Annotated in this window: 52 protein-coding genes (1 of these 52 running past the window's edge); 30 read left to right on the top strand and 22 right to left on the bottom strand. The window is 72.7% G+C overall.

Annotation, left to right across the window (positions count from 1 at the left end):
- The 3 genes from ACFC0G_RS10870 to ACFC0G_RS10880 form a co-directional block, all read left to right on the top strand.
- The coding region (locus ACFC0G_RS10870; protein WP_376400550.1) for an acyl-CoA dehydrogenase family protein at positions 1-318 on the top strand (318 nt) is incomplete at its 5' end.
- Between the two features lie 54 nt (positions 319-372).
- Positions 373-1,158 carry an electron transfer flavoprotein subunit beta/FixA family protein gene (locus tag ACFC0G_RS10875; protein WP_055640741.1) on the top strand — a complete coding sequence of 262 codons (786 nt, stop codon included), beginning with the start codon at positions 373-375 and terminating at the stop codon, positions 1,156-1,158.
- A 39-nt stretch (positions 1,159-1,197) separates the two neighbouring features.
- Positions 1,198-2,154, top strand: coding sequence for an electron transfer flavoprotein subunit alpha/FixB family protein (locus ACFC0G_RS10880; RefSeq protein ID WP_376400554.1), 957 nt, complete (start codon positions 1,198-1,200; stop codon positions 2,152-2,154).
- A gap of 81 nt (positions 2,155-2,235) precedes the next feature.
- On the opposite strand, the gene ACFC0G_RS10885 is transcribed toward ACFC0G_RS10880, so the two are convergent.
- The 3 genes from ACFC0G_RS10885 to ACFC0G_RS10895 all read right to left on the bottom strand — a co-directional run bounded on the left by ACFC0G_RS10885 (position 2,236) and on the right by ACFC0G_RS10895 (position 4,340).
- The gene (locus ACFC0G_RS10885) at positions 2,236-2,622 is read right to left on the bottom strand and encodes a zinc ribbon domain-containing protein (RefSeq protein ID WP_376400557.1); all 387 of its coding nucleotides are present in this window, start codon (positions 2,620-2,622) and stop codon (positions 2,236-2,238) included.
- A 161-nt stretch (positions 2,623-2,783) separates the two neighbouring features.
- Positions 2,784-3,491, bottom strand: coding sequence for a TetR family transcriptional regulator (locus ACFC0G_RS10890; RefSeq protein ID WP_376400560.1), 708 nt, complete (start codon positions 3,489-3,491; stop codon positions 2,784-2,786).
- Between the two features lie 87 nt (positions 3,492-3,578).
- Positions 3,579-4,340, bottom strand: a complete 762-nt coding sequence (locus ACFC0G_RS10895) for an SDR family NAD(P)-dependent oxidoreductase (protein WP_376400563.1) — start codon at positions 4,338-4,340, stop codon at positions 3,579-3,581.
- A gap of 188 nt (positions 4,341-4,528) precedes the next feature.
- On the opposite strand from ACFC0G_RS10895, the gene ACFC0G_RS10900 reads away from it, so the two are divergent.
- A complete protein-coding gene (locus tag ACFC0G_RS10900) occupies positions 4,529-5,140 on the top strand; it encodes a TetR/AcrR family transcriptional regulator (protein WP_376400566.1) in 612 nt (203 codons plus the stop codon).
- A 7-nt stretch (positions 5,141-5,147) separates the two neighbouring features.
- Here ACFC0G_RS10900 and cynS read toward each other — a convergent pair whose 3' ends face one another.
- Positions 5,148-5,618 carry a cyanase gene (gene cynS, locus ACFC0G_RS10905; RefSeq protein ID WP_376400569.1) on the bottom strand — a complete coding sequence of 157 codons (471 nt, stop codon included), beginning with the start codon at positions 5,616-5,618 and terminating at the stop codon, positions 5,148-5,150.
- Positions 5,619-5,654: 36 nt separating this feature from the next.
- Positions 5,655-6,257: a carbonic anhydrase gene (locus ACFC0G_RS10910; protein ID WP_376400572.1), complete on the bottom strand. Its 603-nt coding sequence runs from the start codon at positions 6,255-6,257 to the stop codon at positions 5,655-5,657.
- Between the two features lie 93 nt (positions 6,258-6,350).
- On the opposite strand from ACFC0G_RS10910, the gene cynR reads away from it, so the two are divergent.
- Both cynR and ACFC0G_RS10920 read left to right on the top strand, forming a co-directional pair.
- Complete coding sequence (cynR, locus tag ACFC0G_RS10915; RefSeq protein ID WP_376400575.1) at positions 6,351-7,238, top strand: transcriptional regulator CynR; 888 nt, start codon at positions 6,351-6,353, stop codon at positions 7,236-7,238.
- 182 nt (positions 7,239-7,420) lie between these two features.
- A complete protein-coding gene (locus ACFC0G_RS10920; protein WP_376401422.1) occupies positions 7,421-7,987 on the top strand; it encodes a heme-binding protein in 567 nt (188 codons plus the stop codon).
- 25 nt (positions 7,988-8,012) lie between these two features.
- On the opposite strand, the gene ACFC0G_RS10925 is transcribed toward ACFC0G_RS10920, so the two are convergent.
- Positions 8,013-9,164 carry an acyl-CoA dehydrogenase family protein gene (locus ACFC0G_RS10925; RefSeq protein WP_376400577.1) on the bottom strand — a complete coding sequence of 384 codons (1,152 nt, stop codon included), beginning with the start codon at positions 9,162-9,164 and terminating at the stop codon, positions 8,013-8,015.
- A 148-nt stretch (positions 9,165-9,312) separates the two neighbouring features.
- Between ACFC0G_RS10925 and ACFC0G_RS10930 the strand changes: the two genes are divergently transcribed.
- From ACFC0G_RS10930 to ACFC0G_RS10945, 4 genes are all read left to right on the top strand, one after another.
- Positions 9,313-9,918 carry a TetR/AcrR family transcriptional regulator gene (locus tag ACFC0G_RS10930; protein ID WP_376400580.1) on the top strand — a complete coding sequence of 202 codons (606 nt, stop codon included), beginning with the start codon at positions 9,313-9,315 and terminating at the stop codon, positions 9,916-9,918.
- Between the two features lie 161 nt (positions 9,919-10,079).
- Positions 10,080-10,742: a TNT domain-containing protein gene (locus ACFC0G_RS10935; RefSeq protein ID WP_376401425.1), complete on the top strand. Its 663-nt coding sequence runs from the start codon at positions 10,080-10,082 to the stop codon at positions 10,740-10,742.
- Positions 10,739-10,996, top strand: coding sequence for a hypothetical protein (locus ACFC0G_RS10940; protein WP_376400583.1), 258 nt, complete (start codon positions 10,739-10,741; stop codon positions 10,994-10,996). Before ACFC0G_RS10935 ends, ACFC0G_RS10940 begins: the two co-directional genes overlap by 4 nt.
- 151 nt (positions 10,997-11,147) lie before the next feature.
- Positions 11,148-12,458, top strand: coding sequence for an ROK family protein (locus ACFC0G_RS10945; RefSeq protein WP_376400585.1), 1,311 nt, complete (start codon positions 11,148-11,150; stop codon positions 12,456-12,458).
- Positions 12,459-12,495: 37 nt separating this feature from the next.
- On the opposite strand, the gene ACFC0G_RS10950 is transcribed toward ACFC0G_RS10945, so the two are convergent.
- From ACFC0G_RS10950 to ACFC0G_RS10970, 5 genes are all read right to left on the bottom strand, one after another.
- Complete coding sequence (locus ACFC0G_RS10950) at positions 12,496-13,632, bottom strand: XdhC family protein (RefSeq protein ID WP_376400588.1); 1,137 nt, start codon at positions 13,630-13,632, stop codon at positions 12,496-12,498.
- A 41-nt stretch (positions 13,633-13,673) separates the two neighbouring features.
- The gene (locus ACFC0G_RS10955; protein WP_376400591.1) at positions 13,674-15,146 is read right to left on the bottom strand and encodes an NCS2 family permease; all 1,473 of its coding nucleotides are present in this window, start codon (positions 15,144-15,146) and stop codon (positions 13,674-13,676) included.
- Positions 15,147-15,456: 310 nt separating this feature from the next.
- Positions 15,457-17,856 (bottom strand): xanthine dehydrogenase subunit D, encoded by a 2,400-nt coding sequence (gene pucD / locus ACFC0G_RS10960; protein ID WP_376400594.1) that lies wholly within the window; start codon positions 17,854-17,856, stop codon positions 15,457-15,459.
- A gap of 2 nt (positions 17,857-17,858) precedes the next feature.
- On the bottom strand, positions 17,859-18,455 hold the full coding sequence (locus ACFC0G_RS10965; protein ID WP_376400597.1) for a (2Fe-2S)-binding protein: 597 nt from the start codon (positions 18,453-18,455) through the stop codon (positions 17,859-17,861).
- Between the two features lie 2 nt (positions 18,456-18,457).
- The gene (locus tag ACFC0G_RS10970) at positions 18,458-19,348 is read right to left on the bottom strand and encodes a xanthine dehydrogenase family protein subunit M (RefSeq protein ID WP_150264953.1); all 891 of its coding nucleotides are present in this window, start codon (positions 19,346-19,348) and stop codon (positions 18,458-18,460) included.
- 324 nt (positions 19,349-19,672) lie between these two features.
- Between ACFC0G_RS10970 and ACFC0G_RS10975 the strand changes: the two genes are divergently transcribed.
- Together ACFC0G_RS10975 and ACFC0G_RS10980 are read left to right on the top strand one after the other, a co-directional pair.
- Positions 19,673-21,370: a PucR family transcriptional regulator gene (locus ACFC0G_RS10975; protein WP_376400600.1), complete on the top strand. Its 1,698-nt coding sequence runs from the start codon at positions 19,673-19,675 to the stop codon at positions 21,368-21,370.
- Positions 21,371-21,670: 300 nt separating this feature from the next.
- Positions 21,671-22,459 carry a hypothetical protein gene (locus tag ACFC0G_RS10980; protein ID WP_376400603.1) on the top strand — a complete coding sequence of 263 codons (789 nt, stop codon included), beginning with the start codon at positions 21,671-21,673 and terminating at the stop codon, positions 22,457-22,459.
- A 119-nt stretch (positions 22,460-22,578) separates the two neighbouring features.
- Here the strand turns inward: ACFC0G_RS10980 and ACFC0G_RS10985 are convergent, their stop codons facing one another.
- Together ACFC0G_RS10985 and ACFC0G_RS10990 are read right to left on the bottom strand one after the other, a co-directional pair.
- Entirely contained in the window at positions 22,579-24,255 is a 1,677-nt protein-coding gene (locus tag ACFC0G_RS10985; RefSeq protein WP_376400606.1) for a WD40 repeat domain-containing protein, read from the bottom strand.
- Positions 24,256-24,331: 76 nt separating this feature from the next.
- The gene (locus ACFC0G_RS10990; protein WP_376400608.1) at positions 24,332-25,210 is read right to left on the bottom strand and encodes a GntR family transcriptional regulator; all 879 of its coding nucleotides are present in this window, start codon (positions 25,208-25,210) and stop codon (positions 24,332-24,334) included.
- A 193-nt stretch (positions 25,211-25,403) separates the two neighbouring features.
- On the opposite strand from ACFC0G_RS10990, the gene ACFC0G_RS10995 reads away from it, so the two are divergent.
- Positions 25,404-26,279 carry a (2Fe-2S)-binding protein gene (locus tag ACFC0G_RS10995; protein ID WP_376400611.1) on the top strand — a complete coding sequence of 292 codons (876 nt, stop codon included), beginning with the start codon at positions 25,404-25,406 and terminating at the stop codon, positions 26,277-26,279.
- Between the two features lie 204 nt (positions 26,280-26,483).
- Positions 26,484-27,620 carry a DUF2637 domain-containing protein gene (locus ACFC0G_RS11000; protein WP_376400614.1) on the top strand — a complete coding sequence of 379 codons (1,137 nt, stop codon included), beginning with the start codon at positions 26,484-26,486 and terminating at the stop codon, positions 27,618-27,620.
- Positions 27,621-27,653: 33 nt separating this feature from the next.
- Here the strand turns inward: ACFC0G_RS11000 and ACFC0G_RS11005 are convergent, their stop codons facing one another.
- From ACFC0G_RS11005 to ACFC0G_RS11020, 4 genes are all read right to left on the bottom strand, one after another.
- Positions 27,654-28,058 (bottom strand): ATP-binding protein, encoded by a 405-nt coding sequence (locus tag ACFC0G_RS11005; protein ID WP_376401427.1) that lies wholly within the window; start codon positions 28,056-28,058, stop codon positions 27,654-27,656.
- Between the two features lie 112 nt (positions 28,059-28,170).
- On the bottom strand, positions 28,171-29,913 hold the full coding sequence (locus ACFC0G_RS11010; RefSeq protein ID WP_376400617.1) for a pyruvate dehydrogenase: 1,743 nt from the start codon (positions 29,911-29,913) through the stop codon (positions 28,171-28,173).
- Positions 29,914-29,940: 27 nt separating this feature from the next.
- Positions 29,941-31,455: a protein phosphatase 2C domain-containing protein gene (locus ACFC0G_RS11015; RefSeq protein WP_376400620.1), complete on the bottom strand. Its 1,515-nt coding sequence runs from the start codon at positions 31,453-31,455 to the stop codon at positions 29,941-29,943.
- A gap of 122 nt (positions 31,456-31,577) precedes the next feature.
- Entirely contained in the window at positions 31,578-35,339 is a 3,762-nt protein-coding gene (locus ACFC0G_RS11020) for a S8 family serine peptidase (RefSeq protein WP_376400623.1), read from the bottom strand.
- A 232-nt stretch (positions 35,340-35,571) separates the two neighbouring features.
- Between ACFC0G_RS11020 and ACFC0G_RS11025 the strand changes: the two genes are divergently transcribed.
- Complete coding sequence (locus ACFC0G_RS11025; RefSeq protein ID WP_376400626.1) at positions 35,572-36,555, top strand: helix-turn-helix domain-containing protein; 984 nt, start codon at positions 35,572-35,574, stop codon at positions 36,553-36,555.
- A gap of 101 nt (positions 36,556-36,656) precedes the next feature.
- A complete protein-coding gene (locus tag ACFC0G_RS11030) occupies positions 36,657-37,139 on the top strand; it encodes a DUF456 domain-containing protein (protein WP_376400630.1) in 483 nt (160 codons plus the stop codon).
- 57 nt (positions 37,140-37,196) lie between these two features.
- Here the strand turns inward: ACFC0G_RS11030 and ACFC0G_RS11035 are convergent, their stop codons facing one another.
- The 3 genes from ACFC0G_RS11035 to ACFC0G_RS11045 all read right to left on the bottom strand — a co-directional run bounded on the left by ACFC0G_RS11035 (position 37,197) and on the right by ACFC0G_RS11045 (position 41,082).
- The gene (locus tag ACFC0G_RS11035) at positions 37,197-38,540 is read right to left on the bottom strand and encodes a DNA-3-methyladenine glycosylase 2 family protein (protein ID WP_376400632.1); all 1,344 of its coding nucleotides are present in this window, start codon (positions 38,538-38,540) and stop codon (positions 37,197-37,199) included.
- A 101-nt stretch (positions 38,541-38,641) separates the two neighbouring features.
- A complete protein-coding gene (gene rsgA / locus ACFC0G_RS11040; RefSeq protein ID WP_376401429.1) occupies positions 38,642-39,715 on the bottom strand; it encodes a ribosome small subunit-dependent GTPase A in 1,074 nt (357 codons plus the stop codon).
- A 275-nt stretch (positions 39,716-39,990) separates the two neighbouring features.
- Complete coding sequence (locus ACFC0G_RS11045; RefSeq protein ID WP_376400635.1) at positions 39,991-41,082, bottom strand: hypothetical protein; 1,092 nt, start codon at positions 41,080-41,082, stop codon at positions 39,991-39,993.
- A 142-nt stretch (positions 41,083-41,224) separates the two neighbouring features.
- Between ACFC0G_RS11045 and ACFC0G_RS11050 the strand changes: the two genes are divergently transcribed.
- The gene (locus ACFC0G_RS11050; protein ID WP_376401432.1) at positions 41,225-41,665 is read left to right on the top strand and encodes a VOC family protein; all 441 of its coding nucleotides are present in this window, start codon (positions 41,225-41,227) and stop codon (positions 41,663-41,665) included.
- Here ACFC0G_RS11050 and ACFC0G_RS11055 read toward each other — a convergent pair.
- Positions 41,557-42,339: a helix-turn-helix domain-containing protein gene (locus tag ACFC0G_RS11055; protein ID WP_376400638.1), complete on the bottom strand. Its 783-nt coding sequence runs from the start codon at positions 42,337-42,339 to the stop codon at positions 41,557-41,559. The genes ACFC0G_RS11050 and ACFC0G_RS11055 overlap by 109 nt on opposite strands.
- A gap of 32 nt (positions 42,340-42,371) precedes the next feature.
- Positions 42,372-43,496, bottom strand: a complete 1,125-nt coding sequence (locus ACFC0G_RS11060) for a YihY/virulence factor BrkB family protein (RefSeq protein ID WP_376400640.1) — start codon at positions 43,494-43,496, stop codon at positions 42,372-42,374.
- Between the two features lie 17 nt (positions 43,497-43,513).
- Here ACFC0G_RS11060 and ACFC0G_RS11065 point away from each other — a divergent pair, with 17 nt between their 5' ends.
- The 13 genes from ACFC0G_RS11065 to ACFC0G_RS11125 form a co-directional block, all read left to right on the top strand.
- On the top strand, positions 43,514-45,169 hold the full coding sequence (locus ACFC0G_RS11065; protein ID WP_376400643.1) for an acyl-CoA dehydrogenase family protein: 1,656 nt from the start codon (positions 43,514-43,516) through the stop codon (positions 45,167-45,169).
- 351 nt (positions 45,170-45,520) lie between these two features.
- Entirely contained in the window at positions 45,521-46,822 is a 1,302-nt protein-coding gene (locus tag ACFC0G_RS11070) for a GAF domain-containing protein (protein ID WP_376400646.1), read from the top strand.
- Positions 46,823-46,962: 140 nt separating this feature from the next.
- Positions 46,963-47,532: a GNAT family N-acetyltransferase gene (locus ACFC0G_RS11075; protein ID WP_376400649.1), complete on the top strand. Its 570-nt coding sequence runs from the start codon at positions 46,963-46,965 to the stop codon at positions 47,530-47,532.
- Between the two features lie 145 nt (positions 47,533-47,677).
- Positions 47,678-47,761, top strand: coding sequence for a putative leader peptide (locus ACFC0G_RS11080; protein WP_312846743.1), 84 nt, complete (start codon positions 47,678-47,680; stop codon positions 47,759-47,761).
- Between the two features lie 126 nt (positions 47,762-47,887).
- Positions 47,888-49,585, top strand: coding sequence for a nitrite/sulfite reductase (locus ACFC0G_RS11085; RefSeq protein ID WP_376400652.1), 1,698 nt, complete (start codon positions 47,888-47,890; stop codon positions 49,583-49,585).
- A complete protein-coding gene (locus ACFC0G_RS11090) occupies positions 49,582-49,761 on the top strand; it encodes a hypothetical protein (RefSeq protein ID WP_376400655.1) in 180 nt (59 codons plus the stop codon). Before ACFC0G_RS11085 ends, ACFC0G_RS11090 begins: the two co-directional genes overlap by 4 nt.
- Entirely contained in the window at positions 49,758-50,468 is a 711-nt protein-coding gene (locus ACFC0G_RS11095) for a phosphoadenylyl-sulfate reductase (RefSeq protein WP_376400658.1), read from the top strand. The genes ACFC0G_RS11090 and ACFC0G_RS11095 overlap by 4 nt, the downstream gene beginning before the upstream one ends.
- Complete coding sequence (cysC, locus tag ACFC0G_RS11100) at positions 50,468-51,046, top strand: adenylyl-sulfate kinase (protein ID WP_376400661.1); 579 nt, start codon at positions 50,468-50,470, stop codon at positions 51,044-51,046. Before ACFC0G_RS11095 ends, cysC begins: the two co-directional genes overlap by 1 nt.
- Positions 51,043-51,978, top strand: coding sequence for a sulfate adenylyltransferase subunit CysD (gene cysD, locus ACFC0G_RS11105; RefSeq protein WP_056647856.1), 936 nt, complete (start codon positions 51,043-51,045; stop codon positions 51,976-51,978). Before cysC ends, cysD begins: the two co-directional genes overlap by 4 nt.
- A gap of 2 nt (positions 51,979-51,980) precedes the next feature.
- Positions 51,981-53,330: a sulfate adenylyltransferase subunit 1 gene (locus ACFC0G_RS11110; protein ID WP_376400665.1), complete on the top strand. Its 1,350-nt coding sequence runs from the start codon at positions 51,981-51,983 to the stop codon at positions 53,328-53,330.
- A 205-nt stretch (positions 53,331-53,535) separates the two neighbouring features.
- Positions 53,536-54,645: an aliphatic sulfonate ABC transporter substrate-binding protein gene (locus ACFC0G_RS11115; RefSeq protein WP_376400668.1), complete on the top strand. Its 1,110-nt coding sequence runs from the start codon at positions 53,536-53,538 to the stop codon at positions 54,643-54,645.
- A 58-nt stretch (positions 54,646-54,703) separates the two neighbouring features.
- On the top strand, positions 54,704-55,498 hold the full coding sequence (locus ACFC0G_RS11120; protein WP_376400671.1) for an ABC transporter ATP-binding protein: 795 nt from the start codon (positions 54,704-54,706) through the stop codon (positions 55,496-55,498).
- On the top strand, positions 55,485-55,520 hold the beginning of the coding sequence (locus ACFC0G_RS11125) for an ABC transporter permease (protein ID WP_376400674.1). It continues 867 nt past the right edge of the window; the window shows 36 of its 903 coding nt (coding positions 1-36); it begins with the start codon at positions 55,485-55,487; its stop codon lies off the right edge, out of view. Before ACFC0G_RS11120 ends, ACFC0G_RS11125 begins: the two co-directional genes overlap by 14 nt.

Raw genomic sequence — 55,520 nt, forward strand, 5'->3', positions numbered from 1 at the left:
GGCGTGCAGTTCATGCTCGCCGACATGGCCATGAAGCTCGAAGCCGCCCGCCAGCTCACCTACGCCGCCGCCGCGAAGAGCGAGCGCGTCTCCGCCGGAAGCGAGAAGGAGGCCCTCACCTTCTTCGGCGCCGCGGCCAAGTGCTTCGCCTCCGACGTCGCCATGGAGGTCACCATCGACGCCGTCCAGCTCCTCGGCGGCTACGGCTACACCCGCGACTACCCCGTCGAGCGCATGATGCGCGACGCCAAGATCACCCAGATCTACGAAGGCACCAACCAGGTCCAGCGCATCGTCATGGCCCGCAACCTCCCGTAGGGGACCCTGCCCCGCCGCACCCCCTATCCCCCATCCGTTGAAAGGAGACAGGCCGTGACTCTGAAGATCGCTGTCTGTGTGAAGTACGTCCCCGACGCGACCGGCGACCGCGGGTTCGCCGACGACCTGACGACCGACCGCGAGGCCGTCGACGGCCTCCTCTCGGAGCTGGACGAGTACGCGGTCGAGCAGGCGCTGCGCATCTCGGAAGAGTCCGACGACGCCGAGGTCACCGTCGTGACCGTGGGCCCGGACGACGCCAAGGACGCGCTGCGCAAGGCGCTGTCGATGGGTGCCGACAAGGCCGTCCACGTCAACGACGAGGACATCCACGGCTCCGACGTCATCGCCACCTCCGCGATCCTGGCCAAGGCCCTGGAGAAGACCGGTTTCGACCTGGTCGTCTGCGGCATGGCCTCGACCGACGGCACGATGGGCGTCCTGCCGGCCCTGCTCGCCGAGCGGCTGAACGTGCCGCAGGTGACGCTGCTCTCCGAGGTCTCGGTCGACGGCGACACGGTGAAGGGCCGCCGCGACGGCGACTCCGCCACCGAGCTCCTGGAGGCCCCGCTCCCGGCCGTCGTCTCGGTCACCGACCAGTCCGGCGAGGCCCGTTACCCCTCCTTCAAGGGGATCATGGCCGCCAAGAAGAAGCCGGTCGAGGAGCTGGACCTGGACGACCTGGACATCGACGCCGACGAGGTGGGCCTCGCCGGGTCCTGGACCCTCGTCGACGCGGTGGCCGCGCGCCCGGCCCGTACGCAGGGCACGATCGTCACCGACGAGGGCGACGGCGGCAAGCAGCTCGCCGCCTTCCTCGCCACCCAGAAGTTCATCTGACCTGCCGTCAGCCAGACACCCACTCAGGAGCAATGAATCATGGCTGAGATCCTGGTTCTCGTGGACCACGCCGACGGTGCGGTCCGCAAGCCGGCCCTCGAACTCCTCACCCTGGCCCGCCGCATCGGCGAGCCCTCGGCGGTCGTCCTCGGCGCCGGCGAGGCCGCCGCCTCGATCGCCGCCAAGGCGGGCGAGTACGGCGCGGCCACCGTGTACGTCGCGGACGGCGCCGAGTTCACCGACCAGCTGGTCGTCCCGAAGGTCGACGCGCTGACCCAGCTCGCCAAGGAGAAGGGGGCCGCCGCCGTCCTGGTGACCTCCTCCGGCGAGGGCAAGGAGATCGCCGCCCGGGTCGCGCTGCGCCTCGGCTCCGGTCTGATCACCGACGCCGTGGAGCTGGAGGCCGGCGAGAACGGCCCGGTCGCCACGCAGTCCGTCTTCGCCGCCTCGTACCAGGTGCGCTCGACGGTCTCGCACGGCGTCCCGGTCATCACGGTCAAGCCGAACTCCGCCGCCCCGGAGGCCGCCCCGGCCGCCGGCACGGTCGAGAACGTCGCCGTCGCCTTCACCGGCAACGCCGCGAAGGTCGTCTCGCGCACCCCGCGCGTCTCCACCGGCCGCCCCGAGCTGACCGAGTCCGCGATCGTGGTCTCCGGCGGCCGCGGCGTCGGCGCCGCCGAGGGCTTCGCGGTCGTCGAGAAGCTGGCCGACTCGCTCGGCGCGGCCGTCGGCGCCTCCCGCGCCGCCGTGGACGCCGGCTGGTACCCGCACGCCAACCAGGTCGGCCAGACCGGCAAGCAGGTCTCGCCGCAGCTGTACGTCGCGGCGGGCATCTCCGGTGCGATCCAGCACCGGGCGGGCATGCAGACGTCGAAGACGATCGTGGCCGTCAACAAGGACCCCGAGGCCCCGATCTTCGACCTCGTGGACTACGGCGTGGTCGGCGACCTCTTCGAGGTGCTGCCGCAGCTCACGGACGAGATCGGCGCCCGCTGACCGTCCTCGCCGCCCAACGGTAAGGGGCGGGTGAGTGGCACTCTGTGCCACTCACCCGCCCCTTTCGTGTCGTCGCGCGGCTCAGAACCAGCCGTCGAGCGGGACCTCCTCGCAGAGCCGGACGACCGGCCTGCGACCGGTCACGCCGACGCCCGAGGAGAGCTTGACCCGGACCCCTGGGCGCACCGCGTGCAGCGGCCCGTCGACGCGGCAGCGGACCACGAAGCCCTCCGTCATGTGGACAGGCCAGAGGTCGGCGTCGGCCGCGGCGACCCCGCGCCGTACGGAGATCACGCCCTCGCCCCCGCTGAGTTCGGGCGAGAGGTCCGTCGACCCGCAGGTCGGACAGAGCAGGCGCTGGAACGTCGTGGTGTGGCACCAGCGGCAGCGCTGGAAGTAGAGCTCGGAGTCGGGTGCCGACTCGTCCACCTGGACGGCGGTCCCGCTCCTCAGTCCCGTGTGGAACACGATGCCTTCTCCTTGCACTCGGCGGCTCGACCGTGCAGGGCAAAGATATGGCACTGAGTGCCATCAAATAAAGACCTGAGTTCCCTCAATTCGAGATACCGAGAACCCAGGGGCATCGGGAGGGGCCGGGACTTCCCCCAGCCCTCTCCTCACTCCTTCCGTCAGTCCTCGCCGAGGCTCGACTCCACCTCGCGCACCACGCGCCACATGGGGGTGGACCGCTTGGTGATCACCACCACGACGTCCTCGGTCTCCTCGGCCGGCGCGTCCGCGACCGCGTCCGGGCTCCAGGTGGCGCGGACGAACTCCAGGGCCCGGTCGACCTCGGCCAGCGGGTCACCCTCGCCTCCCGAGCGCAGCCAGTGGCGCAGGGCGTGGTTGTGGGCGGCGACGACGGCCGCCGCGACCACGTTGGCGCGCAGGGTGCCGTCCCGGCGGTCGGCCCAGCGGGTGCGCAGATAGTCGCCGAGGGTCTTCTCGTACCGCCAGACGACCGAGAGCTCGTACGTCCGCAGTCCGGTCACCTCGCGGGTGAGCCGGTAGCGCTGCACGGAGAAGGTCGGGTTCTCGGCGTACATCCGCATGACGAGCCGGGCGGCGTCGCAGACGCGGACGACCGGGTCGTCGGAGTCGGCGCTCGCGGCGAGGAAGCGGGTCATGTCGGCGAGGCACTGCTCGTGGTCGGGGAAGACCACGTCCTCCTTCGACGGGAAGTACCGGAAGAAGGAGCGGCGGCCGACGCCCGCGAGCGTGACGATGTCGTCGACGGTGGTCTGTTCGTAGCCGCGCTCAAGGAAGAGCTGGAAGGCCGCGGCGATGAGGGAGTCCCGCATCGCGGGCTTCGGAGTGTTCGTCGAGGCTGTTCCCATGGCCCGAACCTAACACTCGGACCGGCCGATGCGGCACTTGGTGCCGGGAGAATCCGGCACCGAGTGCTGCATCGGGGGTACGGAGGCTCAGCGCGGGGCCATGCGCAGGGCGCCGTCCATCCGGATCGTCTCGCCGTTGAGGTAGTCGTGCTCGGCGATCATCGTGACCAGCCGGGCGTACTCCTCCGGGCGCGCGAGGCGCTGCGGGAAGGTCACGCTCGCGGCGAGACCGGCCCTGACGTCCTCCCCGAACCCGGCCATCATCGGGGTGTCGACGATGCCGGGGGCGACGGTGACGACCCGGATGCCGAACTGCGCGAGGTCGCGGGCGGCGGTGACGGTCATGCCCGCGACGCCCGCCTTGGAGGCGGCGTAGGCGATCTGGCCGACCTGGCCCTCGAAGGCGGCGATCGAGGCGGTGTTGACGACGAGGCCGCGCTGCCCGTGCTCGTCGGGCTCGTGCCGGGCGATGCTCTCGGCGGCGAGCCGCATCACGTTGAACGTCCCGAGCAGGTTGACGTTGAGGACCGTACGGAACAGGTCGAGGTCGTGCGGCCCCTTACGGCCCAGGATGCGGGCGGAGGGGGCGATGCCCGCGCAGTTCACGGCGAGCCGGAGCTCGGCGCCGTCGGCGTCGATCGCGGCCAGGGCCTCGCGCACCTGGTCCTCGTCGGTGACGTCCGCGGCGAACAGGCGGACGCCGTCGGGCAGCGGCCCGGCGGCCGCGACGGCCTTGTCCAGGTCGAGGCCGTAGACGGCGGCGCCACGGGCGGCGAGCGCGGCGGCCGTGGCGGCGCCGAGGCCGGAAGCGGCGCCGGTGACGAGAGCGGCGGAGCCGGCGATGTCCATGGAACTCCTCGTTCGTGTCGTGCGGGTGGGACCCTGCCGCCGGGGTGGCCGCCGGATCGGGCACATGCCCGCGGTGGACCGCGCGGTCCGCGCGATCTGCGCCGCCCACCATAGAACCGCAGGCAGCGCCCCCGGAAGCGGAACCAGGACATCCCCGAGCGGTGGTCGACCGGTCGTACACTTCCGCCATGGGGCGAACGAGTGACGCGCGGGAGCGGATCCTGACCGCCGCGAAGACGCTGATGCTGTCGCGCGGCTACTCCGCCCTGGGCGTGGCGGAGATCTGCAAGGCGGCCGGAGTGCCGAAGGGCAGCTTCTACTACTTCTTCGCCTCCAAGGAGGAGCTGGCCCTCGCGGTCGTCGACGAGCACTGGACCGCCCAGCGAGCCGAGTGGACCCGCGCCCTGGACCGGGACGTCCCTCCCCTCCAGGGGCTGCGGAGGCTCTACGACGTCACCGCGGCCGAGCTGCGCGCCGGGCAGCGGAGCTGCGGCACCGTCACGGGCTGCCTCCTCGGGAACCTGGCCCTGGAGATGAGCACCGGCACGGCGACCGTGCGCGAGCGCCTGCGGGAGATCTTCGACGAGCAGGTGGCCCTGGTGGAGGAGACCGTCGCCGAGGCCCGCGGGCGCGGCGAGGTCACCGTCGCCGACGACCGCGGGGCCGCGCGCGCCCTCGTCGCCCAGCTGGAGGGCCAGGTGCTCTTCGCCAAGCTGTACGACGACGTGGGGCGCTTCGACGTCCTGTGGGCGAACTCCCTGGCCCTGCTGGGCGCGAGGGTCTCCTCTCCTTCGGTCTGAGCTTCCGTCAGAAGGGCTTGGTCGGCAGGTACTTGCCGTCGAGCGTGATGACGGCACGCTCGCCGCCCTCGGGGTCGGCGACCTTCTCGACGTGGAGCTTGAAGTTGATCGCGGAGATGATGCCGTCGCCGAACTCCTCGTGGACCAGGGCCTTGAGGGTGGTTCCGTAGACCTGGAGCATCTCGTAGAAGCGGTAGATCGTCGGGTCGGTCGGGATGCCGCCGTCGATGGATCCCCGGGTGGGGATCGTGCGCAGCAGCCGTACCGCGTCCTCGTCGAGGCCGAGGAGCTCGGCGACCGCCCGCGCGGCCGGCTCCGGCAGGGCGTGCTGGCCGAGCACGGCGGCGGTGGTGAAGGCGACGGAGAACCCTGCGGCGTCCGCGATCTGCTGCCAGGTCAGGTCCTTGACGGTCTTGGCCTCGACGGCGGTGAGGGCGAGCTCGCGGCGGGCTGTGGGGTCGAACTGGGCGTGCACCATGAGAGGTACTCCTTCTTCCTGGAGGGGTTTCGGGGATCAGGCGGCGGCGACGGCGGGGCGGGCGACGGTGTCGAGCTCCTCGACGGAGCCCTGGGCGATGTCGAAGACCCAGCCGTGCAGCCGGATGTCTCCCTCGGCCAGCGCACGGGCGACCGAGGGGTGGGTGGCGAGGTTCGCCAGCTGGGCGGCGACGTTCTCGCGCACCAGGGCGGACACGTCCCCCTGGCGGCCGGTCGCGGCGGTGCGGGCCAGGGAGGCGTCCGCGTGCCGCAGCCAGGCGGCGACGGCGGGAGCGGAGCCGAGGTCGTGGCCCTCGGCGAGCGCGGTCATCGCGCCGCAGGCGGAGTGCCCGCAGACGATGACGTCCCGCACGCCGAGGACCGCGACGGCGTACTCGACGCCGGCGGACACCGCGTCGCCGGCCGGGGTGTGGGCGGGGACGAGGTTGCCGGCGGTGCGGATGACGAAGAGCTCGCCCGGGTCGGTCTGGGTGATCAGTTCGGGGACGACGCGGGCGTCGGAGCAGCCGATGAAGAGGGTGCGGGGACGGTGGACGGTGGCCAGGCGGGCGAAGAGCCCGGCCTTGGCAGGGAAGACCTCCCGCTGGAAGCGGTCGATTCCCTCGGCGAGATGAGGCATGCCTTCACCCTGCACGACCAGGGGCTATAGCGTCCAAGACCGGTCATCGATATCTGCCATAGATGAAATCTATAGTCGATCTAGACTGGTCCCATGCAGCCGGAACTCCGCCACCTCCGCTATCTCCTCGCCGTCGCCGAGCACGCCAACTTCACCCGCGCCGCCGAAGAGCTCCGCATCGCCCAGCCCACGCTCTCCCAGCAGATCAAGCAGCTGGAGAAGGCCCTCGGGGTCCAGCTCCTGGACCGCACCGGCCGGACCGTGCGTCTCACGGACGCCGGGGAGACCTATGCGCGGTACGCCCGTGGCGCGCTCCGGGACCTGGCGGCGGGCGAGCGGGCGGTGCTCGACGTACGGGACCTCTCGCGCGGCCACCTCCGGCTCGCGGTCACCCCCACCTTCACGGCCTACCTGACGGGTCCGCTCGTCGCCGCGTTCCACACGCGCCACCCCGGCATCACCGTGGAGGTGCGGGAGCTGCCGCAGGACCGCGTCGAGACCGAACTCCTCGCCGACCGCCTGGATCTCGGCATCGCCTTCGAGGGCGTCCACCTCCCGGGCATCGAGGCCGCGGAGCTCTTCACCGAGACCCTGGGGCTCGTCGTCGGCCCCGCCCACCCGTACGCGGGCCGCACCGAGCCGCTGCCGGTCGCGGAGTTGATGGATCATCAGCTCGCGTTGCTGAGCGAGGACTTCGCGACCCGGCGACACATCGACGCGTACGTGGCCGAGCACCGGGTCCGGCCCCGGATCGCGGTGGAGGCCAACTCCGTCAGCGCGCTCACCGAGATCGTGCGTCGTACGGCGCTGGCGACGGTCCTCCCCGACGCCGTCACCCGGGACCACCCGTATCTGACGCCCGTTCCCCTCTCCCCCGCGCTCCCGTCCCGCGGCGTCGCCCTCCTGCGCCGCTCCGGCGGCTACCGGAGCGCGGCGGCGGAGGCCTTCGCCGCACTGGCGAGGGAGGGCACGGAGGGGTAGGAAGCCACGCCGGATCATCCGATCGGCTGACCCCGGGGTCCACCGTTGTGCCCCGCGGGTGCAGCCGGGCCGCCGACGGGGCGCGCCGCGGAACGACCCCAGGATGGAAGGGAGAGAGCGGGTCGGTCCCCCGACGGCCCGCGCAGTTCCCCGAGTTCACTGGAGCAGACCCCATGAAGCACGTGAAGAAGGCCTCCTCGCGCACCCGTGTCGTGACCGGCGGCGCGCTCGTCGCGGCCCTCGCGCTCGGCGGCTTCGGTGCCTACTCCGCCAGCGCCACCGACGAGGACACGACGGCCGCCCCGGCCGCCGCCGCCGCGAAGACGGACGCGAAGAACAAGAACACGACGCGCTCGACGCACCTGACGATCGAGGCCGCGACGAAGGCCGCGCAGGCGACCCTGGACGCCGCCGAGAAGGAGAACCAGCGGGTCTCCGTCGCCGTCGTCGACCGCAACGGCAACACGATCGTCACCCTGCGCGGCGACGGCGCCGGACCCCAGTCCTACGAGTCCGCCGTGAAGAAGGCGTACACCGCCGTCTCCTGGAACGCCCCCACCTCCGAACTCGCCAAGCGCCTCACCAACGCCCCCACCCTCAAGGACATCCCCGGCACGCTCTTCCTCGCGGGCGGCGCCCCCGTCACCGCCAAGGGCGCCCCCATCGCCGGCATCGGCGTCGCCGGCGCCCCCTCCGGCGACCTCGACGAGAAGTTCGCCCAGGCCGGCGTCGCCACCCTCGGCAAGTAGACCGAGGGGGCTGCGCCGCCGGGCTCTACTCGGGCCGCGCCAGGCCCCGGCTGATGACCAGCCGCTGGATCTGGTTCGTCCCCTCGAAGATCTGCATGATCTTCGCCTCGCGCATGTAGCGCTCCACGGGGAAGTCGCGGGTGTAGCCGTAGCCGCCGAGGACCTGGACGGCGTCCGTGGTGACCTTCATCGCCGTGTCGGTGGCGATGAGCTTGGCCGCGCTGGCCTGGCGGCTGAAGGGGCGGCCGAGGTCGCGGCGGCGGGCCGCGTCCAGGTAGGTGGCGCGGGCCGCGTCGACCGCGGCGGCCATGTCGGCGAGGAGGAAGCCGAGGCCCTGGTGGTCGACGATCCGCCGGCCGAAGGTGGTGCGTTCGTTGGCGTAGTCCACGGCGGCGTCCAGCGCGGCCTGGGCGAGGCCCGTCGCGCAGGCGGCGATGCCGAGGCGGCCGCTGTCGAGGGCGCTGAAGGCGATCTGGAGGCCCTGGCCCTCCTCCCCGATGCGCCGGTCGGCGTCGAGGAGGGCGCCGTCCCAGTACGCGGAGGTGGTCGGGACCGCCTGGAGGCCCATCTTCCGCTCGGGCAGGCCGAAGCTCAGCCCTTCGGCCTCGCCCGGGGCGAGGAAGCAGGAGATGCCGTGGCTGCCGGGGGCGGTCCGCGCGAAGAGGGCGTAGAAGTCGGCCTTGCCGCCATGGGTGATCCAGGCCTTGGTGCCGGTCACGCGGTAGCTGCTGCCGTCGTCCTGGAGCTCGGCCTTGCAGGAGAGGGCGGCCGCGTCCGAGCCGGCCTGCGGTTCGGAGAGGCTGTAGCCGCCGATGGCCCGGCCCTCCAGCATCGCGGGCAGCCAGCTCTCCTTCTGCTCCGCCGTGCCGAAGGTGTGGAGCGGGTGGCAGGCCAGCGTGTGGACGCTGGTGGCGACGGCGACGGCCGCCCAGCGCGCGGCGAGCTCCTCCAGGACCTGGAGGTAGACCTCGTACGGCTGGCCTCCGCCGCCGTACTCCTCGGGGTAGGCGAGGCCGAGGAGCCCGGCCTCTCCGAGGGTGGTGAAGAGACCTTCGGGATAGGTCTCGGCGGCCTCGTGCTCGTTCACCCGCGGAGAGAGCTCCTTGTCGGCGATCTCCCGGGTGAGGGCGATGAGGTCCGCCGCTTCGGGGGTGGGAAGCAGGCGGTCGACATCCATGGCGACTCCAGCGGCGCGCAAAGTGGTACTGGGGCAGGTACTGCAGTACCGCTTAGCGTAGCGCAGGAGGGAATCGGCGTAACCCCCTCGCCGACCCCCTCAGCAGGGCTCAAGGCCTCGGCGAGGCGCGGCCTGGAATACTGGCGGCGTGATCGAGACCTCCTCCGCCGACGCCCCGAAACTGACGGGTCGCGGGGCGGCGCGCCGCACCGCCCTCTTCGAGGAGCTCGTCGCCCTGCTCGTCGGCGAGGGCTTCGCCCGCCTGACGCTCGACGACCTCGCCGCCCGCCTGCGCTGCTCGAAGCGCACGCTGTACGGCCTGGCCGGCAGCAAGGAGCAGCTCGTCCGGGCGGCCGTCGTGCACTTCTTCCGGCGCGCCACGGCCCGGGTCGAGGCGGTGCTCGCCGCCGCGACCGACCCCGCCGAACGGCTCGCCGCGTATCTCCGCGCCGTCTCGGCCGAGCTGGCACCCGTCTCGCCGCAGTTCTTCGACGACGTCGCCGCCTTCGAGCCGGCGGCCGAGGTGTACGAGCGCAACACGCGCGCGGCGGCCGGCCGGGTCCAGCAGCTCATCGAGGAGGGCGTGCGCGCGGGCGTCTTCCGCGAGGTGCACGTGACCTTCGCGGCGGACGTCATCTCCTCGGTGATGGTCCGCATCCAGCGGCGCCAGGTGGCCGCGGCGACCGGTCTGGCCGACGCCGAGGCGTACGAACAGCTCGCCGAGCTGCTCCTCAGCGGCCTCCGCAAGGCCTGAACGGCCACCTGGACGGACATGGCCGGTTCACGCCCACGTTCGATCACTCTGTGCAGGTGATCCATTACTGTGTGCGGCGCCAGTGACCACTCCGTCCCCAGGGAGACCTCCGCGTGGAGCGCAGCCGTACCGCCTTCAGGATCCGTGCCGTCCTCGCCGCCATGGGCGTGACCGCCGCCCTCGCCGCGGCCCCCGCGGCGCAGGCCGCACCCTCCGAGACGCCCACCGCGCACCGGCCCGGGGCGGCCTCCCTCACCGCTCCCCCGGAGCCCTGCACCGGGGAGTTCCAGGACGACAAGCGGCTGGGCCCGAAGTTCCTGCCGAAGAAGTGGCAGGAGCCGGTGGGCCCGCTGCTCAACCGCTACCACCGGACCGGGAAGCTCTCCTCCGCCGACTTCCTCAGGAAGTACTGGGAGGGCCCGGCCGACACCGGCAGCTGGAAGTACCCGCCGAACGACGGCTTCGGCGAGGTCAACGGCACCGTCGACAAGGCGCCCGAGCTGCTGGAGGAGGGTGAGCGCCTCGACCGCTTCGGCTCGGAGTTCGGCTCCTACCTGGCACCGGCCGGCGACGCCTACGCCAAGCGCGCGCTGCCCCCGCAGAACCTCAACACCCGTGACGCCGCCTTCCCCTGCGACTACCACCTGTACGAGGTGACGCGGGAGTTCGTGGTCTGGGAGGGCTCCATCGCGCCCTGGTTCGAGCAGCCCGGCGGCGGCCGCCAGATCAAGCTGGACCCGGCCTTCCTGAACCCGGGCGAGGGCCAGCGCCTCAGCGTCAAGTGGCTGCTCGACAACGGCTATCTGGTGCGCGTCCCCGCGTGACCGACCGCCACGCGCTGGAACGGGCACTCCGGGAGGCCGGGGTGCCCGCGGCGTACTACTGGATCGAGGGCGTCCACGAACCGGCGCCCACCCCGCCCGACTTCGTCTATCTGCGGACGAGGCCGGGCGGGGCCGGGGCCGGCCCGGCGACGTGGGAGACCGGGGTGTACGAGCGCGGGGTCCACGAGCCCGTCGCGACACACGACACCGAGGCCGCGGCCTGCGCCCACCTCCGGACGCTCCTCGGCGCGTAACCCCACGCCCCACGCCCCCATAACCCCACACCCCCGCGCCCCACACCCCCCGCGCCCCTTAATTCAGGCTGTGCGTTAAACCTCAAGGAAATCGCCCCGCGAGTCCCGGCAGCGGTATGTTTCGGTCAGGACTACTTCACCAGGGGGCCCAGTGACCACGCGGAACGGCCGCACGGTACGTGACCTGCGGCGCGAGAACCGCACCGCCGTCCTCCACCGTCTGTACTTCGACGGGCCGATGAGCCGCTTCTCGCTGGGGCCCGCGACCGGACTGAGCTCGGGCTCCGTCAGCAACGTGGTCGCCGAGCTCGTCGCGGAGGGCCTCGTCGAGGAGGCCGGCAGCGTCGACTCGGCCGGCGGACGGCCCCGCACCCTGCTGCGGGTCACCCCCGGCAGCGGCTGCATGATCGGCGTCGACGTCGGCGAGACCCGGGTCAGGGTCGAGCTCTTCGACCTCACCCTCACCGAACTCGCCCGCACGGAAAGCCCGTTGGCGGTGGGCACCGCCGACCCGCACGACCGGTACGAGGTCGGGCTCGTCGTCGGCCTCGTCCGCGACGGCATCGCGGAGGTGCTGCGGATCGCCGGCGTCCCTGCCGAGCGTCTCCTCGGCGTCGGCGTCGGCGTGCCCGGCATCGTGGCCCGTACCGCCGAGGACGGCGCCGTCGTGCACGGCCAGACCATCGGCTGGGACGCCGTCCCGCTGGAGCGGCTCCTGCGGGAGGCCGTGGAGCTGCCGGCCTCCGTCCCGTACCGGATCGACAACGGCGCCAAGACGCTCGGCCAGGCCGAGATGTGGTTCGGGGCCGGCCGGGGCGCGCGCAGCGCCGTGGTCGTGCTCTTCGGCTCGGGCGTCGGCGCCTGTGTCGTCACGGACCCGATGGGTCCGGGCCGGGCGCTCGAATGGGGTCATCTGACGGTGCGCGTCCGGGGGCGGCGCTGCCGCTGCGGGTCCCTGGGCTGCCTGGAGGCGTACGCGGGCGCGGAAGCCCTGTTGGAGCGGTGGCGCGAGGCGGGCGGGGCGGCGCCGGCGGGCGCGGACGAGGAGACCGCGCTGACGGCGATGCTGGCCGCCGCGTACCCCGCCGACACGGAGCGGACGCCCGACGCGACGGCGCTCGCCGTCCTGGACGAGACCGCCGAGTACCTGGGCGCCGGCTTCGGCGATCTGATCAATCTCTTCCAGCCCGAGCGCATCCTCGTCGGCGGCTGGGCGGGCCTCCAGCTCGGGGCCCGCTTCCTGCAGACGGTCAAGGGCTACGCGAAGGAGTACGCGCTCACGTACCCGGCGGCCCGGGTCGACATCGCGATGGGCACGCTCGGCCCCGACGCGGTGACGGTCGGCGCGGCGATCCTGCCGCTCGCGGACTTCTTCGCCCGGGGCGGGCGTCGGGCCGAGGCGGAGGCCCCCGAGGAGGAGCCCGCCTGGGCGTCGACCGTACGGGGGCGGGAGGCGCACTGACCGCGCGCCGACCGCTCCCTCAAGGCCCGGACAGGTCTCAGGCGACGGACCCTATGCGGCCGTCGGGCTCGCGGGGGCCTTCGTGGTGGATCGGGGTGTGCGCGCCGGTGAGCGAGGCGCCGGTGCCGCCGCGCCGGTTGGCGACGATCTCGGCGCCGATGGACAGGGCGGTCTCCTCCGGCGTACGCGCGCCGAGGTCGAGGCCTATCGGGGAGCGCAGCCGGGCGAGTTCGAGCTCGGTGACGCCGACCTCGCGCAGCCGCTTGTTGCGGTCCTCGTGGGTGCGGCGGGAGCCCATCGCGCCGATGTACGCGACGGGAAGCTTCAGGGCGGCCTTGATGAGGGGCACGTCGAACTTGGCGTCGTGGGTGAGGACGCACAGCACGGTGCGGCCGTCGACCTCCGTGGACTCCAGGTAGCGGTGGGGCCACTCGACGACGATCTCGTCGGCCTCGGGGAAGCGGGCCGGCGTCGCGAAGACGGGCCGCGCGTCGCAGACGGTGACGTGGTAGCCGAGGAACTTGCCGACCCGGACGAGGGCGGCGGCGAAGTCGATGGCACCGAAGACGATCATGCGGGGGGCGGGGACGGAGGACTCGACCAGGAGGGTCAGCGGCTGTCCGCAGCGGCTGCCGTCCTCGCCGATCTCGACGGTGCCGGTGCGGCCCGCGTCGAGCATCGCGCGGGCCTCGCCCGCCGCGGTGCGGTCCAGCTCGGGGTGGCCCCCGAGCCTCCCCTCGTACGAGCCGTCGGGGCGGACGAGGAGGGCGGTGCCCCGCAGCTCGGCCGGCCCGTCGACGATCCGGGCGAGCGCGGCCGCCTCCCCCGTGGAGGCGGCCGCGAGCGCGGCGGGGAAGACCCCGCCGCGGACCGGGGTGACGAGGATGTCGATGACGCCGCCGCAGGTCAGACCGACCGCGAAGGCGTCCTCGTCGCTGTAGCCGAAGCGCTCCAGGACGGTCTGACCGTCTTCGAGGGCCTGCTGACACAGCTCGTAGACCGCACCCTCCACACACCCGCCGGAGACCGAGCCGATCGCCGTGCCCTCGCTGTCGACGGCGAGAGCGGCTCCGGGCTGCCGGGGCGCGCTGCCGCCGACCGCCACCACGGTGGCGACGGCGAACGTGCGTCCCTGCTCGACCCACCGGTGCAGCTCTTCGGCGATGTCCAGCATTTCGGTCTCCTTGGGTGTGTGCGGAGGGCGACGGTACGGCGTCAGCTGACGCCCAGCCAGCTCTCGATCGGGTGAAGAGCGAAGAACACGATGAAGATCGCCGTCAGGCACCACATGAACGCACCGACCTCGCGGGCCTTGCCCTGCGCCACCTTGATGACGGTGTAGGCGATGACGCCGGCCGCGACACCCGGGGTGATGCTGTACGTGTACGGCATCAGTACGACGGTCAGGAAGACCGGGATGGCGACGGCGCTGTCGCCCCAGTTCACGTGCTTCGCGTTCATCATCATCATCGCGCCGATGACGACCAGGGCGGCGGAGCCGACCTCGCGGGGCACGATCTGGGTGATCGGCGTGAAGAAGAGGCAGGCCGCGAAGAAGAGGCCGGTGATGACGGAGGAGAAGCCGGTTCGGGCGCCTTCGCCGACGCCGGTGGCGGACTCCACGAACACGGTCTGGCCGGAGGCGCCGGAGACGCCGCCGATCGCGCCGCCCGCACCGTCGATGAACAGCGCCTTGGACAGGCCGGGCATCCGGCCCTTGTCGTCGGCGAGGTTGGCCTCGGTGCCGACGCCGATGATGGTGGCCATGGCGTCGAAGAAGCCGGCGAGGACCAGGGTGAAGACGATCACGCCGATGGTGATGTAGCCGACGTCGCCCCAGCCGCTGAAGCTGACGTCGCCGAAGAGCGAGAAGTCCGGGGACTCGACCGCGCTGCCCTTGAGCTCGGGCGCGCCGTTGGCCCAGGAGCCAGGGCCCTTGGCCGGGATGTCGGCGACCGCGTTGACGATCAGGGAGATGACGGTGCCGGCGACGATGCCGATGAGGATCGCGCCCGGGACCTTGCGGGCCTGGAGTGCGAAGATCGCGAGCAGGGTGACGGCGAAGATCAGGACGGGCCAGCCGACGAGTTCACCGCCGGATCCCATCGTGATGGGCGGGCCGAACTGCGGGCCGGCGCCGACGAAGCCGGCCTTGTTGAAGCCGATCAGCGCGATGAAGAGGCCGATGCCGATGGTGATGCCGTGCTTGAGCGCGAGCGGAATCGCGTTCATGATCATCTCGCGGAGGCCGGTGACCACCAGGAGACAGATCACCAGACCGTAGACGACGCACATGCCCATGGCCTGCGGCCAGGTCATCTGGGGCACGACCTGGGTGGCGAGCACACCGGAGACACTGAGACCGGCCGCGAGGACGAGCGGCACCTTGCCGATGAAGCCCATCAGCAGGGTGGTCACCGCCGCCGCGAGGGCGGTCGCCGTGATGACGGCGGAGGAGCCGAGGACGTTCTTCTCGACGTCCGGGCCTCCGAGGAGGATCGGGTTGAGCAGGAGAATGTACGCCATCGCCATGAAGGTGGTGACGCCGCCGCGGATCTCCGTCGCGACGGTGGATCCTCTCTCCGAGATGTGAAAGTACCGGTCGAGCCAAGAACGGCCGGCGGGGACGTTGGAGCCGGAGCCCGCGTCCTCCGATGCGGTCTTGGGCTCCACGGACGACTGGGTCATGGGGCCTACTCCCAAGGTTCAAAGGGGCACCCGCATCAGACTTCGAAGGGATTCTGATCTGGTTGAAGCTGCGGGATTTGGGATGGTGCGTGGGCTGCACGACCCGGGGGACGGCCCGAGACGAACGGATGTGAATCGGCACTGCAGGTACTTCGGGGGTACTGCGGGTACTGCGGGTACTGCGGTGGTGCTGGTACTAGTACTGCCGGTGGTGCCGGTACTGCGGGTACTGCTGGGGGGGAAGTACTCCGGGCGGTGCGGGCGGGGGAAGTGTGACGTTCCTTGGGAGGCACACACCGCCCGGAGAGTCCTACAGGGTGCCGGTGAGCGCCTCGGGGCGGACCGGCGTCTTGTTGAGCTCCAGGCCCGTCGCCGCCCGGATCGCCGCGAGGACGGCCGGGGTGGACGACAGGGTCGGGGCCTCGCCGATGCCCCGGACGCCGTACGGCGCGTTGGGGTCGGCCAGCTCGAGGTAGTCGACCGGGATGGTCGGCGTGTCGAGGATCGTGGGGATCAGGTAGTCCGTGAAGGAGGGGTTCCTGACCTTCGCGGTCTTCGGGTCGACGATGATCTCCTCCATCACCGCGACGCCCAGGCCCTGGGTGGTGCCACCCTGGATCTGGCCGACGACGGAGAGCGGGTTGACCGCCTTGCCGACGTCCTGGGCACAGGCCAGTTCGATGACCTTGACCAGGCCGAGCTCGGTGTCGACCTCCACCACCGCGCGGTGCGCGGCGAAGGCGTACTGGACGTGTCCGTCGCCCTGGCCGGTGACGAGGTCGAAGGCCTGGGTGGGACGGTGCCTCCACTCCTCCTCGACCTCCACGGCCCGGTCCTCCAGGACGTCCGCGATGGTGGCGAGGACGTCGCCGCCGTCGGTGACGACCTTGCCGCTCTCCAGGAGGAGTTCGGCGTGGGCCCACGCGGGGTGGTACGAGCCGAACTTGCGCCGGCCCATCTCCAGGACCTTCTCGCGGACGATCTCGCAGGAGTTCTTGATGGCGCCGCCGGTCATGTACGTCTGGCGGCCCGCGGAGGTCGAACCGGCCGAGCCCACCTGGGTGTCGGCGGGGTGGATGGTGACCTGCTGGACGCCGAGCTCGGTACGGGCGATCTGCGCGTGGATCGTGACGCCGCCCTGGCCGACCTCCGCCATGGCGGTGTGGACCGTGGCGACGGCCTCGCCGTTGATGACCTCCATGCGGATCTTGGCGGTCGAGTAGTCGTCGAAGCCCTCGGAGAAGCCGACGTTCTTGATGCCGACGGCGTAGCCGACGCCCCGCACGACGCTCTCGCCGTGCGTGGTGTTGGACAGGCCGCCCGGCAGCGCGCGGACGTCCGCACCCTCGCCGGCGGTCTCCCACTGGCGCTCCGGCGGCAGCGGGCGGGCCTTGACCCGGCGCAGCAGCTCGGCGACCGGGGCCGGCGAGTCCACGACCTGGCCGGTCGGCATGATCGTGCCCTGCTCCATGGCGTTGAGCTGGCGCAGTTCCACCGGGTCCATGCCCAGCTTCGCCGCGAGCTTGTCCATCTGGGCCTCGTACGCGAAGCAGGCCTGGACCGCTCCGAAGCCGCGCATGGCGCCACAGGGCGGGTTGTTGGTGTAGAGGCCGATCGCCTCGATCTCGACGTCCTCGATGACGTACGGGCCGACCGAGAGGGACGAGGCGTTGCCGACGACCGAGGCCGTCGACGACGCGTAGGCGCCGCCGTCGAGCACGATCTTGCACTTCATGTGCGTGAGCTTGCCGTCCTTGGTGGCGCCGTGCTCGTACCAGAGCTTCGCCGGGTGCCGGTGGACGTGCCCGAAGAAGGACTCGTACCGGTTGTAGACCATCTTGACCGGCTTGCCGGTGCGGAGCGCGAGGATGGAGGCGAGGATCTGCATCGAGATGTCCTCGCGGCCGCCGAACGCGCCGCCGACACCCGCCATCGTCATGCGGATCTTCTCCTCGGGCAGGCCGAGGCAGGGGGCGATCTGCTTGAGGTCGGAGTGCAGCCACTGGGTGGCGACGTACAGGTCGACGCCGCCGTCCTCGGCCGGCACGGCGAGGCCGGACTCGGGGCCGAGGAAGGCCTGGTCCTGCATGCCGAAGGTGTACTCGCCCGTGACGATGACGTCGGCCTTCTTGGCGGCCTCGGTCGCGTTGCCGCGGATGATCGGCTGGCGGTGCACGATGTTCGGGTGCGGGACGTGACCGGAGTGGTGGTCGTCGCGGTTCTCGTGGACCAGGATCGCGTCCGGAGCGGTGGCCGAGGCCTCGTCCGTGACGACCGGGAGCTCCCGGTACTCGATCACGATCTTCGCGGCGGCGCGGCGGGCGGTCTCCGGGTGGTCGGCGGCCACGAGGGCGACCGGCTCACCGTGGTGACGGACCTTGCCGTAGGCGAGAACCGGGGTGTCCTGGAACTCCATGCCGTAGTTCTTCGCGGCCGGCAGGTCCTCGTGTGTCAGGACGGCGTAGACGCCGTCCAGCGCGAGGGCCTCGGAGGTGTCGATGGACACGATCTCGGCGTGCGCGACGGTGGACCGCAGGATCTGGCCCCACAGCATGTCCTCGTGCCACATGTCCGAGGAGTACGCGAACTCGCCGGTGACCTTGAGGGTGCCGTCGGGGCGGAGCGTGGACTCGCCGATGCCGCCCTTGACGTGGTTCTGCGTGACGTCGGTGGGGGTGCCCACCGGAACGGTGCGTGTGTTCTGAGTCATCGTCAGACCGCCTCTTCCTGACGCTCCTGGCGAGCGGCCGCGAGGCGGACCGCGTCGAGGATCTTCTCGTAACCCGTGCAGCGGCAGAGGTTGCCGGAGAGCGCCTCGCGGATGTCCGCGTCCGTCGGGGACGGGTTGCGCTCCAGCATCTCGTCGGCCGCGACCAGCAGACCGGGGGTGCAGAAGCCGCACTGGACGGCGCCGGCGTCGATGAACGCCTGCTGGATCGGGGAGAGTTCGACACCCTCGCCGGTCTGCGAGTCCTGACCGGGCTTCGCCTCCCACCGCTTGGCGGCGTCGAGCGAGGTGCCACAGGTGCCGGTGGCGCAACCGGCGTGCTCCGCGCGGTCCTTGGCGAACTCCGCGAGGCCCTCGACGGTGACGACCTCGCGGCCCTCGACCTGGCCGGCGGCGACGAGGCAGGAACAGACCGGCACGCCGTCGAGGCGGACGGTGCAGGAACCGCACTCGCCCTGCTCGCAGGCGTTCTTGGAGCCGGGCAGGCCCATCCGCTCACGCAGGACGTAGAGGAGGGACTCACCCTCCCAGACGTCGTCGGCTTCCTGGGGACGGCCGTTGACCGTGAAATTGACGCGCATGGTTATGCAGCTCCCTCAAGCGTGCGACCGGTTCCGCGGTACTGCTCCCAGGTCCAGCCGAGCTGGCGGCGGGCCATGATGCCGACGGCGTGGCGGCGGTACTTGGCCGTGCCTCGGACGTCGTCGATCGGGTTGGCGGCGCCCGAGCAGAGGTCGGCGAACTGCTTCGCGATCGACGGGGTGATGATCTTGCCGTTGTCCCAGAAGCCGCCCTCCTCCAGAGCCGCGTTCAGGAAGGCCTCGGCCTCCTTGGCGCGGATCGGGGTCGGCGCGGCGGAGCCGATGCCGGTCCGCACGGTCCGGGTCTCCGGGTGCAGGGCCAGGCCGAAGGCGCAGACGGCGATGACCATCGCGTTGCGGGTGCCGACCTTGGAGTACTGCTGGGGGCCGTCCGCCTTCTTGACGTGGACGGTCTTGATGAGCTCGTCGGGCTGGAGCGCGTTGCGCTTCACGCCCGTGTAGAACTCGTCGATCGGGATGAACCGGCTGCCGCGGACCGACTCGACCTCGACCTCGGCACCCGCGGCGAGCAGGGCCGGGTGGGCGTCACCGGCGGGCGACGCGGTGCCGAGGTTGCCCCCGACGCCGCCGCGGTTGCGGATCTGCGGGGAGGCGACCGTGTGGGAGGCGAGCGCCAGACCCGGGAGCTCGGTCCGCAGGTTCTCCATGATCTGGGTGTACGGAACGGACGCGCCGAGGCGGACGTTCTCCTCCCCGACCTCCCACTCGCGCAGCAGCTCGATACGGTTCAGGTCCAGGAGGTACTCGGGGCGCCGGTGGTCGAAGTTGATCTCGACCATGATGTCGGTGCCACCCGCAATGGGCACGGCCGTGGGGTGCTCGGCCTTGGCGGCGAGCGCCTCCTCCCAGCTGGCGGGGCGAAGGAAGTCCATGGTGGCTCTCTTCTAGTGCTTCTAGTGATCGGGGGTCGAACGCATGGGCCCGGGGGGACGGCCGGCCCTCGACTTTCTTATTCATGTGCTGTTAACGCGGTGTGTGGCCTAGTACACAAGCCCACCTTCGCCCGGGTGCAGTCACCGAAAACATGAAGGAGTTGGCTGGTGCCCGTCGTCGTCTTGTAGATTCGAACGAAAGGCGGAGAACGGCAACCTCTCCGTTTTCCCCTGGAAACGGTGGCACCACGCCACCGTCGACAACGCGACACCACGAAGACCCAAGACCCACCACCACCCACTCGAAGGAACGGCGGCGACACGATGCGGCTGCGCGCACTGCTGGAGAACGACGCGCTGGGGCTGCGCCTGCTCGGCGGCGAGGACGAGCTGGACCGCACCGTCCGCGGCGTGATGACGACTGACCTCAAGGATCCCAGCCGGTACCTGTCCGGCGGCGAGCTGGTGCTCACCGGTCTGGCCTGGCTGCGGGAGCCGGAGGACGCCGAGCCCTTCGCCCGGATCCTGGCCTCGGCCGGGGTGGCCGGCCTCGCGGCGGGCGAAGCGGAGCTCGGCGACATTCCCGACGATCTCGTACAGGCGTGTTTGCGCCATCGGCTGCCGCTCTTCGCGGTGAACGAGACCGTTGCGTTCGCGACGATCACCGAGCACGTTGTTCGACAGGTCTCCGGCGAGCGGGCCGGCGACCTGGCGGCCGTCGTCGACCGGCACCGGCGGCTCATGACGTCCGGCCCGGCGGGCGGCGGCCCGGAGGTCGTCCTCGACCTGCTCGGCTCCGACCTGGACCTCCGGGCCTGGGTCCTCTCCCCCACCGGCCGCCAGATCGCGGGCGCGGGCGAGCCCCTCGACAACGGCCTCGCGGCCACCCTGGCGGGCGAACACCTGGCCGCGACCCGGACCGGCCGGCGCGGCCCGCACCGGCTGAGCGTCGCCGGAGCCACGTACTCGCTGTTCCCGATCCGCAACACCGGCCGCGGCCCCGCCCCCGCCTCCCGGGACGTGCGCGAGACGGTCCTGTCGGACTGGCTGCTGGCCGTCGAGGCGGACGCCGGGGACTGGCCCGCCGCCCGGCTGGACCTGCTCCAGGGCGTCACCCAGCTGATCGCCGTCGAGCGGGACCGGCGCGACGCGGCCCGTACGGTACGGCGCCGGCTCGCCCAGGAGGTCCTGGAGCTGGTGCAGACGGGCGCCGCGCCCGCCGAGATCGCCGCCCGCCTGCGGGTCGCGGCCCCGGTGCTGCTGCCCGGGCTCGGCACGGCCCCGCACTGGCAGGTCGTCGTCGCCCGCGTCGAATGGGAGCAGGAGGCCGGTCAGGGCACCGCCGTGGAGGGCGGCCCGGTCGCCCAGGCGCTCCTGGAGGAGATCCTCGTCGACCCGGCGACCGTCGGCGCCGAGTCCGCGGACCGGATCGCCGTCGCGCACAGCGGCGACGAGGCGATCGCGCTGGTGCCGCTGGCCGCCGCGCCGCTGCCGGACAGCGAGGACGAGGGCCAGGCGACCGCGCTCGGACTGCACGCGGACGCGCTGCTCGCCGCCGTACGCGCCCCGCTCTCCTCCGGCCTCGCCGACGACGGGCGGCTCACGCTCGGCGTCAGCGCGGCCGTGCACTCCGCGGAGGGCCTGCGCGGGGCCCTGGAGGAGGCCAGGCACGCCCGCCGGGTCGCCGCGGCCCGTCCGGGCCGGGTCTGCGCCGCGGGCCACCACGAGCTCGCCTCGCACGTCCTGCTGCTGCCGTTCGTCCCGGACGACGTCCGTCGCGCGTTCACGGCCCGGCTGCTCGACCCGCTGCGCGACTACGACCGGCGCCACCGCGCGGAGCTCATCCCGACCCTGGAGGCCTTCCTCGACTGCGACGGCTCCTGGACGCGCTGCGCCACCCGGCTGCACCTGCACGTGAACACGCTGCGCTACCGGGTGGGCCGGATCGAGCAGCTCACGGGTCGCGACCTCTCCCGCCTGGAGGACAAGCTCGACTTCTTCCTCGCCCTCCGGATGAGCTGATCCACGGGTATCCGCATCCGGCGAATTCACTCTTTCGGTGGAGTCCGTCGGAGTGACATCCGGGCTGGTGGCGGCCCCTCGGCCGGTGTGGCCGAGGGGCCGCGCCGGCGCCTGATCCCGGGCCTGACAGCGATCTGACGGGCTGTCGGCCACTGCCCGGACGGTGGCGTCCGCACGCACCGGACTCTTGTGAATTCTTTCACCTGACCCCTTGGCCAGGTGCTGCCCTTCGTGCTGAGATGCGGGTCTACTCAACAGCTCAATGGCGCGCTCGGGGAGGGCAATGTGGCGGATACCGCCATGTCTGGTTCCGAATCAAGGGGTGGCGAAGATCCGTCCCTCGCCTACGGCAAGGAGACTCCCGTGGAGACCGCCATATGGCGGCTCCGCTCCCGAGGTTGTTGGACGGACGCGGCAGCACTGCTCGCTCCGTACGCGACCGAACCGGCCGCCGCGCTCGAACGGGCGGCCCTGCTGATCGAGCGCTGTCTCTACACCGAACAGGGCTGGGCCGAGGCCGAGGAGGCCCTCCGGACCGCCGAGGCGGTCGCCCGCACCGACGAGGAGCGCGGGGCCGCCGCCTGCGAACGCGGCTATCTCGCCTACGCGTCCACGCTCCTCGGGGTACGGGACCGGGCCGACGAGGCCCGGATGGCGCTGGGGCGCGCGGCGGCGCTGATCGGCCCCTCGGCAGGGGGCCGGCCCCTGCTGGACTTCCGGCGCGGGCTCATCGCGCAGAACCTCGGCGACTCCCCGCAGGCGGCCCGCGCCGCGTACCGCAGGGCGCACGCGGGGGCGACGGACCAGGGGGACTCACTGCTGCTCTCCTCCACCTGGCGCCATCTCGCCGGACTCGCCCTGAGGGAGGGCGAGTTGGCGGAGGCCCGGCACGGTTTCGCCGAGTCGCTGCGGATCCGCGAGGAGTTGGGCTATCTGGTCGGCACGGCCCCGGCCCTGACCGCCCTCGCCGACACCGAGACGGAACCGGAGGCCGGCCGGCTGCGGGCGGAGGCACGCCGCCTCTTCCGTCTCCTCGGCGGCGTCCCGACCTGGCTATCGGCCCAGCTGACCCCCCGGACCGCGACCTGAAATCACCGGCGGGAACGCCGAAGTGACGCTCTCTCAGGTGTTGTGCGTTGTGCCCCGCGCCGCGGCGCGGGGCACAACGCCGCGTCGCGGCCGCGATCGACCGTCGCGACCCTCCGAGGTCACCGTTCGCCGGACGACCGGATGACGACCTTCTCCCGGGATGCCGGAACGAGGCACATCAGGCTCTCGTCGGTGCCGACGAGCAGCGCGCCCGCGCCGGTGACCGCGACCGCGCGGACCGGGGGGCCGGGGCGGAAGGAGAGCGTCGCGCCGCCTTCCGGGCGGTGGAGCTCGACGAGGCCGTCGGCCCAGGCCACGGCGACCAGGGGGCCGTGCGGGGTCTCCGCCGCGTGCAGGGAGACCACCGGGGAGCGGCGCTCCGCGAGGGGTTCGGGGCGCGGGTCGCGGCCCGGGGTCCAGAGCCGTACCGTCCCGTCGGCACCCCCGGAGCACACGAACGGCGTCTCGGACTCCACCGCGGCGACCGCCGTGACCCGGCCGCTGTGCGGGGCCGCCTGGTGGAGGCCCGTGAGACCGAAGGCGTGCACCGAACCGAGCCGGTCCCCCACCACGACCGAGCCCGCGATCGCCGCGAGGGCCGTACCGGGGTGACGGGCCAGGGTCTTCGAGACGGCCTCGGTGAGACGCTCCAGGTACGGGGCCCTGGGCACCGTTCCCCGGACGGAGTGGAGCCTCCCCTGGTCGTCCAGGAGCAGGACCGTGCCGTCCGGGGCGGGCGCGAGCGCCGTGACCCGGCCGGGGACGGTGTGCGGGAGGCGCCCGGCGGAACTCGCGTCGGCCTCGTGGAGCAGGCGCACGGTCCCGGTGTGGTCGCCGACGAGCAGCGTGCCCTCCAACGGGCCGCCCGCGGCGCCGAGTACGGCGACGGGACCCGGCCAGGGCGGTGTCAGGTCGCCGCGGTTGCGGGACCAGCGGAGCCGCCAGGCGGAGCCTGCGGCGAGCTCGGCCAGCGCGGGCCGCAGCCGGGGGTCGGCACCGTCCCCCAGTGCGGCGAGGAGCACCAGCGCCCGCTCCGCCGGTTCCTGTGCGCGGCAGAGCGACTGCCCGGCGCGCAGCCAGGCGGTCCTGAGCCCCCCGCGGTCGTCGACGGCGGCGCCGCCGGGGCCTTCGCCGGTTCCGGTGACGTACGCGGTGGTGACGAGCAGCGGGTCGGCGGCGCACACGGCGAGCGGGTCGGAGAGGTCGGGGAGCGGGCGTACGGGCTCCGCGGGGGCGGCGGCGTCGGGGCCGGGGCCGGGGCCGGGCTCGCCCTCCAGGTCCACGACCGTGGCCCGGCGTGCGGCGCGCAGGGTGTCGGGGGCCGGGCTGCCGGTCCGGGCCTCGACGGCGAGCCGGATCCGGCCCACCCCGGCGAGTTCGCCGATGAGCTCGGTGAGCGCGGCGGGCTCGGCGGCGGCGTGGAGGTCCGTGAGGAGGAGGACGGCCCGGCCTGAGGGCCGCGCCTCGCTGGTGGCGAGGGCGTGGACGAGTTCGTCCGGCGACCTGGCCACCACCCCGAGCAGGTCGGCGATCGTCCAGGTCGCGCCGAGGGCGCTCTGCCCGGCGAGCGGGACGAGCACCCGGGGTGTGCGGCGGCGCCGGCGGCCGGAGCGCGGGCCGTACGCGGCGAGCCAGTCGAGGAGGGCCGTCTTGCCGCTGCCGGGTGCGCCGGTCACGAGGCAGAGCCGGGGGGCCTCCGGGTCGGTGAGCCAGCCGAGCAGGGCCGCGGCCTCGGCTTCCGTGCCGGTGAGGGCTCGGCGTCCCTCCCGTGCCGGGGGCGGGGTCGCGGACGGCATGGGGACACCTCACGGGCGACGCGGTGCGGGCGGGCTGACGTCACCGACCTTAATGCGCGGGACGCCTCCCGGGCGATCAGTACTCCGATCCGGCGAAGTGCTCCCGTACGAGCGACTGGACGACCGGAAGGTCCTGGGCGACCAGGGCGTCGAGCAGGGCCGTGTGCTCGGCGGCGTCGGCGACGAGCTCGCCGTGGCGGAGGGCGGGGGCGCTGATCAGCGGCCACTGGGAGCGCCGGTGGAGGTCGTCGGCGACGGCGAGCAGCTGCTCGTTCCCGGCGAGGGCCAGGACCGCCCGGTGGAAGGCGCGGTCGGTCTCGGCGTAGTGGGCGCGGTCGCCCCGGGCGGCGGCCGCCCCGGTCGCCTCGGCGAGCGGGCGGAGCTCGGCCCAGCGGGCGGCCGGGACCGTGCGGGCGAGCCGCAGCATGACGGGGACCTCGATGAGCGCGCGGACCTCGGCGAGCTCGGCGAGCTCGCGCGGGGTGCGCTCGGTGACGCGGAAGCCGCGGTTCGGGACGACCTCGACGGCCCCCTCGACGGCGAGGCGCTGCATGGCCTCGCGGACGGGGGTGGCCGAGACGCCGAAGCGCTCGGCGAGGGCGGGTCCCGAGTACACCTCGCCCGGCACGAGCTCGCCACCGACGAGGGCGGTACGGAGGGCTTCGAGGATCTGGTCGCGGACGGAGTGCCGGTGGACGACGCGCGGGGCGGGGACGGGCGCGGGCGCGGGGCGGGTCGTCGCCGGTTCGCCGTGCGTGTGCTCGCCGCGGGCCTGTTCGGTGCCGCGGGCCTGCTCGGTGCGGCGAGTCCGCTCGGCGCCGCGGGCCCGTTCCTGTTCGGTGCCGCGGACCTGTTCCTGATCGGTGCCGCGGGCCTGTTCCGGTACGCGTACGGCGTCGCCGAAGGGCGGGTACGACCTCTCCGTCGCCCGCTCGCGCGCTGCGCCCTGCTCCACCCGGGTCCTCCTGCGGCCTCGTGCCGGGCCCGGCTCGCGTCGCCCGGGTCCCCTGTGCACCATAGGCGAACGGACCGACATATGGGGCACGGGGACCGTCCCGCGGGCGGGCGCGGTCCGAGCGGTGGTGAGAGCGGATCGAGTTTCGGGTAAGGTAAGGCTTACCTGCTAACGATCGCGATTCGGTGGCCTCATGACCGTCCCCGCCCTGTTGCCCGCACCCCTCACCTCGCCCGTCGCGGCCTCTTACGCCCGGCTCGCCGAGGTCTTCTCCGGTCTGCGGATAGAGGAAACGGCCCGGGACGAACAGCTGCCCCGCGGCGCGGGCTGGGTCGGCGCCGACGAGCTCGCGGCCGGCGGAGCCGCCCTCGACGCCTTCCTCGCCTGGGACAACGCCCAGGTCCTGCGCGACTACGGCACCCAGGCCCGCCCCGACGTCGTCGCGAGCTTCGGACTCCACCGCTACGCCTGGCCCGCCTGCCTCCTCGTCACCGTCCCCTGGTTCCTGCACCGTCGGGTGCCCCGACTGCCCGTCGCGAACGTGTCGTTCCAGCGCGCGCTCGGCCGCATGTCGGTCGGCGTCGAGGAGTTCGCCTGCCTGCCCGACGACCCCGCCGCCGGCCTGCCCGGCGCCCGGGTCGTCGCCGACGAGGAGGCGCTGCGGACCGAGGTGCGCGCCTCGCTCGCCGAGCACTTCGAGGCGGTCCTCGGCGGTTTCGGCCCCCGGATGAAGCGCGGCCGCCGGGCCCTGTGGGGCATGGCCACGGACGAGATCGTCGAGGGCCTCTGGTACATCGGCGCCCTGCTCGGCGAGGAGGAGCGGGCGATGGCCGAGCTCGACCTCCTCCTGCCGGGCTCCACGGTCACCCGCAAGCAGCACAAGCCGTACGCCGGATCGGCCGGCTTCCGCGAGCTCGCCGGGACCCAGGGGCCGGACGGCGCGCCGCGCGCCACCCGCGACCGGGCGACCTGCTGCTTCTTCTACACACTGCGCCCCGAGGACACCTGCCTCACCTGCCCGCGCACCTGCGACACCGAGCGCGTCCGTCGCCTGGCCGCGACCGCCTGAGGCTCCCGGGTGATTACGCCACCCGAACGGATGGCGTAAATCGAACCCAACCCCCTTCCCTTGCATGGATGTTCGAGCAGATGGCACCTATTCGTATGCCCTGGCACCCCGATGGCGTGCTCTTGCCCCGAAACCGCTTGAGCGCCGCACGGGGTCGGCCAATATGGGCCGCTGAACGCCCTACTGCGATGCAAGGGACACCGCATGAGACTGACCGACATATCGCTGGACTGGCTGCTTCCGGGCGGCGTGATGGTGGCCGGGGTCCTGACGGCGGTGGCGGTGCTCGCGCGCGGGAAGCGCGCCGGTGACCAGGCCGCGGCCGAGGACTCCTGGGAGCGCAACGAAGAGCGCCGCAGACGCAAGGAGGCGGTGTACGGAACGGCTTCCTACGTCCTGCTCTTCTGCTGCGCCGCCGTCGCGGCGGCGCTCTCCTTCCACGGACTCGTCGGCTTCGGCCGGCAGAACCTCAACCTCTCCGGAGGCTGGGAGTACCTCGTCCCCTTCGGCCTCGACGGCGCCGCCATGTTCTGCTCCGTCCTCGCCGTCCGCGAGGCCAGCCACGGTGACGCGGCGCTCGGCTCGCGGCTCCTGGTCTGGCTGTTCGCCGGCGCGGCCGCCTGGTTCAACTGGGTGCACGCCCCGCGCGGCCTGGGACACGACGGGGCGCCGCAGTTCTTCGCGGGCATGTCCCTCTCGGCGGCGGTCCTCTTCGACCGGGCGCTGAAGCAGACCCGCAGGGCCGCACTCCGCGAGCAGGGCCTCGTGCCCCGACCGCTGCCGCAGATCCGGATCGTCCGCTGGCTGCGGGCCCCCCGGGAGACCTTCGCGGCCTGGTCGCTGATGCTCCTGGAGAACGTACGGACGCTGGACGAGGCCGTCGACGAGGTCCGCGAGGACCGGCGGGAGAAGGAGCAGAACCGGCTCCGCCGGCGCGACCAGGTCAAGCTCGACCGGGCGCGGCTCAAGGCCATCAACCGCCAGCACCGCGCCTTCGGGCTCGGCCGCGGCGGCGGCACCGACCGGCAGGTCGAGATGGCGGCACTGGGCGCCGCGGGGAGCGCCGGTACGGGCTCGGGCGCCGGTTCCGGTTCCGGATCGGGTGCGGGCTCCGGCTCCGCGACGGCGTCCGTGCAGGCCGCCGTCGCGGAGCCCGCCATAGCGGACCCGGGACAACTGCCGCTTCGACCCCGGCCCTCCCTGCAAGCCGTAAAAGGCGCTGACGCGCGCACGGGCGACTCCCGGACGGTGGACCTGACCGCCGAGGACGACACCCAGACGCTGCCCCGGCTCGACTCCCTTGAGCGCAAGCTCAAGGACCTGGAGCAGCAGTTCGGCTGAGCGGGAACCACACGAATCCGGCGGGGCCGCCTCTCAGGCGGCCCCGCCGTTCAGTTCGAACCAGACCACCTTGCCGCCCCCGTGCTCCTCGACTCCCCAGGAGTCGGCCAGGGCCTGGACGAGGACGAGCCCCCGGCCGTGCGTACCGTCGTCGGCGGGCGGTGCGTGCGGCGATTCCAGGCCGGGGAGGTAGTCCCGGACCTCGACCCTGAGCTGCTCGGGGACGACCGTCGCGGTCACGACGGCTCCGTGGTCGGTGTGGACCAGGGCATTGGTCACCAGTTCGCTGGTGAGCAGTTCGGCCACGTCGGAGGCGCCCGGTCCGCCCCATGTCCGCAGCATTTCCCGCAAGGCATGTCGCACCTCCGGCACCGCGGTGAGATCCTCGCATCCCACCTTCCTGAGCAGTTGAGTCGGCTGTCGTGCCTCCCCGGCCATATCCCCCACCCACGCGTCGTCGAACAGGCTCACGGGGATGCATGCCCCACGGGGCCGCCCGCATTCCCTCGGAGCCGCGGCACTCCGGGCCGGGGTCTCGGAGCCGGGGGGCTCAGAGCCGGGGGACGTTGCGCAGGTTGGAGCGGGCCATCTGGAGCATGCGGCCCACCCCGCCGTCGAGGACGATCTTGCTGGCGGAGAGGGCGAAGCCGGTGACCATCTCGCTGCTGATCCTGGGCGGGATGGAGAGCGCGTTGGGGTCGGTGACGACGTCGACGAGGGCCGGGCCCTTGTGCTTGAAGGCGTCCTTGAGGGCGCTCGTGAGCTGCTTGGGCTTCTCGACGCGGACGCCGTAGGCCCCGGCGGCGCGCGCGATGGCCGCGAAGTCCGGGTTCTTGTTCGTCGTCCCGTACGAGGGCAGTCCGGCCACCAGCATCTCCAACTCGACCATGCCGAGGGAGGAGTTGTTGAAGACGACGACCTTCACCGGAAGGTCGTACTGGACGAGGGTGAGGAAGTCGCCCATGAGCATGGAGAATCCGCCGTCGCCGGAGAGCGACACGACCTGCCGGTTGCGGTCGGTGAACTGGGCGCCGATGGCCTGCGGCAGCGCGTTCGCCATCGAGCCGTGGCTGAACGAGCCGATGATCCTGCGCCGCCCGTTGGGCGAGAGGTAGCGGGCCGCCCAGACGTTGCACATGCCCGTGTCGACGGTGAACACGGCGTCCCCGTCGGCGAGTTCGTCGATCACGGAGGCGACGTACTCGGGGTGGATCGGAACGTGCTTCTCGACCTTGCGCGTGTACGCCTTGACCACGCCTTCGAGCGCGTCGGCGTGCTTCTTGAGCATCTTGTCGAGGAAGCGGCGGTCGGTCTTGGCCCGGACGCGCGGGACGACGCAGCGCAGCGTCTCGCGGACGTCTCCCCAGACGGCGAGGTCGAGGCGGGAGCGCCGGCCGAGGTGCTCGGGCCTGACGTCGACCTGGACGATCTTCACGTCGTCGGGCAGGAAGGCGTTGTACGGGAAGTCGGTGCCGAGCAGGATGAGCAGGTCGCACTCGTGGGTGGCCTCGTAGGCGGCGCCGTAGCCGAGCAGCCCGCTCATGCCGACGTCGTACGGATTGTCGTACTGGATCCACTCCTTGCCGCGGAGGGCGTGGCCGACCGGGGACTTGATCCGCTCGGCGAACTGCATCACCTCGGCGTGCGCGCCCGCCGTGCCGCTGCCGCAGAAGAGCGTCACCCGATCGGCCGCGTCGATCATCCGGACGAGCGCGTCGATCTCGTCGTCGCCCGGCCGGACGGTGGGGCGGGAGGTGACGAGCGCGGTCTCGACCGCCTTGTCCGGGGCGGGCAGGGAGGCGATGTCGCCGGGCAGCGAGACGACGCTGACGCCGCTGCGGCCGATGGCGTGCTGGATCGCCGTCTGGAGCAGCCGGGGCATCTGCTTCGGGTTGGAGATGAGCTCGCTGTAGTGACTGCACTCGCGGAAGAGCTGGTCGGGGTGGGTCTCCTGGAAGTAGCCGAGGCCGATCTCGCTGGACGGGATGTGCGAGGCGAGGGCCAGGACCGGGGCCATCGAGCGGTGGGCGTCGTACAGGCCGTTGATGAGGTGGAGATTGCCGGGACCGCAGGAGCCGGCGCAGGCGGCGAGGCTGCCGGTGATCTGTGCCTCGGCGCCGGCGGCGAACGCGGCCACCTCCTCGTGCCGCACCTGGATCCAGTCGAGCGCGGGGGTACGGCGGATGGCGTCGACGACCGGGTTCAGACTGTCGCCGACCACGCCGTACAGACGCTTCACGCCCGCGCGCACGAGGATGTCGACGAACTGTTCTGCGACGTTCTGTTTGGCCATGGCTCCATCAACACATGACCCGGCGCGTTACGCCTCCCAGACGGCCGCCCCCGTACGGTCGTCGGCGTACCCCGTCACCCTCAGCTGGGTGTCGGCGAGGAAGGCGGCGAGGCCGGGCGGCTCCTGGCCGGCCCAGCGGGCGGCGAGTTCGCGGGCGAGGGCGGGTTCGCCGCGCATCGGCTCGGCGAGACCGGGCGAGGCGAGGAGCAGGGTGTCCCCGGGGCGGGCGACGGAGGCCCGGAAGCGGAAGGGTTCGGCGGGCGGCGGTACGGGGTCCTCGACGATCGGGCCCGGCGCGGTCGTGACGCCGAGGTTCATGGTGAGCCGGTCGCCCTCCTCCGTCCCGGCCTCGGCCTCGGTGTCGGTGCCGGTGTCGCCCGCCGGTGGGGGCGGCGAGCCGAAGCCGACGACCGGGGCTCCGGTGACGGCGGCGGGTTCGGGCAGGAGCGGTTCGATGTCCTGCCAGGAGCCGCCGCGGAGCCGGAAGAGGCCGCCGCCGCCGATCCCGAAGAAGACCCGGGTGCGGCACTCGGGGTCGGCGGGGACGAGCAGGCAGCGGAGGGTCGCGGTGTACTCGTCGGGGGCGAGGCCCCGGTCGGCGGCACGGGCCCGCAGTTTGCCGTACGTCCGGTCGGTGAGCCGGTGCAGTCCGGACTTGAGGTCGCCGCGGCGGCCGGTCCTGACGTCCTCGGAGAGCCGGGCGTGGCTGCGGCCGACGGCTTCCGCGATCCACTGGCAGGCGTCGGCGGCGGCGAGGTGGGCGTCCTCGGCGGCGCGGGAGCCGGCGGCGACGGCGACGAGGACGAGCGCGGCCTCGTCGTGGCCGAAGCGGGCGGTGAGCAGGGCGTCGCGGCGGGGTTCGCCCCGGTAGCGGGCGGAGTCGCCGCGTACGGAGGCGGCGCGCAGGGTGCAGGTGCCGTAGCGGGCGCCGTCGAGGACGGTGTCGGCGACCAGTTCGGCGAGCTCGCCGGGGCGGGCGATGGGGAGGGCGGTGGGTTCGGCCTCGTAGGTCGGCGGTCTGCTGCCGACGAAGCCGGCGGCCCGGGGGCGGGGCACGGGCACCTGGACGGTGAGATCGGCGTCGGGGCCGGTCTCCGGGGCGATGTCCGGGTCGCCGTAGGGGCCGGTGTCCAGGTCGCCGTACGGGCCGGTGTCCAGGTCGACGTACGGGCCGATGTCCAGGTCGCCGTAGGGGCCGGTGTCCAGGTCGGCGTCCGGTTCCTCGTCGGCCGGGGGCACGGGCACCTGGACGGTGGGCGTCTCGACCGGCGGGGCGACCGGGGGCGGCGGGGGCGGCGGTCCGGGGAAGGAGCGCGGCCCCGTCTCGGGGGCCTCCCAGGGCGCCCTGTCGGACGGGACGGGCGACGGCGCCGTCCGGGGGTCCTCGCGTTTCGGGTCCGGGCCGGGGCCCGGCGGGTCCGTGGTGGCGCGGGGCGCCGTGGCGAAGTGGTCGTCGAGTGTGTCACCCGAGACCGTCGGGGCCGTGTCCGGCGCCGACTCGTCGTAGAGCTTGTCCCACCAGTTGTCCCCCTGCTGAGTCATGCCCTTATTGTCCACCGCGCACGGCGCCCGAAAACGGACATCAGGAAAACCGTTGCTGCGAATGAGTGATCCGCCGGGCGGCCCCACCCCCCACGGGAAGGACGCCCGGCGGACCGTCGTGATCAGCGCACGTCGTAAGCGCGGACCACGGTCTGGGTGACGGAGTTGCCGTTGGCGTCCGTCAGTTCGGTCTTCAGGGTGACGGGCTTGCCGGTCGCGCCCGTGTGGTTCACGGTCGCGGTCCAGTTGCCGCCCTGCTGAGAGACCCGCGCTTCGGTCCAGGTCGTACCCCCGTCGTAGGAGTACGAGAGCTTGGCCGAGGTGAGCGCTGCGGGGGTGTAGCCCGCGTGACCCGTCGCGGTGAGGCCGATCTGCTGGCCGTCGGTCGCGGCGAGGGTCTTGAGTCCGTCCTCCGGAAGGTCGTACCGGGGGAACAGAATCGGGATGCCCTGAGAATAGACGCTCTCGTCAAGCTTGGAGGTGAATTTCCACACCGAGTTGACGGACGTGGAGCGGGCCCACACCTTGCTGCCGATCTTCATGGTGTTCTGTTCGAGCGTGTACGTCCCGGCTTCGGACGGTACCTCGAACGCCCCGAACGGCCAGCCGTTCTCGCCGAGGACCTCGCCGTCGCGGCTGAGGCGGATGTTGCCGATGTCCCCGAAGGAACCGGCCTCGGCGTAGTGGGTGTTGTCGCCCCACATGGCGTTCGCGAAGCCGATGAGGTTGCCCTGCCGCTCGGCGACGAGGACCGGCTCGCCCGTGGCGTCGCGCGGGGCGGTGGGGGCGATGACGCCGTCGTACCAGTTCTCGGTGCGCCGTTCGCCGGGTGTGTAGGCGTGCTGGGCGCCGATCATGATCTCGCCGAACGGGAAGCTGCTGCCGACCATCGGCTCCCAGGCCGTGTCACCGGCCGAGTAGTACTCGGTGCGGGCGCCGGGTGCCGGGACCGCCTCCAGCGAGGCGAAGCCGACGCGGACCCCGTCGGGACGGCGCGCGGACGGGAAGTCCACGAAGTCGGAGGCGATGCCCGCCGACCCGTAGGTGGCGTCGGTGCGGCCCAGTTCGCGGTCGCGGACCCGGTAGGTCCGGTCGTCGCGGATCGTCCCGGCCTCGGGGAAGGCGAGGCTGTAGACGTACGGGCTCTTCGCGGTGGCCTGCCAGGCGAGGGTGACCTCGCCGGCCGCCAGCTTGCCCAGGAGCGCGGTCGCCTCGGCGGACGGGACGGCGAGGACCGGCAGGCCGAGGCCGTTGAAGCCGCCGGCCGGGTACCAGCGGCCGGCGGCCGAGTGGTACGTGACGGCGGCGACGGCGCCGGCGGCCTCGGCGTCACGGGCGAGGGTGCTCACGCCGTTGGAGTCGTCCGGCACTCGGACGAGGGCGATACGGCCCTGGACGCCGGCGGCCTTGAGCTCCGCGGGCGTGCCGGTTCCGGCGTCGACGAGGCGGGCGGAGCCCGTGCCGTCGAGGTTGTCGGAGCCGATGGTGCCGGTGAGGGGGTGCAGGGTCAGGCCGTCGCCCGTACGGAGCGAGGTGATCTGCGGGGCGGCGGCGCGCCAGTAGCTGCCGAACTCGAAGTCGCCCTCGTCGGCGCGGCCTTCGACCGAGGCGTAGTAGCCGCGGATGGTGCGCGGTCCGGCGGCGGTGCCGGCGTGCAGCCAGACGTCGTCCCAGGAGCGGGAGAACGCGAGGGTGGCGCCGCGGAGTTCGGTGGCCTTGTCGGTCTTCACCGACAGCTTGTGGGCCTTGCGGGCGTCGAGGACGACCGTGGTGTCCTTCTTCAGCTCCAGCTGCGGGCGGCCGAGGTAGCTGAGCGAGTCGTTCAGCGTGGCGCCCTCCCCGGCGTCGGGGGTGGTGACGAAGGAGGAGAGGAAGTAGCTGCCGGGGCGCAGGCGGTAGACCTGGTCGGCGGCGCCCTCGTTGAAGCGGCGCTCGCCGCTGGCGTCGTCGGTGCCGATGACGTCGAGGGAGGAGGCGCCGGAGGCCGGGGCGCCCTGACGGTCGATCAGCTTGACGCGCAGGGTGACGGTCTCGGGCTCCACGTAGAGCGAGAACGGCGTGGAGACGTGGACCCCGCCCTTGCCGGTGGCGAGGACGCGGCCGGTGACGTCGCCGTACTGGGCGCGCTCCAGGTGGGCGTCGGGGTCGAGCTCCAGCGGGACCTGGACGGTGGTTCCGGCCGGGACGGTGACGGTGCGCTTGCCGAGGCGGGCGACCGAACTCCGCACGCGGGAGCCGTCGTTGCCGGTGACCTTCTCGACGGCCAGGTCCAGGGTGACCGGGGCGTCGGAGGTGTTGGTGTACGGGACGGAGACCGTGGTGCGGTCGGTCGTGTCCTGCGGCCAGTTGAAGGTGCCGCCCTGGACGGCGGAGGCGCCGAGGATCGTCTGGTCGATGGCCGCCTTGACGTCGAGGCGGCCGCCGCCGACCTCACGGACGTCGCCGGGAAGGTCGCTCTCGGCGGAGGAGACGAGCGCGGCCTTGATCTGCTGGGCGGTCCAGTCGGGGTGGCGCTGCTTCACGATGGCGGCGGCGCCCGCGACGTGCGGGGTGGCCATCGACGTACCGGACATGGACTGGTAGGCGTACACGCCCCGGCCGCCGGCGGCGGCCGCGGAGATGCTCACGCCGGGCGCGGCGATCTCGGGCTTGAGGGTGTGGTTGACGATCGTCGGGCCGCGGCTGGAGAAGTACGCGGTGGAGTCGTCGCGGTCGGTGGCACCGACGGTGAGGACGCTGGGCGCGCAGCCGGGCGAGGAGACCGTGTTGAGGGTCGGGCCCGAGTTTCCGGCGGCGATGACGAACAACGTGCCCTTGTTCTGGGCGAGTTCCTCGGCGGCGACGCTCATCGGGTCGGTGCAGTCGGTGGGGGTGGGGTTGCCGAGGCTCATGGAGACGACGTCGGCGCCCTGCGCGACGGCCCACTCCATACCGGCGATGATCCACGAAGTGGCGCCGGAGCCGGAGTCGTTGAGGACCTTGCCGTTGAGGAGCTCCGCGCCGGGCGCGACGCCCTTCTTCTTGCCGCCGCTCGCGGCGCCGGAGCCGCCGACGGTGGAGATGGTGTGGGTGCCGTGGCCCTGGCGGTCGCCGGCGGTGTCGGAGTCGGTGAAGTTCTCCGAGGCGACGACGCGGCCCTTGAGGTCGGGGTGCTCGGTGTCGGCGCCGGTGTCGAGGACGGCGACCTTGGTGCCGGTGCCGTCGTAGCCGGCGGCCCAGGCCTCGGGGGCGTGGACCTGCTTCGTCGAGCGCTCCAGGGTGGCCTGAACCTTTCGGTCGAGCCAGAGCTTCTCGATGCCGGCGGCGGAGCGGGCCTTCGGGGTGTTCACGTCGGCCCAGAAGGTGGCGGCCTGCTTCTTGTCGGCCTTGAGCGCGACGCCGTCGACGGTCCTGAGGACCTGGCCGCGCCGGGCGCCGCGCGGGGTGGCGGGCACGGAGCGGGCGACGTCGGAGCCGTAGACCGCGATGAGCGGGAGCGTCGTGGTGGCGGCGTCGTCGTAGCCCTGGCGGACGAGCCCGGTGACGTTGAACAGCTCCTCGTCGACGCGGCCCGCGGAGAGTGCGTCGGTGGCGGCCTCGGGGTAGACGTACAGGTCCGGGCCCGAACGGCGGGTCTGGACGAGGGGGACCGTGCCGTCCTCGCGGGGCAGCGCCGTGGCCGCCGGGTTCCCGTCGGCGTCGCGGCTGACCAGGACGCGGTCGCCGGTGACCAGGGTCACCGTGGCCGTCCGGTCGCCGGCGCGGGCCGAGGCCTCGCTGCCTACCGGCGGTCGCTTGTCGGCCGTGCCGTCCTGAGGCTCATTCGCCATGGACGGCGCGACCGCGGTGACGGCCAGGACGGCGGCGGTCGCCGCCCCCAGGGCCGTACGCGAAATCGGGCGCATCGCTCTCCCCATCTGATTCCGGAAAAAGGGCACAAGACACCCGTCTCCGGAGGCTGTTGGTGCTGCGGTGGCGCCACATTGGCAGAGGTGAGGGCGGTACAGGGATGATGTGCACGGCGGGAATACGCCGTGGCCGTTTCCCGCCAGGTCACCAACGGAACGAATGCCTCCGGTGAATGCTCCGGGAAGATCCGGAGCGCCCATCGGATGTACGGCGAGGGGTGGGGCAACCATGCTGGGAGCGATAGGGCTCGACGAACGTCAGGAGTCCGCCTACCGCGCGCTGGTCGCGCTCGGCGCGGCCGAGGTCACCGATCTCGCGCACCGGCTCGCCCTGCCCGAGCGGGACACCGAGCGCGCGCTGCGCCGGCTGGAGGCCCAGGGGCTCGCCGCCCAGTCCTCGGCCAGGACCGGGCGGTGGGTGGCGGCGCCGCCCGGGGTGGCGCTGGGCGCGCTCCTGACCCAGCAGCGCCACGAGCTGGAGCAGGCGGAGCTGGCGGCGGCGCTGCTCGCCGAGGAGTACCGGGCGGAGGCGGCGGAGTCCGCCGTCCACGACCTGGTGGAGGTGGTGACCGGCGCGAGCGCGGTCACCCACCGCTTCCTCCAGCTCCAGCTGGGCGCGCAGGAGGAGGTCTGCGCCCTCGTGACGGGCAAGCCGATCGCGGTCTCCGGGATGGAGAACGACGCGGAGGAGCAGGCCGCCGGGCGGGGGGTGCGCTACCGGGTGGTCCTCGAACGCGAGGTGCTCTCCCTGCCGACCGGGCTGCTCGAACTGTCGGCGGCGCTCGGCCGCGAGGAACTGGTCCGGGTCGCCGACCGGGTCCCCACCAAGCTGGTGGTCGCCGACCGGTCGCTCGCCATGGTGCCGCTGACGGGGCGGGGCGCGGAGCCGGCGGCGATCGTCGTGCACGCGAGCGGGCTCCTCGAATCGCTGATGGGGCTCTTCGAGTCGGTGTGGCGGGACGCGCTGCCGCTGCGGCTCGGGGCGGGCGCGCAGATCACCGAGGAGGAGACGCCGGGCCCGGACGTGATGGACCTGGAGATCCTGTCGCTGCTCCTCGCCGGGATGACGGACGCGAGCGTGGCCAAGCAGCTGGACCTGGGGCTGCGGACCGTGCAGCGGCGGGTCAAGGGCCTGATGGAGCTGACCGGGGTGACGACCCGGCTCCAGCTGGGCTGGCACGCGTACGAGAAGGGCTGGGTGGCCCGCGGCTGAGGAGGCCGTGTGGGCCGCCGGCCCGCCGCCGTGGGCCGGGAGCCCCCCCATATGCGCCGTGCGACCTGCGGGAACGCCCGTTCTGGGGGACCCTGGGCTGCGTGGGTGTGTGGCAGCTCCTGATGGTCGCGACGGTGATGCTGCTCGGTCTGTTCGGGGTGCTGACCCCCGGCGTGCCGGGAACGTGGCTGGTGTGGGCCGCGATGCTCTGGTGGTCGCTGCACGAGCGGACGGACCTCGCGTGGATCCTGCTGGCCTCCTCGACCGGTCTGCTGCTCCTGACGCAGGTGGTCGTCTGGCAGCTCCCGCCCCGCAGGTTCCGGGGCGTCGGCATCAACCGGCGGATGATCGTGTACGCGGGTCTCGGCGCGCTCCTGGGCTTCGTGCTGGTCCCGGTCGTCGGCGCGATCCCCGGCTTCGTCGGCGGGATCTACCTCTCGGAGCGGCTCCGCCTCGGCGGCCACGGCCAGGCCGGGGCGGCGACCCGGTCGGTCATGCGGGCGGCCGGCACGAGCATCCTCGTCGAGCTCTTCGCGTGCCTGCTGATCGTGGGGGCCTGGGCGGGGGCGGTGATCTGGGGCTGAGCCCCAGGGCCCGTCCGGCGGGCCCCGCGACCCCGGCCGTGATCCGCCGTACAGGCCTTACGGCGCGGTCCCCAGGTAGCGCGCCGCGTACGAGCGCCAGGGCCGCCACTCCTCCGTGTCCGGGACGCCCACCGGGGGCACGTCCGGGTCGCCCAGGGCACGCATCCGGATGGCGGCGGCGGCCCCGGCGGTCACGCCGGGGACGGTGAGCAGCGCGCGCTCGGCCTCGTCGCGGTCGGCGCCCGGGTCGAGGCGTACGGCTCCGTCGGCGAGCGCGCCGGCCAGCGGCCCGGCGACGGGGTGGCCGGTCAGGTCGGCCGCGGCGGGGAAGACGTGGGTGAGGCCGCCGCAGGCGGTGGCCAGGGGCGTGCCGTGCGCCTCGACGAGCCGGGCCGACTCCTCGGGTCCGAGGACGGTCCGCAGCGCGAACTCCTCCGGGTCGGCCGTCCCCGGGGAGCGGACTCCGGGCCGCGCGGTCACCTCGGCGGCGAGCCCGGGGGCGGCGCCGAGGCGCTCGGCGACGGCGTACGGGTCGGCGTCGAGGTCGAAGAGGCGGCGCAGCCGGTGCACGGCGGTGGTGAGGTCGCGCAGCTCGGTGAGGTGGATGCGGGCGTCGAGCCAGCGCCCCGCGGACCGCTCGTCCACGGAGACGACGCCGGTGCCGTACGGGAGGCGGAGGGTGCGCCGGTAGGTGCGGGTGCCCGGGGCGCCGACGACCTCCTCGACGCGGGGCACGGCCTCGGCCGCGAGCAGGTCGAAGACCTCCCCCGCGGCGTACGGACCCCGGTGGGCGAGCCGTAGCGGGACGCCGGCGGCGAGCGCGGTCCGGCCGCCCGCGCCGCTGCCCGCCTCGGCGCGCAGGGCGGTGGGGGTGCGGGCGTAGACGGCGCGGATGGTCTCGTTGAACTGGCGGACGCTGGCGAAGCCGGCCGCGAAGGCGATCTCGGTGACGGGCAGGCCGGTCGTCTGGAGCAGGAGGCGCGCGGTGTGCGCCCGCTGGGCGCGGGCGAGGGCGACGGGTCCTGCGCCGAGCTCGGCGGTGAGCTGGCGCTGCACCTGCCGGGTGCTGTAGCCGAGGCGTCCGGCGAGGCCGGGCACGCCCTCGCGGTCGACGACCCCGTCGCCGATCATGCGCATGGCTCGGCCGACGACGTCGGCCCGTACGTCCCAGGCGGCGGAGCCGGGCACGGCGTCCGGCCGGCAGCGGCGGCAGGCGCGGAAGCCGTGGCCCTGGGCGGCGGCGGCCGTGGGGAAGAACGAGACGTTCTGCCGCTTCGGGGTGACGGCCGGGCAGCTGGGGCGGCAGTAGATCCCGGTGGTGCGGACGGCGAAGAAGAACTCGCCGTCGAACCGGGCGTCCCTGCTGCTGACCGCCTCGTAGCGGGTGTCGTCGTCCCTCATGCCTCCCAGTGTGCGGGACCCGACGGCCCCCGACCGGCGGATTTCGGACGCGGCGCTGCGGTCCGGGAGCGGGCCCCGGACCGCGACACGGCATCGTGCGCCTACCGGACGCGCCCGCGCTTGGCGTCCATGGCCGCGCGCCCCTCCGCGCCCTTGCGCTTCCAGTCCTTGAGGATCTCGGAGCGCACCCGGGCGTCGGTCTTGGCCACGATCCGCTGGTTCTCGCGGAGCAGCTTGCGGTAGCTCTCCAGCCGGCGCACGGGCAGCGAGCCGTCCTCGATCGCCACCGCCACCGCGCAGCCGGGCTCCGACTCGTGGGCGCAGTCGTGGAACCGGCACTGCGCGGACAGCTCCTCGATCTCGGCGAAGACCTGGCCGACGCCGGTCTCGGCGTCCCAGAGCCCGACCCCGCGCAGCCCGGGGGTGTCGATGAGGACGCCCCCGCCCGGCAGGACGAAGAGGTTGCGGGTGGTCGTGGTGTGGCGGCCCTTGCCGTCGACGTCGCGGGCGGCCTGGACGGTCATGACGTCCGTGCCGACGAGCGCGTTGGCGAGGGTGGACTTCCCGGCGCCGGAGACGCCGAGCAGGACGGCCGTCCCGCCCGAGAGCACCGCGGAGAGCACGTCGAGGCCCTCGCCGGTGGCCGAGCTCAGGGGCACGACCTGGACGCCGGGGGCGACGGTCTCCACGTCCTCGACGAGGTAGGACAGCCCGACGGGGTCGGGCACGAGGTCCGCCTTGCTGAGGACGATCGTCGGCTGCGCGCCGGACTCCCAGGCCAGCGCGAGGAAGCGTTCGATCCGGCCGAGGTCGAGCTCGACGGCGAGCGAGACGGTGATGACCGCGTGGTCGACGTTGGCCGCGAGGATCTGGCCCTCGGACCGCTGGGAGGAGGTGGAGCGCGCGAAGGCCGTACGGCGCCGCAGCAGCGTCCGTACGTACCGGGGGTCGCTGACGCCCTCGGGGTCGACGGCGGCCCAGTCGCCGGTGCAGACGACCCGGAGCGGGTCGTGCGGGGTCACGAACGCCGTGTCGGCGCGCACGATCCCCTCGGCGGTGGCGACGTCACACTGTCCGCGGTCGACCCGGACGACCCGGCCGGGGAGCAGTCCCTGAGCCGCGTACGGGGCGAAGGCCTCGGCCCAGCCGGAGTCCCAGCCGTGGGCGTCGAGCAGCGCGGAGGAAGAGGTGGTGGTGGAGGAAGACGGAACGGAAGAACGGAAAGACAAGGGGGACCCTTCAAGGGGCGGCCCCGGCGCTGAAGGTCAGAAAGGTGAGGTCAGCCGGTGGCCGCGGAGGTGGTGTGGAGGAACATCCGCGTGTGGGCGAGGCCCTTCGTGATGACAGCCATCGGTCACACCTCCTGTGTCTTTTCGCGATCTTGCGTGTACGGGAGACACCGTAGCGGGAGCGCCGGGGAGCGCGCCACGGATTTATCGCCGCGGGTTCGTCATGCCAGGGCGAGGGCGGTCAGCAGCACGGCGGTGAGGAGGGTTCCGGCGAGGAGGACCGGGGTGCCGGGGGCCGGGATCCTGAGGCGGGGGGCCGTCGGGAGGTCGCTCGCGAGGTCGTCCGCGGGGGCGCTCGCGACGTCGCTCGGGAGGGCGCTCGTGCGGTCGCTCGTGCGGACGGCGGCGCGGGCGCGGGCCAGTTCGGCGGCCGGCGGGTGCGGCGGGAGGTCGACGAGCCAGGGGCGGCGCGGGTCGAGGCGGACGAGCGCCGCGCGGTGGATGCGGACGTCCTGGAGGTCGATGGGCTGCTGGACCTCGATGCGGTACGGGGCGGCGCCTTCGGGGAGCACGGTCAGGTCGAAGACGAAGTCGGTGCCGCGGGCGGTGAGGGAGTGGAGCCGGGCGGGCGCGTGGACGGCGCCCGCGGCGGAGACGGGGCCCAGCGCCACACCCGGGCGGTGCCGCAGCCTCGCCGCGCCGAGCGCGAAGAGCAGGGCGATCGTGCCGTTGAGGCCGAGCATCATGACCCAGCGCGGGCCGTCGAGCGCGCCGTGGACGAGGGCGGTGACCACGACGGCGGCCGGCACGGCCACGAGGAGGGTGCCGGGGGCGAGGACCCGGAGCACCAGAGCACGCACCGGGACACGACTGTCGTCGGGAACCGAACCGTTCCCCTCCCCCTCGCCCTCGCCCTCGTGGTCCGGATGCCGGCCCCTGCGGCGCAGCGACCACGCCGCTCCGGCGACGACGAGGACGGCGCCGAGCGCGACCAGGCCGTGTCCGGCGACGACCGCGTGGTCGTCCTCCCGGCCCATGAGGAGCCCGAAGGCGGCGAGCAGCGTGGCGAGACCGGCCCCCGCGAGCCCCAGGAAGGGGGCCGCGAGCACGGCGGCGCCCAGGGCGGAGGCCGCCGCGAGGAAGAGCGCCCCGCCCGCGAGCTGGTTCGTGCCGCAGCCCTCGCTGTCGCAGATCCAGCGGACGGCCGAGTGCTCGGTGGCGTAGACGTGGCAGAGGAACCAGGTCTGCCAGAACAGCAGGACGGCCACGGCGGCCCAGGGCCAGGACGTCCTTCCGTACGCGCGCGTCGTCATGGACCGACCGTAGCCCGCGGGCCCGACGCTCCGGGAGGCCATTGGCGGGGTCGGTTCGGCCGGCCGGCGCGCGCGTCCGATTCGTACAAGACCGCGCCGCCCGGGAGCCCTTAGCGTACGAAACATGGACACAGCACCCCGCATCACGCCCCGTCTGGACCTCGTCGGCGTCGTGGTCTCGGACATGGCCGCCTCGCTCGCCTTCTACCGCCGTCTCGGCCTGGACGTCCCGGCCGGGGCGGAGAGCGCCCCGCACGTGGAGGCCGCCCTGCCCGGCGGGCTGCGCATCGCCTGGGACACGGAGGAGACCGTGCGCTCCTTCGATCCCTCTTGGAAGCGCCCCGAGGGCGGGAACCGGATCGAGCTCGCCTTCCGGTGCGGCTCGCCGAAGGACGTGGACGCGGTGTACGAGGAGCTCGTCGGCGCGGGTCACGGCGGGCATCTGAAGCCCTGGGACGCCGTCTGGGGCCAGCGTTACGCGGTGGTCCACGACCCGGACGGCAACGGCGTGTCCCTGTTCGCGGACGCTCCGGCGGACTCGTCGGCCGACGCGCCGACGGACGCGCCGACCGACGCCTCGTAAGCGCTCAGTGTCGTGCCGGCCAGGGCCCTCGTCTCGCGCGCGAGATGGGCCTGGTCGGCGCAGCCCGCGCGGAGGGCGGCATCGGCGTACGGCACCCCGGCCCTGACCAGGGCCAGCGCGCGCTGGAGGCGGAGGATCCGGGCGAGCGTCTTGGGACCGTAGCCGAAGGCGTCCAGGGAACGCCGGTGCAGCTGCCGGGCACCGAGTCCGACCGCGTCGGCGGTCTCGGCGACCGGGCGGCCCGCGTCGAGGCGGGCGACGACGGCGCGCAGCAGCGGGTCGGGGGCGGGGGCGTCGGCCGCCCTGCGCAGGGCCAGGGCTTCCAGGGCCGCGGCCGGGTCGGGGTCCTCCGCGATCCGCTCGCCGAGGCGCCGCGCCGCGGCCTCGCCCCAGAACGCGTCGAGGGGGACCCGCCGGTCGCGCAGTTCCCTGGCCGGTACGCCGAGGATCGCCGGTGCTTCTCCGGGGGCGAAGCGGATCCCCGCGTACCGCGTGACGGTCTCCCCGGGGACGTACGGCCGCGTGTCGGGCCCGGCGACGAGGAGCCGGCCGTCGGCCCAGATCAGGTCCATGCAGCCGTCGGGCAGGACGGGCCGGGAGCCTTCCGTCGTGGCTCCGGCGGTCCGGGTCCACAGGACGGCTCCGTCCAGGAGGGCCGGGCGCTCCTCGTACATCCTTCGAGCCTACGTCGGAGTGACGCGGTGGCTCATTCCTTCTCCCAGCCCGAGTGGATGCGTGACTTCACGTCGTCCGGGGGCAGGAACCTGGACCAGCGCTCGGGGAACTCGGAGGGCATGTCCGGGTCGTCCTCGTCGACGTCATCCGCCTCTGCGCGGACGCGGGCGACGAGCTCGGCGGCCTGGACGGCGCGGGCCCGCTCGTTGGCCTCGCGCGCCGCGGCGGTGGCGACGGAGGGCCAGACGCGGTCGATGGCGGCGTTCACGGCGGCGCCGACGAGGACCGCGAAGGCGGAGATGCCGATCCAGAGGAGGACGGCGATGGGTGCGGCCAGGGAGCCGTAGATGGTCGGGCCCTCGACCTGGCTCGTGAGGTAGATGCGCAGCAGGAAGCTGCCGAGGACCCACATGCCGAGTGCGACGAGCGCGCCGGGGATGTCCTCGATCCACGGCGATCTGACGGGTACGGACACGTGGTAGAGCGTCGTGAGGAAGGCGATGGAGAGCAGGATGACGGCCGGCCAGTACAGGACGGCGACGACCTCCGTACCCCAGGGCACCAGTTCGACGACCCGGTCGGGGCCGACGACCGCGAGGGGCAGCACGACGGCGCCGATGATCAGGGCCACGATGTAGAGCAGGAAGGCCAGGAGCCGCGTCTTGACGATGCCGCGGTGGCCGTCGAGTCCGTACATGACGGTGATGGTGTCGATGAAGACGTTCACCGCGCGCGAGCCGGACCAGAGGGCGATGGCGAAGCCCAGGGAGACCAGTTCGGGACGTTTCCCCTGGGTGACGTCGTCCAGGAGCGGCTTGGCGATGTCGTGGACGCCGCGGTCGGAGAGGACCGTTCCGGCAGCGCGGAGGATGTTCTCCTCGATGCTCGCGACGGTGTCGGTGTTGGTCCAGTCGTCGGCGTAGCCGAGGAGGGCGATCAGGCCGAGGAGCAGGGGCGGCAGCGACAGCAGCGTGAAGAACGCGGCCTCGGCGGCGAGGCCGAGGATCCGGTACTCGATGCACGAGTTGACGGTGTCCTTGACGAGGAGCCACGCCATCTTCCGCTTGGAGACGTTGCGGTAGAGGACGCGCGCCCGGTGGAGCCTGCTCCAGGGCCGCCGCTCGGGCCGTTCGGGTGTTTCGCTTGCTGCCTGCACCTGCTTACCGTATCGGCATGGCAGCGAGCACCCACACCGTGACCAACCAGGCTCCGCCCCTGGTGGGATACGACGTCTTCACGCACGACCGGACGCTGGCGGAGGCGGTCGAGCGGCACGTCGCGCCCGAGGTCCTGGCGGAGGCCCGCGAGGAGCTGAGCCTGCTGGGCAGGGCGACGGGGTCCGAGCAGGTCAGGGAGTGGGGAGAGCTCGCGAACACGTACCCGCCGCGGCTGCGGACCCACGACCGGTACGGGCACCGGATCGACGAGGTCGACTTCCATCCGGCCTGGCACCGGCTGCTCGGCCGGTCGGTGGGGGCCGGGCTGACCGACGCCTGGGGCCGTCCGGGTGGTCATGTGCGGCGGGCCGCCGGGCTTCTGGTGGTGTCGCAGGCCGAGGCGGGGCACGTCTGCCCGCTGTCGATGACGCACGCGTCGGTGCCCGCGCTGCGCGCCGAGCCGGAGCTCGCGGCGGTGTGGGAGCCGGCGGCGACCTCGCACGTGTACGAGCGGGAGCTGCGGCCCGTCGCCGAGAAGGCGGGCGCCCTGCTCGGGATGGCGCTGACGGAGAAGCAGGGCGGCAGCGACGTCCGGGCGAACACGACGGAGGCGCGTCCGCTGGCGGCCGACGGGGAGTACGTCCTGACGGGGCACAAGTGGTTCTGCTCGGCGCCGATGTCGGACGCCTTCCTGGTCCTGGCACAGGCGCCGGCGGGGCTGACCTGCTTCCTGCTCCCCCGGGTCCTCCCCGACGGCTCGCGCAACGCGTTCGCGATCCAGCGGCTGAAGGACAAGCTGGGCAACCGTTCGAACGCCTCCGCCGAGGTGGAGTTCGACGGGACGACCTGGGCGCGCCGGGTCGGCGAGGAGGGGCGCGGGGTCCGGGCGGTCATCGGCATGGTCGCGGCGACGCGGCTCGACTGCGTGGTCGGCTCGGCGGCGCTGATGCGGCAGGCGGTGGCGCAGGCCGTGCACCACTGCGCGTACCGCGAGGCCTTCGGCGGGGTGCTGATCGAGAAGCCGCTCATGCGGAACGTCCTCGCCGATCTGGCCCTGGAGTCGGAGGCGGCCACGGTCCTCGCGATGCGGCTGGCGGCGGCGTACGACGCGGTGGACGCCGATGCCCCCGGGGCGGAGCGGGAGCGGGCCTTGCTCCGTATCACCGTTCCGGTGGCGAAGTACTGGGTGACGAAGCGGTGCACGCCGGTGGTGGCGGAGGCGCTGGAGTGCCTGGGCGGCAACGGGTACGTGGAGGAGTCGGGGCTGCCGCGGCTGCTGCGGGAGTCGCCGCTCAACTCGGTGTGGGAGGGCTCGGGGAACGTCCAGGCCCTCGACGTGCTGCGGGCGCTGCGGACCGAGCCCGCCGCGTTCGACGCCTTCCTGCGGGAGGTGGGGGCGGCGCGGGGCGCCGACCACCGGCTCGACCGGGCGATCCGGGACCTGCTGGTCGAACTGGCCGATCTGGAGGGGGTCGAGGCGCGGGCGCGGCGGCTCGTCGAGCGGATGGCGCTGGTGCTCCAGGCCGCCCTGCTGGTGCGGTGGGCGCCGCCGGAGGTGGCGGACGCGTTCTGCGCGTCGCGGCTCGGCGGGGACGGGGGGTCGACCTTCGGGACGCTGGCGCACACGCTGGACCTGCGGGCGGTGGTGGAGCGGGCGCGGGTGACGGTCTGACACGTCGGACGGCCGGGGCGGGTGACGGTCCGGCACGTCGTACGGCCTGGGCTGGCGGCGTGTCCCGCGCGGGCCTCGGGGAGTTGAGCCGCGCGTACCAGGGGTGGACCCCGGAGGGTCGGCACGCGCGGAGAGCAAAGAGCGGGGGTGGTGCTGCGCCGACACGGCACCACCCGCCGCTCGCACCACCCTCACCCACGGGGCCCGTCGGTCGCCAGAGTTGCAAAGGGTTGCAGGATTACCCGAACCGGGCCGCGCCGGACGGCCCCGAACGGCACCATGGGCAGCGACACTCCGGACATCTGCCCTGTGCAGAACCGATACAGCACCACGGGTGGCTGGGAGAGACCGATGAAGAACACGCAGCTCGACATGAAGCGGCTTGCCGCCATGGACGCGGCCCAGGCCGCCCGGCTGCTGCACCGGGTCCGTGACGAGACCCTCGCGGGCCGTACGCCGCCCATCGCGCCCCGCGCGGTGATCGACGCGTCCTGGCAGCGGATGGCCCGGCTGGGGCTCGACCCCGACCAGGGCACGAGCAGCGTGCTGCTCCAGCGCGACGAGCTGGAGCAGCGGCGCAGGAGCACGCTGCTGTCCGAGGTGATGCAGACGCTCAGCGGCGGACTCGCCGGCATCGCCGACACCTCTCTCCAGATCATGGTGGTCACCGACGAGAGCGGCCGGGTGCTGTGGCGCCAGGGGAACCTCTCGGTGCTGCGCCGGGCGAACGGCATCTGCCTGGAGGAGGGCGCGGCCTGGACCGAGCACGCGACCGGGACGAACGCGGTCGGCACGGCCCTCGCCATGGGCCGGGCGGTCCAGGTGCACTCCGCCGAGCACTACGTGCAGGCGCTGCACAACTGGACCTGCGCCGCCGCGCCCGTGCACGATCCGCGCGACCAGCGGCTCCTGGGGATCCTGGACGTGAGCGGCCCCGCGTCCAGCTTCCATCCGGCGATGCTGGCCCTGGTCGCCTCGGTCGCCCAGCTCGCCGAGGCCGAGATGCGGGAGCGGCACCGGCGGTCGGTCGAGCGGCTGCGGGCGGTGGCCGCGCCGATCCTGTGCCGGGTGGGCGGGCGGGCCGTCGCGGTCGACGTCCACGGCTGGACGGCGGCGGTGACGGGTCTCGCGCCGGTGGACCGGATCCCGCTGCCCAAGTCCTTCCGTGCGGGCCGGGTGTGGCTGCCCTCGCTCGGCGTGTGCGCGGTGGAGCCGCTGCCCGGCGGCTGGCTGCTGCGGGTCGAGGAGGAGGCCCGGCCGGTGGACGCCGGCGCGCCCGCCGCGAGCCGGGTGGTCCTCGACCTGAGCCGGCCGCGGCGCTGGACGGTGGCCGTCTCGGGGGAGGCGGGCAGCTGGCAGCAGGAGCTCAGCCCCCGGCACGCGGAGCTCCTCTACGTCCTGGCGCTGCACCCTGACGGGCGGACGGCGGCGGAGCTGGCGGACGACGTGTTCGGGGACCGTACGAGGACGGTGACCGTACGGGCCGAGATGTCCCGGGTACGCCGGAACCTGGCGGGTGTCCTGGCCCACCGCCCGTACCGCTTCAGCGAGGAGGTCGCGGTGGAGGTCCTCCGCCCGGAACGCCCGACGGACCTGCTCCCCCACTCGACGGCCCCGGCGGTCAGGGCGGCACGGACGGCCAGGGACGCGTAGGCGTTCTCAGGCGCGCGAGACGTCCGGCCCCACGGCCCCGCGTACCGGTGCGTCCCACTCCTTGGACACTCCGCCCACCGGACGGCGGAGAGGGGCGACCCCGGTCGCCTCCCCGCGCGGGCTCGTGATGCGATGAGCCCATGCACATCACGCTCACCACCTGGTCCCTCGAACAGACCGCGCCGTCCGACCTCCTCCCCGCCCGTGCCCCGGAGGGCGACGACGTCACGATCGCCCGGGCCGAGGTGCCCTCGGCGGAGTACAGCCGCTTCCTCTATACGGCGGTCGGTGGCGACATCCGCTGGAACGACCGCCTGGCGCTCACGTACAAGCAGTGGCAGGAGATCGTCGAGAAGCCGGGTGCCGAGATCTGGGTGGCGTACGACCGGGGGACGCCGGCCGGGTACGTGGAACTCGACCCGCAGCCCGACGGTGTCGTGGAGATCGTCTACTTCGGCCTGATCCCGGCCTTCCGGGGGCGCCGGATCGGTGGCCACCTCCTCACCGAGGGAGTGCGGCGCGCCTGGGACCTGGCCGAGCGGTGGCCCGAGCGCGAGGCCACGAAGCGCGTGTGGCTGCACACCTGCTCGCTCGACGGCCCGCACGCGATGGCCAACTACGAGCGGCGCGGCTTCCGGCTCTTCGACACCAAGGTGGAGGAGGTCGAGGAGTCGGAGACCCCCGGCCCCTGGCCCGGCGCCCACGCCTGAGGAACGCGCTGACCATGCGAAAGGGGCCCCCATCGGGGGCCCCTTTCGCGTGACGTACAGCACAGCGTCTCACACAACGAGACATCTACGTCCATATAGCGGACGATGCTGGACTGAGTCCAAAGTCCCGTGACACGCTTCCGTCATGTCTGGAACTGGAACTGCCTTGGTGAGTCGGCGGCACGTCGACCTCGGCCGCATGTCCAGCGCCATCTGTCCGGCGCGCTGAGACCACCAGCACCGCCGCGATATCTCTTCTGCCCGACCCTGCTGCGCACTGACGCGCCACCCTCTGACCTCTGCGCGAGTGTGCAGGTCAGAGCCGCCCTCTCGCAGTCCCGAAGGACAAGACGCCATGGCCGCCACCCCGGAAAACCCCACTCCAGCCGCCGCACGCCGCAAGACCGGGCGCCACCGTGGCGAGGGTCAGTGGGCCGTGGGGCACTTCACCCCGCTGAACGGCAATGAGCAGTTCAAGAAGGACGACGACGGTCTCAATGTGCGGACACGCATTGAGACGGTCTACTCGAAGCGCGGTTTCGACTCCATCGACCCCAACGACCTGCGCGGACGCATGCGCTGGTGGGGCCTCTACACCCAGCGCAAGCAGGGTCTGGACGGCACCAAGACGGGCGTTCTGGAGCCGGAGGAGCTGGATGACGAGTACTTCATGCTCCGGGTCCGCATCGACGGCGGCCGGCTGACCACGCAGCAGCTCCGGGTGATCGGTGAGATCTCCGAGGAGTTCGCACGCGGCACGGCCGACATCACCGACCGGCAGAACGTCCAGTACCACTGGATCCGCATCGAGGACGTCCCCGAGATCTGGAACCGCCTGGAGGCGGTCGGCCTGTCCACCACCGAGGCCTGCGGCGACACCCCGCGTGTCGTCCTCGGCTCGCCCGTGGCCGGGATCGCCGAGAACGAGATCATCGACGGCACGCCCGCCATCGACGAGATCTACCGGCGGATCGTGGGCAACAAGGACTTCTCGAACCTGCCCCGCAAGTTCAAGTCCGCGATCTCCGGTTCGCCGCTGCTCGACGTGGCGCACGAGATCAACGACATCGCCTTCGTCGGCGTGCGTCACCCGGAGCACGGCCCCGGCTTCGACGTGTGGGTCGGCGGCGGTCTGTCCACCAACCCGAAGCTCGGCGTCCGGCTCGGCACCTGGGTCTCGCTCGACGAGGTCCCGGACGTGTACGAGGGCGTCATCTCGATCTTCCGCGACTACGGCTACCGCCGGCTGCGCAACCGCGCCCGCCTGAAGTTCCTCGTCGCCGACTGGGGCCCGGAGAAGTTCCGCCAGGTCCTGGAGGACGAGTACCTGAAGCGCAAGCTCTCGGACGGCCCCGCCCCCGAGCAGCCCGCGGGCCAGTGGCGCGACCACGTCGGCGTCCACCGGCAGAACGACGGCCGGTTCTACGTCGGTTTCGCGCCGCGCGTCGGCCGGGTAGACGGCGCCACCCTGACGAAGATCGCCGAGATCGCCGAGACGCACGGCTCGGGCCGGGTCCGCACCACCGCCGAGCAGAAGATGCTCGTCCTGGACGTCGAGGAGGCGCAGGTCGAGGGGATCGTCTCCGCCCTGGAGTCGCTCGACCTGCGGGTCACCCCCTCGCCGTTCCGGCGCGGCACGATGGCCTGCACCGGCATCGAGTTCTGCAAGCTCGCGATCGTCGAGACGAAGGCCCGCGGCGCCTCGCTCATCGACGAACTGGAGCGCCGGATCCCGGAGTTCGACGAGCCGCTGACGATCAACATCAACGGTTGCCCGAACGCCTGCGCCCGCATCCAGGTCGCGGACATCGGTCTCAAGGGCCAGCTGGTCCTGGACGACGACGGCAACCGCGTCGAGGGCTACCAGGTCCACCTGGGCGGCGCGCTCGGCCTGGAGGCCGGCTTCGGCCGCAAGGTCCGCGGCCTCAAGGTCACCGCGGCCGAGCTCCCGGACTACGTGGAGCGGGTCCTCAAGCGCTTCCAGGCGGAGCGCGAGGACGGCGAGCGCTTCGCGACCTGGACGGCCCGCGCCTCCGAGGAGTCCCTGTCATGAGCGAGCGTGCCGCACCGTTCCACTGCCCCTACTGCGGGGACGAGGACCTGCGTCCGAACGAGCAGGGCCACGGCGCCTGGGAATGCGCCACGTGCAGCCGAGCCTTCCAGTTGAAGTTCCTGGGGCTGCTCGCCCCGGGGACTTCGGGCAACACCCCTGGAAGGGAACAGATATGACGGTCACTCAGATCAGCGAGGACACGACCGACCTGAAGGCGCTCGCCGAGCAGGCCGGCCGCGACCTGGAGGACGCCTCGCCGCTTGAGATCCTCCGGTGGGCCGTGGACACCTTCGGTCCGCGCTTCTGCGTCACCTCCTCCATGGAGGACGCGGTCGTCGCCCACCTCGCCTCGCGGGTCCGGCCCGGCGTGGACGTCGTCTTCCTCGACACGGGCTACCACTTCGAGGAGACCATCGGCACCCGGGACGCCGTCGACGCCGTCATGGACGTCAACGTCATCACCCTGACGCCGCGTCGGACCGTGGCCGAGCAGGACGCCGAGCACGGCGCGAAGCTGCATGACCGCGACCCCGACCTGTGCTGCGCGCTGCGCAAGGTCAAGCCGCTGGAGGAGGGCCTGACCGCGTACAGCGCGTGGGCCACCGGCCTGCGCCGCGACGAGTCCCCGACCCGGGCGAACACCCCGGTCGTCGGCTGGGACGAGAAGCGGCGGAAGGTCAAGGTCTCCCCCATCGCCCGCTGGACGCAGGACGACGTCGACGCGTACGTCATGGAGCACGGGGTCCTCACCAACCCGCTCCTGATGGACGGTTACGCCTCCGTCGGCTGCGCGCCCTGCACCCGCCGCGTCCTGGAGGGCGAGGACGCCCGCGCCGGACGCTGGGCGGGCCGCGCCAAGACCGAGTGCGGGCTGCACGGCTGATGACCCCCACCCCTCAGATCTCCCACACCTCCCAGGAGAACCACGTGACCGGTGCCACCATCTGGCTCACCGGCCTGCCGAGCGCCGGAAAGACCACCATCGCGTACGAGCTGGCCGGCCGCCTCCGCGAGGAGGGCCACCGCGTCGAGATCCTCGACGGCGACGAGATCCGCGAGTTCCTCTCCGCGGGCCTCGGCTTCACCCGCGAGGACCGGCACACCAACGTGCAGCGCATCGGCTTCGTCGCCGAGCTGCTCGCCTCGCAGGGCGTGCAGGTCCTGGTGCCCGTCATCGCCCCGTACGCCGACAGCCGCGAGGCGGTCCGCAAGCGCCACGCGGCCGAGGGCACCGCCTTCGTCGAGGTGCACGTGGCCACCCCCGTCGAGGTCTGCTCGGTCCGCGACGTGAAGGGCCTCTACGCCAAGCAGGCCGCCGGCGAGATCAGCGGCCTGACCGGCGTCGACGACCCGTACGAGGCACCCGAGACGCCCGATCTCCGGATCGAGTCCCAGAACCAGACCGTGCAGGAGTCCGCGGCTCAGCTCCACGCGCTGCTCACCGAGAGGGGTCTGCTGTGACCACCGTCGTCAACGTCCACGAGGCGACCGACAGCCCGTTCGCGCTGTCGCACCTCGACTCCCTGGAGTCGGAGGCCGTCCACATCTTCCGCGAGGTGGCGGGCGAGTTCGAGCGGCCGGTGATCCTCTTCTCCGGCGGCAAGGACTCCATCGTCATGCTGCACCTGGCGCTGAAGGCCTTCGCTCCGGCGCCGGTCCCCTTCACGCTGCTGCACGTCGACACCGGGCACAACTTCCCCGAGGTCCTCGAGTACCGCGACCGCGTCGTCGCCGAGCACGGCCTGCGCCTCCACGTCGCCTCCGTCCAGGAGTACATCGACGCCGGCAAGCTGCGCGAGCGCCCGGACGGCACCCGCAACCCGCTGCAGACCGTCCCGCTGACCGAGGCGATCCAGCAGCACCGCTTCGACGCCGTCTTCGGCGGCGGCCGCCGCGACGAGGAGAAGGCCCGCGCCAAGGAGCGCGTCTTCTCCCTGCGCGACGAGTTCTCCCAGTGGGACCCGCGCCGCCAGCGCCCCGAGCTGTGGCAGCTCTACAACGGCCGCCACGCGCCCGGCGAGCACGTCCGGGTCTTCCCGCTCTCCAACTGGACCGAGCTGGACGTCTGGCAGTACATCGCCCGCGAGGGCATCGAACTGCCGGAGATCTACTTCGCGCACGAGCGCGAGGTCTTCGCCCGCAGCGGCATGTGGCTGACCGCCGGCGAGTGGGGCGGCCCCAAGGACACCGAGACGGTCGAGAAGCGGCTCATCCGCTACCGCACCGTCGGTGACATGTCCTGCACCGGCGCCGTCGACTCCGACGCCACCACGCTCGACGCCGTCATCGCCGAGATCGCCGCCTCCCGCCTCACCGAGCGGGGTGCGACCCGCGCCGACGACAAGATGTCCGAGGCCGCGATGGAAGACCGCAAGCGCGAAGGGTACTTCTAGCCATGACGAGCACGACCGAGCAGTTCGCCGAGTTCGCCGACGTCTCGGCGACCACCCTGCTGCGCTTCGCCACCGCCGGCTCCGTCGACGACGGCAAGTCCACGCTGGTGGGCCGCCTCCTGCACGACTCCAAGTCGGTCCTCACCGACCAGCTGGAGGCCGTCGAGGCCGCGTCCATCAAGCGCGGCCAGGATGCACCCGACCTGGCGCTCCTCACCGACGGTCTGCGGGCCGAGCGGGAGCAGGGCATCACGATCGACGTGGCCTACCGCTACTTCGCCACCGCCCGCCGCCGGTTCATCCTCGCCGACACCCCCGGGCACGTGCAGTACACCCGGAACATGGTGACCGGCGCCTCGACCGCCGAGCTGGCCGTGGTCCTCGTCGACGCCCGCAACGGTGTCGTCGAGCAGACCCGCCGGCACGCGGCCGTCGCCGCCCTGCTCCGCGTCCCGCACGTGGTCCTGGCCGTGAACAAGATGGACCTGGTCGACTACCAGGAGCCCGTCTTCGCCGCGATCGCCGCGGAGTTCACGACGTACGCCTCCGAGCTCGGCGTCCCGGAGATCACCGCGATCCCGATCTCGGCGCTCGCCGGCGACAACGTCGTGGAGCCGTCCGCGAACATGGACTGGTACGGCGGCCCGACGGTCCTGGAGCACCTGGAGACGGTCCCGGTCAGCCACGACCTGACGGCCTGCCACGCGCGCTTCCCGGTCCAGTACGTGATCCGTCCGCAGACCGCCGAGCACCCCGACTACCGGGGATACGCCGGTCAGATCGCGGCCGGCGCCTTCCGGGTCGGCGAGCGGATCACCGTCCTGCCGTCGGGGAAGACGTCCACGATCAGCGGGATCGACGCGCTCGGCGAGTCCGTGGACATCGCCTGGGCCCCGCAGTCGGTCACGATCCGGCTCGCCGACGACATCGACATCTCGCGCGGCGACCTGCTCGCCCCGGTCGGTGACGCCCCGGCGACCAGCCAGGACATCGAGGCGACGGTCTGCCACGTGGCCGACCAGCCGCTCGCCGTCGGCCAGCGGGTGCTGCTCAAGCACACGACCCGCACGGTCAAGGCGATCGTCAAGGAGATCCCCTCGCGGCTCACCCTGGACGATCTCTCCCAGCACCCGAACCCCGGGCAGCTGGTCGCCAACGACATCGGCCGGGTCGTCGTGCGGACGGCCGAGCCGCTCGCGCTCGACGCGTACGTGGACTCGCGCCGCACCGGTTCCTTCCTGCTGATCGACCCGGCGGACGGCACCACGCTCGCGGCGGGCATGGCGGGCGAGTCCTTCGCCACCACCAAGGCCGTCGCGGTCGTCGAGGACGAGGAGGGGTGGGACTTCTGATGTTCCGGGACATCTACGCCACCTTCGCCAAAGAGGGTGGTCGCGTGGGCGGCGGCACCCTCGGCACGGGCCAGGGAGGCGTTGCGCGATGTTGCGCCGCGACCTCCACGCACCGCGTGAGCGGTGCGAGCCGGCTCCACCCTCTTCACCCCGAACGACATAAACGCAGACTTCGCAGAAGTTGACACCGAGGGGACCCATTCCCGTGCCTGCCACCACCCGCACCACCCTGCGCCGCAGCCTCACCGCCGCCACCGTCCTGCCGCTGCTGATCGGCGCGCTCGCCTCCTGCGGCTATGGCTCCGAGGCCAAGAACGACGAGAAGAAGGTGGCCGCCGAGGGCGACAAGCTCTCCGCCGACACCGTACGGCTCGGGTACTTCCCCAATCTCACGCACGCCACCGCGCTCGTCGGTGACCAGGAGGGCCTCCTCCAGAAGGAGCTGGGCGGCACGAAGCTGGTGCCCACCACCTTCAACGCCGGTCCGTCCGAGATCGAGGCGCTCAACGCCGACTCGATCGACATCGGCTTCATCGGCCCCTCGCCGTCGATCAACGGCTACGTCAAGACCAAGGGTTCCAATCTCCGCATCGTCGGCGGCTCGGCCTCCGGCGGCGTGAAGCTCGTGGTGAACCCGGCGAAGATCAAGACCCTGGACGACCTCAAGGGCAAGAAGATCGCCACGCCGCAGCTCGGCAACACGCAGGACGTGGCCTTCCTCAACTGGATCTCCGAGAAGGGCTGGAAGGTCGACGCCCAGAGCGGCAAGGGCGACGTCTCGGTGGTCCGCACGGACAACAAGGTGACCCCGAACGCCTACGCCTCCGGTGCCATCGACGGCGCCTGGGTGCCGGAGCCGACCGCGTCGAAGCTGGTCAGCGAAGGGGCGAAGGTCCTCCTCGACGAGTCCGACCTGTGGCCGGACAAGAAGTTCGTCATCACGAACATCATCGTGTCGCAGAAGTTCCTGAAGGCGCACCCGGACGTCGTCGAGGCCTTCCTGCGCGGCGCGGTGAAGACCAACGAGTGGATCAACGCCAACCCGGACAAGGCGAAGGCCTCGGCCAACGCCAAGCTGAAGGCCCTCTCGGGCAAGGCGCTGGGCGCGAAGGTCATCGACGCCGCGTGGCCGTCCATCCAGTTCACCAACGACCCGCTGGCGGCCACGCTCCAGTCCCAGGCGGACCACGCGGTGAAGGCCGGTCTCCTGAAGCAGCCCGAGCTCACCGGCATCTACGACCTGAAGCCGCTCAACAAGGTCCTGAAGGCCGCCGGTCAGCCCGAGGTCTCCGACGCCGGGCTCGGCGTCAAGTAACCAGGCGTCAGACACCAGTGCAGCAGCCCGAGTTCAGCTTCACCAGGAGGTGACGACCATGGCCACGACCGCGACGCTCGCCAAGGCCGAGGACCGTGCGGCGGTGACCCATGCCGCCCGTATCGAGCATGTCTCCAAGTCCTTCGGCGGACCCTCCGGCGGGCAGCTCGTCCTCGACGACATCTCGCTCGATGTCGCCCCGGGCGAGTTCGTCACCCTCCTGGGCGCCTCGGGCTGCGGCAAGTCCACGCTGCTCAACCTGGTCGCCGGGCTCGACCGGCCGTCCGCGGGGTCCATCGAGACCCCCGGCGGCCGACCGGCCCTGATGTTCCAGGAGCACGCCCTCTTCCCGTGGCTCACCGCGGGCAAGAACATCGAACTGGCCCTGCGGCTGCGCGGGGTGCCCAAGGCCGAGCGGCGCCCGGAGGCCGAGCGGCTGCTCGACCTCGTCCGGCTCGGCGGCTCGTACGGCAAGCGGGTCCACGAGCTGTCCGGCGGCATGCGCCAGCGGGTGGCGCTGGCGCGCGCGCTCGCCCAGGACAGCGACCTGCTCCTGATGGACGAGCCGTTCGCGGCGCTCGACGCCATCACCCGGGACGTGCTGCACGACGAGCTGACCCGGATCTGGCGGGAGACGAAGCTGTCGGTGCTCTTCGTCACCCACAACGTCCGCGAGGCCGTGCGGCTGGCCGAGCGCGTCGTCCTCCTCTCGTCCCGGCCGGGCCGGATCGCCCACGAGTGGACGATCGACATCCCTCAGCCGCGCCGCATCGAGGACTCCGACGTCGCGGAGCTGTCCCTCGAGATCACCGAGCACCTGCGTGGGGAGATCCGCCGTCATGGCCAGCACTGACACCACTCCGAAGACGCCGAAG

The sequence above is a fragment of the Streptomyces sp. NPDC056169 genome (genome assembly GCF_042268445.1).
Taxonomy (GTDB): Bacteria; Actinomycetota; Actinomycetes; order Streptomycetales; family Streptomycetaceae; genus Streptomyces.

What these genes read in the sequence shown, in the direction of transcription:
- ACFC0G_RS11010 (WP_376400617.1), bottom strand. Translation starts at nt 29,913, where the DNA reads ATGGCCAAACAGAACGTCGCAGAACAGTTCGTCGACATCCTCGTGCGC.
- ACFC0G_RS11025 (WP_376400626.1), top strand. Translation starts at nt 35,572, where the DNA reads ATGCTGGGAGCGATAGGGCTCGACGAACGTCAGGAGTCCGCCTACCGC.
- ACFC0G_RS11075 (WP_376400649.1), top strand. Translation starts at nt 46,963, where the DNA reads ATGCACATCACGCTCACCACCTGGTCCCTCGAACAGACCGCGCCGTCC.
- ACFC0G_RS10970 (WP_150264953.1), bottom strand. Translation starts at nt 19,348, where the DNA reads ATGGACTTCCTTCGCCCCGCCAGCTGGGAGGAGGCGCTCGCCGCCAAG.
- ACFC0G_RS10975 (WP_376400600.1), top strand. Translation starts at nt 19,673, where the DNA reads ATGCGGCTGCGCGCACTGCTGGAGAACGACGCGCTGGGGCTGCGCCTG.
- ACFC0G_RS10965 (WP_376400597.1), bottom strand. Translation starts at nt 18,455, where the DNA reads ATGCGCGTCAATTTCACGGTCAACGGCCGTCCCCAGGAAGCCGACGAC.
- ACFC0G_RS10980 (WP_376400603.1), top strand. Translation starts at nt 21,671, where the DNA reads ATGTCTGGTTCCGAATCAAGGGGTGGCGAAGATCCGTCCCTCGCCTAC.
- ACFC0G_RS11120 (WP_376400671.1), top strand. Translation starts at nt 54,704, where the DNA reads ATGGCCACGACCGCGACGCTCGCCAAGGCCGAGGACCGTGCGGCGGTG.
- ACFC0G_RS11020 (WP_376400623.1), bottom strand. Translation starts at nt 35,339, where the DNA reads ATGCGCCCGATTTCGCGTACGGCCCTGGGGGCGGCGACCGCCGCCGTC.
- ACFC0G_RS10910 (WP_376400572.1), bottom strand. Translation starts at nt 6,257, where the DNA reads ATGCCTCATCTCGCCGAGGGAATCGACCGCTTCCAGCGGGAGGTCTTC.
- ACFC0G_RS10895 (WP_376400563.1), bottom strand. Translation starts at nt 4,340, where the DNA reads ATGGACATCGCCGGCTCCGCCGCTCTCGTCACCGGCGCCGCTTCCGGC.
- cynR (WP_376400575.1), top strand. Translation starts at nt 6,351, where the DNA reads ATGCAGCCGGAACTCCGCCACCTCCGCTATCTCCTCGCCGTCGCCGAG.
- ACFC0G_RS11065 (WP_376400643.1), top strand. Translation starts at nt 43,514, where the DNA reads ATGGCAGCGAGCACCCACACCGTGACCAACCAGGCTCCGCCCCTGGTG.
- ACFC0G_RS10925 (WP_376400577.1), bottom strand. Translation starts at nt 9,164, where the DNA reads ATGGATGTCGACCGCCTGCTTCCCACCCCCGAAGCGGCGGACCTCATC.
- ACFC0G_RS11035 (WP_376400632.1), bottom strand. Translation starts at nt 38,540, where the DNA reads ATGAGGGACGACGACACCCGCTACGAGGCGGTCAGCAGCAGGGACGCC.
- ACFC0G_RS10880 (WP_376400554.1), top strand. Translation starts at nt 1,198, where the DNA reads ATGGCTGAGATCCTGGTTCTCGTGGACCACGCCGACGGTGCGGTCCGC.
- cynS (WP_376400569.1), bottom strand. Translation starts at nt 5,618, where the DNA reads ATGGTGCACGCCCAGTTCGACCCCACAGCCCGCCGCGAGCTCGCCCTC.
- ACFC0G_RS10950 (WP_376400588.1), bottom strand. Translation starts at nt 13,632, where the DNA reads ATGCTGGACATCGCCGAAGAGCTGCACCGGTGGGTCGAGCAGGGACGC.
- ACFC0G_RS10955 (WP_376400591.1), bottom strand. Translation starts at nt 15,146, where the DNA reads ATGACCCAGTCGTCCGTGGAGCCCAAGACCGCATCGGAGGACGCGGGC.
- ACFC0G_RS11095 (WP_376400658.1), top strand. Translation starts at nt 49,758, where the DNA reads ATGACGGTCACTCAGATCAGCGAGGACACGACCGACCTGAAGGCGCTC.
- pucD (WP_376400594.1), bottom strand. Translation starts at nt 17,856, where the DNA reads ATGACTCAGAACACACGCACCGTTCCGGTGGGCACCCCCACCGACGTC.
- ACFC0G_RS11045 (WP_376400635.1), bottom strand. Translation starts at nt 41,082, where the DNA reads ATGACGACGCGCGCGTACGGAAGGACGTCCTGGCCCTGGGCCGCCGTG.
- ACFC0G_RS11110 (WP_376400665.1), top strand. Translation starts at nt 51,981, where the DNA reads ATGACGAGCACGACCGAGCAGTTCGCCGAGTTCGCCGACGTCTCGGCG.
- ACFC0G_RS10985 (WP_376400606.1), bottom strand. Translation starts at nt 24,255, where the DNA reads ATGCCGTCCGCGACCCCGCCCCCGGCACGGGAGGGACGCCGAGCCCTC.
- ACFC0G_RS11000 (WP_376400614.1), top strand. Translation starts at nt 26,484, where the DNA reads ATGAGACTGACCGACATATCGCTGGACTGGCTGCTTCCGGGCGGCGTG.
- ACFC0G_RS11090 (WP_376400655.1), top strand. Translation starts at nt 49,582, where the DNA reads ATGAGCGAGCGTGCCGCACCGTTCCACTGCCCCTACTGCGGGGACGAG.
- ACFC0G_RS11005 (WP_376401427.1), bottom strand. Translation starts at nt 28,058, where the DNA reads ATGGCCGGGGAGGCACGACAGCCGACTCAACTGCTCAGGAAGGTGGGA.
- cysC (WP_376400661.1), top strand. Translation starts at nt 50,468, where the DNA reads ATGACCCCCACCCCTCAGATCTCCCACACCTCCCAGGAGAACCACGTG.
- ACFC0G_RS10890 (WP_376400560.1), bottom strand. Translation starts at nt 3,491, where the DNA reads ATGGGAACAGCCTCGACGAACACTCCGAAGCCCGCGATGCGGGACTCC.
- ACFC0G_RS11015 (WP_376400620.1), bottom strand. Translation starts at nt 31,455, where the DNA reads ATGACTCAGCAGGGGGACAACTGGTGGGACAAGCTCTACGACGAGTCG.
- ACFC0G_RS10935 (WP_376401425.1), top strand. Translation starts at nt 10,080, where the DNA reads ATGGGCGTGACCGCCGCCCTCGCCGCGGCCCCCGCGGCGCAGGCCGCA.
- ACFC0G_RS11055 (WP_376400638.1), bottom strand. Translation starts at nt 42,339, where the DNA reads ATGTACGAGGAGCGCCCGGCCCTCCTGGACGGAGCCGTCCTGTGGACC.
- ACFC0G_RS10900 (WP_376400566.1), top strand. Translation starts at nt 4,529, where the DNA reads ATGGGGCGAACGAGTGACGCGCGGGAGCGGATCCTGACCGCCGCGAAG.
- ACFC0G_RS11085 (WP_376400652.1), top strand. Translation starts at nt 47,888, where the DNA reads ATGGCCGCCACCCCGGAAAACCCCACTCCAGCCGCCGCACGCCGCAAG.
- ACFC0G_RS11080 (WP_312846743.1), top strand. Translation starts at nt 47,678, where the DNA reads ATGTCTGGAACTGGAACTGCCTTGGTGAGTCGGCGGCACGTCGACCTC.
- ACFC0G_RS10995 (WP_376400611.1), top strand. Translation starts at nt 25,404, where the DNA reads ATGACCGTCCCCGCCCTGTTGCCCGCACCCCTCACCTCGCCCGTCGCG.
- ACFC0G_RS11070 (WP_376400646.1), top strand. Translation starts at nt 45,521, where the DNA reads ATGAAGAACACGCAGCTCGACATGAAGCGGCTTGCCGCCATGGACGCG.